The sequence below is a fragment of the Paenibacillus sp. NPDC057934 genome, from assembly GCF_042887565.1.
Lineage (GTDB): Bacteria > Bacillota > Bacilli > Paenibacillales > Paenibacillaceae > Paenibacillus_AQ.
The window spans coordinates 1-57,671 of the sequence record NZ_JBHVPB010000013.1; the positions used below are offsets into that span (position 1 = coordinate 1).

41 protein-coding genes and 1 rRNA gene are annotated in these 57,671 nt (G+C 43.5%); 18 read left to right on the forward strand and 24 right to left on the reverse strand.

Going from position 1 to position 57,671, the window contains the following annotated elements; all coding sequences use genetic code 11:
* Positions 1-61 (reverse strand): 16S ribosomal RNA (locus tag ACFVRY_RS25450); the annotation flags it as partial.
* A 402-nt stretch (positions 62-463) separates the two neighbouring features.
* Here ACFVRY_RS25450 and ACFVRY_RS25455 point away from each other — a divergent pair.
* Complete coding sequence (locus ACFVRY_RS25455) at positions 464-1,705, forward strand: MFS transporter (RefSeq protein ID WP_387503239.1); 1,242 nt, start codon at positions 464-466, stop codon at positions 1,703-1,705.
* Positions 1,706-1,763: 58 nt separating this feature from the next.
* Here ACFVRY_RS25455 and ACFVRY_RS25460 read toward each other — a convergent pair whose 3' ends face one another.
* From ACFVRY_RS25460 to rfbB, 13 genes are all read right to left on the reverse strand, one after another.
* On the reverse strand, positions 1,764-3,701 hold the full coding sequence (locus ACFVRY_RS25460) for a transglycosylase domain-containing protein (protein ID WP_387503072.1): 1,938 nt from the start codon (positions 3,699-3,701) through the stop codon (positions 1,764-1,766).
* On the reverse strand, positions 3,680-4,354 hold the full coding sequence (locus ACFVRY_RS25465; protein WP_387503074.1) for a hypothetical protein: 675 nt from the start codon (positions 4,352-4,354) through the stop codon (positions 3,680-3,682). The genes ACFVRY_RS25460 and ACFVRY_RS25465 overlap by 22 nt, the downstream gene beginning before the upstream one ends.
* A 123-nt stretch (positions 4,355-4,477) precedes the next feature.
* Complete coding sequence (locus ACFVRY_RS25470) at positions 4,478-5,587, reverse strand: sensor histidine kinase (protein WP_387503075.1); 1,110 nt, start codon at positions 5,585-5,587, stop codon at positions 4,478-4,480.
* Positions 5,588-5,606: 19 nt separating this feature from the next.
* On the reverse strand, positions 5,607-6,314 hold the full coding sequence (locus ACFVRY_RS25475) for a response regulator transcription factor (RefSeq protein ID WP_387503076.1): 708 nt from the start codon (positions 6,312-6,314) through the stop codon (positions 5,607-5,609).
* A 142-nt stretch (positions 6,315-6,456) separates the two neighbouring features.
* Complete coding sequence (ligA, locus tag ACFVRY_RS25480) at positions 6,457-8,469, reverse strand: NAD-dependent DNA ligase LigA (RefSeq protein ID WP_387503077.1); 2,013 nt, start codon at positions 8,467-8,469, stop codon at positions 6,457-6,459.
* A gap of 75 nt (positions 8,470-8,544) precedes the next feature.
* Positions 8,545-10,893, reverse strand: a complete 2,349-nt coding sequence (pcrA, locus tag ACFVRY_RS25485) for a DNA helicase PcrA (protein ID WP_387503078.1) — start codon at positions 10,891-10,893, stop codon at positions 8,545-8,547.
* 62 nt (positions 10,894-10,955) lie between these two features.
* On the reverse strand, positions 10,956-11,675 hold the full coding sequence (gene pcrB, locus ACFVRY_RS25490; RefSeq protein WP_387503079.1) for a heptaprenylglyceryl phosphate synthase: 720 nt from the start codon (positions 11,673-11,675) through the stop codon (positions 10,956-10,958).
* Between the two features lie 274 nt (positions 11,676-11,949).
* Positions 11,950-13,356, reverse strand: coding sequence for an undecaprenyl-phosphate glucose phosphotransferase (locus ACFVRY_RS25495; protein ID WP_387503081.1), 1,407 nt, complete (start codon positions 13,354-13,356; stop codon positions 11,950-11,952).
* On the reverse strand, positions 13,353-14,300 hold the full coding sequence (locus tag ACFVRY_RS25500; protein WP_387503240.1) for a glycosyltransferase family 2 protein: 948 nt from the start codon (positions 14,298-14,300) through the stop codon (positions 13,353-13,355). Before ACFVRY_RS25500 ends, ACFVRY_RS25495 begins: the two co-directional genes overlap by 4 nt.
* A gap of 111 nt (positions 14,301-14,411) precedes the next feature.
* Positions 14,412-15,845, reverse strand: a complete 1,434-nt coding sequence (locus ACFVRY_RS25505; RefSeq protein WP_387503082.1) for a hypothetical protein — start codon at positions 15,843-15,845, stop codon at positions 14,412-14,414.
* Between the two features lie 464 nt (positions 15,846-16,309).
* Positions 16,310-17,281, reverse strand: a complete 972-nt coding sequence (locus ACFVRY_RS25510) for a glycosyltransferase family 2 protein (RefSeq protein WP_387503083.1) — start codon at positions 17,279-17,281, stop codon at positions 16,310-16,312.
* A gap of 106 nt (positions 17,282-17,387) precedes the next feature.
* The gene (gene rfbD / locus ACFVRY_RS25515; RefSeq protein WP_387503084.1) at positions 17,388-18,251 is read right to left on the reverse strand and encodes a dTDP-4-dehydrorhamnose reductase; all 864 of its coding nucleotides are present in this window, start codon (positions 18,249-18,251) and stop codon (positions 17,388-17,390) included.
* Between the two features lie 29 nt (positions 18,252-18,280).
* A complete protein-coding gene (rfbB, locus tag ACFVRY_RS25520; protein ID WP_387503085.1) occupies positions 18,281-19,303 on the reverse strand; it encodes a dTDP-glucose 4,6-dehydratase in 1,023 nt (340 codons plus the stop codon).
* Between the two features lie 571 nt (positions 19,304-19,874).
* Between rfbB and ACFVRY_RS25525 the strand changes: the two genes are divergently transcribed.
* From ACFVRY_RS25525 to ACFVRY_RS25550, 6 genes are read left to right on the forward strand one after another with little or no spacing between them, the layout of a single operon-like run.
* Positions 19,875-22,031 carry a glucosyltransferase domain-containing protein gene (locus ACFVRY_RS25525; RefSeq protein WP_387503086.1) on the forward strand — a complete coding sequence of 719 codons (2,157 nt, stop codon included), beginning with the start codon at positions 19,875-19,877 and terminating at the stop codon, positions 22,029-22,031.
* A 29-nt stretch (positions 22,032-22,060) separates the two neighbouring features.
* Positions 22,061-22,465, forward strand: coding sequence for a GtrA family protein (locus ACFVRY_RS25530; protein ID WP_387503087.1), 405 nt, complete (start codon positions 22,061-22,063; stop codon positions 22,463-22,465).
* A 48-nt stretch (positions 22,466-22,513) separates the two neighbouring features.
* A complete protein-coding gene (locus ACFVRY_RS25535) occupies positions 22,514-23,617 on the forward strand; it encodes a DegT/DnrJ/EryC1/StrS family aminotransferase (RefSeq protein WP_387503088.1) in 1,104 nt (367 codons plus the stop codon).
* The gene (locus ACFVRY_RS25540) at positions 23,614-24,126 is read left to right on the forward strand and encodes a GNAT family N-acetyltransferase (RefSeq protein WP_387503090.1); all 513 of its coding nucleotides are present in this window, start codon (positions 23,614-23,616) and stop codon (positions 24,124-24,126) included. The genes ACFVRY_RS25535 and ACFVRY_RS25540 overlap by 4 nt, the downstream gene beginning before the upstream one ends.
* Entirely contained in the window at positions 24,107-24,520 is a 414-nt protein-coding gene (locus tag ACFVRY_RS25545; RefSeq protein WP_387503091.1) for a sugar 3,4-ketoisomerase, read from the forward strand. The genes ACFVRY_RS25540 and ACFVRY_RS25545 overlap by 20 nt, the downstream gene beginning before the upstream one ends.
* Positions 24,513-25,451 (forward strand): glycosyltransferase family 2 protein, encoded by a 939-nt coding sequence (locus tag ACFVRY_RS25550; protein WP_387503092.1) that lies wholly within the window; start codon positions 24,513-24,515, stop codon positions 25,449-25,451. Before ACFVRY_RS25545 ends, ACFVRY_RS25550 begins: the two co-directional genes overlap by 8 nt.
* Positions 25,452-25,658: 207 nt before the next feature.
* Here ACFVRY_RS25550 and ACFVRY_RS25555 read toward each other — a convergent pair whose 3' ends face one another.
* Both ACFVRY_RS25555 and ACFVRY_RS25560 read right to left on the reverse strand, forming a co-directional pair.
* Positions 25,659-26,579, reverse strand: coding sequence for a glycosyltransferase family 2 protein (locus tag ACFVRY_RS25555; RefSeq protein ID WP_387503094.1), 921 nt, complete (start codon positions 26,577-26,579; stop codon positions 25,659-25,661).
* A gap of 60 nt (positions 26,580-26,639) precedes the next feature.
* Positions 26,640-27,572: an NAD-dependent epimerase/dehydratase family protein gene (locus tag ACFVRY_RS25560; RefSeq protein ID WP_387503096.1), complete on the reverse strand. Its 933-nt coding sequence runs from the start codon at positions 27,570-27,572 to the stop codon at positions 26,640-26,642.
* Between the two features lie 359 nt (positions 27,573-27,931).
* Between ACFVRY_RS25560 and ACFVRY_RS25565 the strand changes: the two genes are divergently transcribed.
* The 8 genes from ACFVRY_RS25565 to ACFVRY_RS25600 all read left to right on the forward strand — a co-directional run bounded on the left by ACFVRY_RS25565 (position 27,932) and on the right by ACFVRY_RS25600 (position 39,617).
* Positions 27,932-29,089, forward strand: a complete 1,158-nt coding sequence (locus ACFVRY_RS25565) for a class I SAM-dependent methyltransferase (RefSeq protein WP_387503098.1) — start codon at positions 27,932-27,934, stop codon at positions 29,087-29,089.
* A 69-nt stretch (positions 29,090-29,158) separates the two neighbouring features.
* Entirely contained in the window at positions 29,159-32,344 is a 3,186-nt protein-coding gene (locus ACFVRY_RS25570) for a glycosyltransferase (RefSeq protein WP_387503100.1), read from the forward strand.
* A gap of 77 nt (positions 32,345-32,421) precedes the next feature.
* Positions 32,422-33,162: an ABC transporter permease gene (locus ACFVRY_RS25575; RefSeq protein ID WP_387503101.1), complete on the forward strand. Its 741-nt coding sequence runs from the start codon at positions 32,422-32,424 to the stop codon at positions 33,160-33,162.
* A 50-nt stretch (positions 33,163-33,212) separates the two neighbouring features.
* Positions 33,213-34,481 (forward strand): ABC transporter ATP-binding protein, encoded by a 1,269-nt coding sequence (locus ACFVRY_RS25580; protein ID WP_387503103.1) that lies wholly within the window; start codon positions 33,213-33,215, stop codon positions 34,479-34,481.
* Positions 34,482-34,492: 11 nt separating this feature from the next.
* Entirely contained in the window at positions 34,493-35,464 is a 972-nt protein-coding gene (locus ACFVRY_RS25585) for a glycosyltransferase (protein ID WP_387503104.1), read from the forward strand.
* A 57-nt stretch (positions 35,465-35,521) separates the two neighbouring features.
* Positions 35,522-36,400, forward strand: a complete 879-nt coding sequence (rfbA, locus tag ACFVRY_RS25590; RefSeq protein WP_387503105.1) for a glucose-1-phosphate thymidylyltransferase RfbA — start codon at positions 35,522-35,524, stop codon at positions 36,398-36,400.
* A gap of 21 nt (positions 36,401-36,421) precedes the next feature.
* Positions 36,422-36,982 (forward strand): dTDP-4-dehydrorhamnose 3,5-epimerase, encoded by a 561-nt coding sequence (gene rfbC, locus ACFVRY_RS25595; protein ID WP_387503106.1) that lies wholly within the window; start codon positions 36,422-36,424, stop codon positions 36,980-36,982.
* A gap of 178 nt (positions 36,983-37,160) precedes the next feature.
* Positions 37,161-39,617, forward strand: a complete 2,457-nt coding sequence (locus ACFVRY_RS25600; RefSeq protein ID WP_387503107.1) for an O-antigen ligase family protein — start codon at positions 37,161-37,163, stop codon at positions 39,615-39,617.
* 95 nt (positions 39,618-39,712) lie between these two features.
* Here ACFVRY_RS25600 and galU read toward each other — a convergent pair whose 3' ends face one another.
* The 5 genes from galU to uvrB form a co-directional block, all read right to left on the reverse strand.
* Positions 39,713-40,600, reverse strand: coding sequence for a UTP--glucose-1-phosphate uridylyltransferase GalU (galU, locus tag ACFVRY_RS25605; RefSeq protein ID WP_387503108.1), 888 nt, complete (start codon positions 40,598-40,600; stop codon positions 39,713-39,715).
* Positions 40,601-40,814: 214 nt separating this feature from the next.
* Positions 40,815-43,367 carry a U32 family peptidase gene (locus ACFVRY_RS25610; protein ID WP_387503109.1) on the reverse strand — a complete coding sequence of 851 codons (2,553 nt, stop codon included), beginning with the start codon at positions 43,365-43,367 and terminating at the stop codon, positions 40,815-40,817.
* Between the two features lie 222 nt (positions 43,368-43,589).
* Entirely contained in the window at positions 43,590-43,799 is a 210-nt protein-coding gene (locus tag ACFVRY_RS25615) for a DUF2759 family protein (protein WP_066378701.1), read from the reverse strand.
* 285 nt (positions 43,800-44,084) lie between these two features.
* Positions 44,085-46,958, reverse strand: coding sequence for an excinuclease ABC subunit UvrA (uvrA, locus tag ACFVRY_RS25620; RefSeq protein ID WP_387503111.1), 2,874 nt, complete (start codon positions 46,956-46,958; stop codon positions 44,085-44,087).
* A gap of 225 nt (positions 46,959-47,183) precedes the next feature.
* Positions 47,184-49,175, reverse strand: a complete 1,992-nt coding sequence (gene uvrB, locus ACFVRY_RS25625) for an excinuclease ABC subunit UvrB (RefSeq protein WP_387503112.1) — start codon at positions 49,173-49,175, stop codon at positions 47,184-47,186.
* 177 nt (positions 49,176-49,352) lie between these two features.
* Between uvrB and ACFVRY_RS25630 the strand changes: the two genes are divergently transcribed.
* Entirely contained in the window at positions 49,353-50,141 is a 789-nt protein-coding gene (locus ACFVRY_RS25630) for a flagellar motor protein (protein WP_387503113.1), read from the forward strand.
* Positions 50,138-50,998: a flagellar motor protein MotB gene (locus tag ACFVRY_RS25635; RefSeq protein WP_387503114.1), complete on the forward strand. Its 861-nt coding sequence runs from the start codon at positions 50,138-50,140 to the stop codon at positions 50,996-50,998. The genes ACFVRY_RS25630 and ACFVRY_RS25635 overlap by 4 nt, the downstream gene beginning before the upstream one ends.
* A gap of 97 nt (positions 50,999-51,095) precedes the next feature.
* On the opposite strand, the gene ACFVRY_RS25640 is transcribed toward ACFVRY_RS25635, so the two are convergent.
* Complete coding sequence (locus ACFVRY_RS25640; RefSeq protein WP_387503115.1) at positions 51,096-53,876, reverse strand: S-layer homology domain-containing protein; 2,781 nt, start codon at positions 53,874-53,876, stop codon at positions 51,096-51,098.
* Positions 53,877-54,278: 402 nt separating this feature from the next.
* On the opposite strand from ACFVRY_RS25640, the gene ACFVRY_RS25645 reads away from it, so the two are divergent.
* Positions 54,279-55,964: a methyl-accepting chemotaxis protein gene (locus tag ACFVRY_RS25645; protein ID WP_387503117.1), complete on the forward strand. Its 1,686-nt coding sequence runs from the start codon at positions 54,279-54,281 to the stop codon at positions 55,962-55,964.
* A gap of 87 nt (positions 55,965-56,051) precedes the next feature.
* On the opposite strand, the gene ACFVRY_RS25650 is transcribed toward ACFVRY_RS25645, so the two are convergent.
* Positions 56,052-56,240, reverse strand: a complete 189-nt coding sequence (locus ACFVRY_RS25650) for a hypothetical protein (protein WP_387503119.1) — start codon at positions 56,238-56,240, stop codon at positions 56,052-56,054.
* A 54-nt stretch (positions 56,241-56,294) separates the two neighbouring features.
* Positions 56,295-57,461, reverse strand: a complete 1,167-nt coding sequence (locus tag ACFVRY_RS25655; protein WP_387503121.1) for a cation:proton antiporter — start codon at positions 57,459-57,461, stop codon at positions 56,295-56,297.
* Between the last annotated feature and the right edge of the window lie 210 nt (positions 57,462-57,671).

The following is a 57,671-nucleotide window of genomic DNA, read 5'->3' on the forward strand; positions in this document are numbered from 1 at the left end:
CTTGCATGTATTAGGCACGCCGCCAGCGTTCGTCCTGAGCCAGGATCAAACTCTCCAAATTGGTATTTAGAAAGAGCGATTGCTCATTTTGAAACTGACGATTCATTAAATGAATCTTGTTAAATCAACGTGTTCCATTTGTTCAGTTTTCAAAGAACTTGTTTCCCGGCAATTCATTTAGTTTGTCTTGCACAGGAATTATATCTTATCATGTTTCTTTATTTCTTGTCAACTTATTTTTTCAACACCCTCGTTTCCGTTAGGCGATGTCTCATAAGCACAAGAGATAATATACCATGCGGATCCCATGATTGCAATACTTTTTTTGAAAATAATCTATTACACGTATATTTCCCACCCTTACAGCACAAATTGTTTCCCATATTCCATTTCATATGGCTAAAATAGGATCTATCGTAAACATTAAAAAAGAATCCTAGCACACATACGGAGAGGAGCCATGATGAAGAACAACTCAACAACCGCTGCCCCTACTGCGGAGCAGCGCAATACGCAACAGGCCACGATTTACCGCATCCTACTCGCTGTCAGTTTTGTTCATTTGTTTAACGATTCTATTCAAGCAGTCATTCCGGCGATTTTCCCGATTCTCAAAGACAACCTGCTGCTTTCCTTTGCTCAGATTGGCTGGATTTCGTTTGCCTTGAATGTAACTTCCTCGGTCATACAGCCTGTTATCGGCTATGCCGCCGATCGCAAGCCGCGGCCGATTCTGCTCCCGCTGGGGATGTGCTGTACTTTTGCCGGGGTCTTTTTGCTGGCTTATGCCAACAATTATGTGCTCGTGCTATTTTCCGTTGTGCTTGTCGGATTCGGATCGGCTGCCTTTCACCCGGAAGGCATGCGTGTTGCCCATATGGCCGCAGGGCTTCGCAAAGGACTATCCCAGTCTATTTTTCAGGTAGGAGGGAATGCCGGGCAATCGCTCGGACCCATGCTGACGAAGTGGATTTTCATTCCTTTCGGGCAAATAGGCGCACTTGGCTTCACCATCGTTGCTGCCGCAGGAATCGCCGTGCAGACCTATGTAGCTCGCTGGTATCGCGAAATGCTTGATTCCGGATATACCTTCCGTAAAAAGACGGCGGCCAAGCTAATGGACCCCGCAAGGCGAAAAAGCATTCGGAATGCAACTATTATACTTGTCTTCCTGGTGTTCGTAAGATCCTGGTACGGGGCTTCCATCGGCAGTTATTATGCATTCTACTTAATGGATAAATACCGGATGTCCCTGGATAGTGCACAAGTATATATCTTTATGTACCTGGCAGCCGGTGCTGTAGGCACATTCTTCGGCGGACCGCTGGCAGACCGTTTCGGGCGGCGTAACCTGATTCTCTTTTCTATGGTAGGTACGGTTCCCTTTGCATTGGCGCTGCCCTTCGTCAGTCACTTCTGGGCTGCAGTGCTGCTGCTGATTGGCGGCTTCGTACTTCTGTCCAGCTTCTCGGTTACCGTCATTTATGCACAGATGCTGTATCCCGGCAATATCGGAACCGTGTCAGGGCTGATCACCGGACTTGCGTTTGGGCTTGGTGGTATCGGGTCACTCGTGATTGGCAATCTCATTGATGTTATCGGCATTACAAAAGTATTTGTGGCCTGCGGATTTCTGCCTCTGCTCGGATTGTTGGCACTATTACTCCCAGGGGACAACAAGTTGGAGGAATGGGCGGCCGAGTAAGGCCCCTGTCCTGGTAGGTAGCTCATCCGTTCTCTTTTTGGAGGACAGATGAGCTTTTTTATTTTCCAGCCTTCGCCAAAGCTTGAGTCATTACCTTAGAGAAGAGCGCTGCCGCCGTCCCACTACCAGCCGTCATATAATTACGCTCATCCGTCCGGTCAAAACCGATCCATACCGCTCCGGTCCATTCCGGAGTATACCCGACAAACCAAAGATCCCGATTACCCTTACGGCTCACCCCGGGCAGATCCAATTGGGTCGTCCCGGTTTTCCCTGCAACTGGAGTGTTCATCTGAGCCTTTTTTCCGGTACCTTCATTAACTACACTCCGAAGCATTACAGTCATCCTGTCTGCTGTAACCGGAGAAATCACCTGAGCTGAAGATGACGTGACCTTATAGATGACTTCTCCGCGGGCATTCTTCACCATCCGTACCAGATGACCCTCATTGAACTTACCTCCGTTTGCGAACACACTGTAGGCTTGAGCCATTTTTAGCGGAGAAACGCCTTTATGCAGACCACCGAGTGCGATTGCGAGATTATTGTCTTCCTCAGTTAATTCAATACCCAGCCTGGCTGCAAACTTACGCGCCTGACCTATGCCTACCTGTTGCAGCAGCCAAACCGCTGGCGCATTGATAGACTGTTTGATTGCTGTCTGCATAGTTACCTGTCCACGATAGTCCCCGTTCAGATTCTCGGGTTGATAGTTCCCGTAGGCCGCCCGCTGATCAGACAGCAGACTATCAGGAGTGAATTTCCCACTTTCCAGCGCAGGTCCGTAATCAATGATTGGTTTAAAAGAAGACCCCGGCTGTCTGGCATCCATAATAGCTCTATTCAGCCCCCCTTCCTTAGGCTCCCGCCCTCCCATAAGCGCTACAACCTCACCATTACGATGATCCATAATCACCATAGCCGACTCCACTTGCCGGTCCTTCCCATCCGGAGGAAAAGAAGCGGGCTGCAAAAAGGCCTTCTCCAGCTCGCTCTGGGCCTGCACATTCATGGCTGTAACAATCGTATAACCACCACTCTGCAGTTCTTCTCTGGATTTGCCAGTCAGCCTGGACGCTTCCTGGAGCGCGGCATCGCCATACGATATTCCAGCAGCCGAAAGCTGCTGCGGTTCCATCGGTAGAGCCTGATATTCCTGAAGTAGCGCGGCATTCATCTGGGCAATAGATATCAAGCCTCGCTGCTCCATGATGTGCAGAACAAGCCCACGTCTTTCGGCAGATCGTTCGGGATCATCCACAGGATTGTAGATAGAAGGTCCTTTAGGAATCGCTGCAAGCGTAGCAATTTGCCAAATCTCCAGCTTATGCAGATCGGTAATGCCAAAATACCGCTCAGCTGCGGCCCTGATTCCATACTGACCTCGCCCCATGTACAACTGGTTGAGATACAACTCCAGAATCTCACTTTTAGATAAACGCCGCTCCAGCTCCAAGGCGATAGACGCCTCGTTCACCTTACGCAAGAGATTCTTATCTCTGTTCAGATACAGGTTCCGGGCCAGCTGCTGGGTGATGCTGCTCCCCCCTTCGGAAATTTCCATATTCGCTGCATTTGTTACCAGTGCCCGCAGTATTCCCTTGTAGTCCAGCCCCTCATGCGTATAAAAGCGACGGTCCTCCACTGCTAGAAACGTAGCTGTTAATAGCTTTGGCATCTCAGTAAGTTGCAGAGAGGTCCTATAGCCGGACCCTGGCATAGGGACTTTGCGTAATAAGGATCCATCTGAAGCCAGCATTACACTAGACTCCGGTAAAACCAACTTGTCAGGATAACGACTGACTATGGTGCTTCCATATTCATGAATGTACACAAGACCAGCTAACATTAGCATGACGACGATTACTCCAAGATCAAACAACGTATACAGGATGCGCAAGACCCTGTCACGCATATTAGACCAATGAATCCTTCTATAGAAGTTCTCATGGGGTCGCCTCTCCAGTGGACTGCTCATGACCCTGTAATCAGGCACTCCAACGCCTGCTCCATTCCGGTTGCTTCCTGCCTGGCATTTACGAGAAGGTGAAGCATAGCATTGCTATCTTCCCCCGCAGCTTCCGCTTCATGAAGATAACGAAGTGTAGCTTTAACTCTGAGGATCAAGACCATAGCATCTTCGTTATCCAGTACCGGGGACGAACCAGAAGTCCGGCTAGAATCCAAATCCCCTGCAACTGCTGCTGACAGCTCTATTGGAGCTTCTCCCTTTTGCGCTTTATGTTGCATGCCTACAACTCTCCTATTGCTGTTAATCCGCTCCAGATGTCCGGCTAATGCTTGCAGTTCCCCGGCGGACAACACCTTCAGTTCCGTGAAAGAACCGTGATAGGCAAGTTTCTCCGCTGCCTGCAGCAGTGATTGCATATCTTGTGCCGGCTTCTGCGAGCGCAGCAAAAAGAACCCCGAGAACACCAGTACAAATAGTACGGAGGTAAAGGGAGCTTTTCCAATATGATTGATAATCCAGTGAGCCAGCGTCACAACTAAATCGCCCGAATCCGGGCTGTGACGGGAATACATCCATACGAACAGTCGGTATAATACGAAAAGAAAAGCAGCACTCCAGAGTGTGCTTCCGCCAAAAATATATAGATACCCCACTCTTACGGTACGCCGCTTCATCAATGCCAATCCCTCCTTCCAGAAGGAGATAATCCCCCTCTGACACAAGGATAAGGAGGAAATCTTAAGAATGGCTCCAAAACTCCTTAAGATTTTCTGAAGAAACAAGAGGGAAAGCATCAAAAGCTACAGTTGTGAGAGCGGGAGCCGGACGATAAAGTCCGTACGTTGTCTGTCGCTCACGGCCAAAATGACACCGCCGTGCAGTTCAATAATTCCCTTGGCAATCGCCAGTCCCAACCCGGAACCTCCGGTGTGCTGTGAACGAGAGCGCTCCGCCCGATAAAAACGTTCAAAGATATACGGAAGATCGCCTTCCGCTATCCTTTCTCCGAAATTGCTGACCCACACCACAGCTTCGTCTCCCTCCCGGCTCAGGCCAACCTCCAGCTTCTTTCCGTCACGACCATAACGGATCGCATTGGTGATCAGATTATCAAAAGCACGAACCAGCTCATACGGAGCCCCCTGAACCCATAACGATTCGGTGTGGTCTTCAATTTCATACGTCATACCAGCCGCAGTCAGTGCGGGAACAGCTTCCTCTGCAAGCTGCCGCATGAACGCTTTGAGATCCAGAGGCGCCAGTACAAACGGTAAACCGCCACTGTTCACCCGTGTGTATTCAAAGAGATCATCAATCAGCTTTCTGAGCACCAGCGATTTCTGGTAAGCAATACCCACGTAATAGCGCATTTCTGTCTCATCCCGGCAGCGGTCCTGTTCAATGTATTCCAGATAACCTAACACAGAGGTTAACGGAGTGCGGAGATCGTGAGATACACCTGTAATCAACTCGTTTTTGGCAGTGACCGCTTTCCGCTCTTCCAATAAGGAATGTTGAAGCCGATCAGACATAATGTTGATGTTCTCAGCTAGTACACCCAGTTCATCCCCTGACCGGACTTCAATTCGGTGTGACTCCCCTAGTTTGGTGATTTGTTGAATCCCTTTGGTGATCTCCTCGAGGTAGGAAATGATTTTACGGGTATAGATGAAAAAGAATAGCAAAAAGCTAATGATTCCAGCCGCAGCCATAAGCGGAGCTGAACCGATATGGTTAATAATCCATTTCAGAATCAAAGAATAAGGTGCAGAAGGCGGGGCTGGATTCAAATACACCATAGAGTTCACCAACTGATAGCATGCCGCAAGCAGGATACCGCCCGAGAATACGCTTAGCAGGAAAGCCCATATAAACTTCCAGCGGATGGTACTGATATATTTGGAGTTCAAAATTAATCACCTCCGGCGTTCAGGACGGCCCGTCCAGTTTGTAGCCAATACCCCATACGGTCTGTACATAACGGGGCTGCTTGGGGTCCAGCTCGATTTTTTCACGGATATTGCGAATATGCACCATTACTGTATTGCCTCCATCAAGAAAAGGCTCATTCCAGAGGTTACGGTAAATCTGTTCCATGCTGAGCACCTGACCCTGATGCCTCGCTAACAGCTCCAGAATGGCAAATTCCCGGGGTGTAAGCTTTACTTTACGGCGATCCACACTAACTTCATGTTTGGCGGTATCAATGATCAAATCCTCAAACACCAGTTCATTCTCATTCCGGCGCGTAAGACCGCCTGTGTTCAGTTTATGGTAACGACGCAGCTGTGATTTGGCCCGGGCAACCAGCTCCAGCGGGTTAAAGGGCTTGCCCACATAGTCATCCGCCCCGATGCTGAGTCCGGCAATTTTGTCCATATCGCTATTTTTCGCGGACAACATAATAATCGGCATGTTCCGTTCCTCACGTATTTTCATACAGGCAGCGACGCCATCCAGCTTCGGCATCATCACATCCAGAATAATGAGATCCACCTCTTCATTGTTCAGGCACTCCAGTGCCTCCAGTCCATCATAAGCCTTGAGCAGCCGGTATCCCTCGTTGCGAAAATAAATATCCAGCAGGTCCACGATCTCTTTCTCATCGTCTACCAGCAGTATCGTTTCAGGTCTCACCGAAAGAACATCCTTTCCAGTTCTTTTGTTAACGTTCCTTCCTTATTCTAACAAAAGATCCCGACCAATTCGCCTATGCAAATTAACCGGGATCTATAATATTATGCTGGGCCTGGGCCGCAGCGCTTATTCCACTATGCTTTTAGCCCTCCAACAACCGAATCAGTTCTTCCTCGTCCTCAATGACCTGAATACCGAGTTGCTGTGCTTTGGCCAGTTTGCTGCCTGCCTTCTCGCCGGCAATGACCAGGTCCGTCTTCTTGGAGACACTGCCGGTTACCTTCGCTCCCAGCGCTTCCAGACGTTCCGCCGCTTCCTCGCGCGTCAGCTTATGCAATGTACCCGTAAGGACAACGGTTTTGCCGCTGAAGAAGGAATCCGTACTTACTGGACGCGGTGCTTCCGGAGCCTTGGCCTCGACGCCTAGCGCCAGCATGCGGTCAATCCCTGTCACTACGAACGGATCAGCAAAGAATCCTACGATGCTCTCGGCCACAATACCGCCAATATCCGGCAGTTCAGCGAGTTCCTCGGCTGTCGCCCTCATCACTGCTCCCAAATCGCGGAAGTGGTCCGCCAATGTACGAGTCGTGGCCTTCCCTGTGTTAGGGATACCCAGCGCGTACAGGAAGGAGGCCAAATCCCGTCCCTTACTGTCTTCCAGTGCCTGAAGGAGATTGCGTGCCTTTTTCTCGCCAAAACGCTCCAGCTCCACCAGTTGCTCAAAGGTTAGCTGATAGAGATCGGCCGGCTCGCGGACACTTAGCTCTTCAAAGAGTTGTCCTGCCGTCTTCTCGCTGAAGGTCTCAATGTCCATGGCGTCCCGTGAAGCAAAATGCGTAATCCGGCTGACGATCTGCGGCTTGCAGTCCAGCTTGTTGTTGCAGAAGAGATGCGCACCGCGCATTTCCAGCGGGAACCCACAAGCAGGGCATTTGTCCGGGAAAATAATCTCCTCGCCGTCACTCTCCTCAGTCACTTTGCCCAGAATCTCCGGGATCACATCATTGGAACGACGAATGAAGACTCTTGTGCCCAGCGCATGCTTCAGGTTCTTCCGCTCGATATCCCCCACGTTGTTCAGTGTACAGTTCTGGACAGTAACCCCGGCCAGTTCAACAGCCTCAACTCGCGCCAGCGGCGTGACTTTGCCTGTCCGTCCCACATTCCAGCTAACGGATTCCAGAATCGTCGTCGTCTCTTCTGCCTCGAACTTGTAGGCGACTGCCCAACGTGGAAACTTGTCCGTATAACCGAGAGCTTCCCGAATCCGGAAATCCGTAACCTTGATCACCGCTCCATCTATGAGGTAATCCAGGGAGGAGCGTTTCTCTTCAATCTCCGCCAGTTGCTCAGTCACATCTTCAAATTTATCGTAGTAAGTCAGATAAGGGTTCACCTTGAACTGATTATTCCGCAGGAAATCCATCATCTCCTGATGATCGCTAAACTGCACACCCTCTGAGTAGCCTATATTGTAGAAAAAGGCGTTGAGCCGCCGCTCAGCTGTCGTCTTAGGATTCAAATTCCGTAGCGCACCGGCCGCGCCGTTACGCGCGTTCTTCAACGGATCGGCTGCCCGGGTATTATAATCCGCCAGCACTGAGAGATTCATAATTCCCTCTCCCTGTACTTCAATCAGACCTTCTTTGAACGGAATGGTCAGCGGAACAGACTTAATCGTCTTCACTTGGGCCAGGATGCCCTCGCCTGTCACCCCATTGCCGCGCGTCGCAGCCTGCTCCAGCACACCATTCCGGTACGTCAGGTTCAGCGTCAGCCCGTCAAATTTGAGCTCAACGGCATAACATGGCTCTGGCAATGGGGTCTCCGGGTTCTTGGTATTATAATCATTGACCAGCTTCAGTACGCGGGAATTCCAGCTCCGCAGCTGTTCAATATTCTGCGCTTTATCCAAACTCCACAAGGGGGCCAAATGGCGATGGGGCGTAAAGCCCTTAAGCAATTCTCCACCCACCCGCTGTGTTGGTGAATGAGGAAGCACAATACCGCTCTCCGCCTCCAGCGCTACTAGTTTGTCATAGAGAACATCGTATTCTTTGTCGCTGACAAGCGGCGTGTCGAGCGTGTAATAATGATAGTTATATTTGTGAAGCTCTGCTACGAGCTCTTCCATTGTATGCATAACATCCATACAGGTATATCCCTCCGTCAATAAGTGTCCTACGATTAGCGTCGTCTAAAAAGACAATCGTTAGTCGTAGCCGAACTATTCCACCTTGGCGATCGGTGCAAATCCGGCTAGTAGCCGCTTCACGCCCACCGGCGCCGGAAAAGCAATCTGCAGCTCCGTATCGTTGCCGGTGCCTTTGACGGACACAATGGTGCCTATGCCCCATTTGCCGTGGGATACCTTGTCGCCCGCCTTGAAATCGGCGGACGCTGAAGATCCTGCTCCGGCTGCGGGCTTCGCCCCGCCGGAGGTCACGGACACGCGGCCCTGGCCAGCTGCGGCCGTGGCCGTGCTTCCGCCGAAGCCTGCGGCATTCGGCGTAGACCCGGCGGCCCCGCCTCGGCCGCCGAAATTGCCCCGGCCGCCGCTGGCAAAGCCGCGGCCGCCATAGGCTCCGCCCACTTCCGACCCGCCGCGGCGGAATCGGTCGTGGGCAGGGGCGGTGTCTTCCTTCAGCTCCTCCGGAATCTCCTCCAAGAAGCGGGACGGCGGGTTAGCCGTCGTCCGTCCGAAGAGCGTGCGCACCCGCGCACAGGAGAGAAACAGTTGTTTCTCGGCGCGGGTAATGCCGACATAGGCAAGCCGTCGCTCCTCTTCCAGTTCATCATTGTCCTGGAAGGCCCGGCTGTGCGGGAAGACCCCTTCCTCCATCCCGACAATGAACACTGTCGGGAACTCCAGACCCTTGGCACTGTGCATCGTCATCAGCACCACCGCATCGCTGCGATCTTCCTCTTCGTCATTCATACTATCAATGTCCGCGATTAGCGCAAGGTCTGTCAGGAAGGAGACGAGCGACTTGTCCTCATTATTTTTCTCAAACTCCATGGTTACAGACAAGAACTCGTCGATATTCTCCAGTCTGGAGCGGGATTCAAGCGTGTTCTCATTTTGCAGCTCCAAGCGATATTGTGACAATTCCAGAACTTTCTCGGTCAATTCAGTCACCGACAGGAACTCCACCATCCGGTGCAGCGCTTCGATCATGTCGTAGAACTCCACCAGGGCATTACGGGTGCGTCCGGCAAAGCCCAGATCATCCACAGTCTCCAGGACACGGAAGATGGATACCCCCCGTTCGGCTGCAGCTACGGCAAGCTTACCAACGGTCGTATCGCCTAGCCCGCGCTTCGGCACGTTGATAATCCGCGTCAAGCTGATATCATCATCCGGATTAGACAGCAGGCGCAGATACCCCAAAATGTCTTTGATTTCTTTACGGTCGTAGAACTTGATGCCGCCCACGATCTGGTAGGGAATATCCGACTTGATCAGAATTTCCTCGATAACCCGGGACTGCGCGTTCGTCCGATACAGAATGGCGTGATTTTGATACGCCTGACCTGTTTTCACATTCTTGCTGATTTCTCCGGTGACAAAATACCCCTCATCATGCTCAGAATCCCCGCGATAAACCTGAATCTTCGCACCTTCATCAGAGTCTGTCCACAGCTTCTTGGGCTTGCGTCCGGTATTGAGCGCAATGACGCCATTGGCCGCATTCAAAATATTGGAGGTGGAACGATAGTTCTGCTCCAGCAGGATGGTTTTGGCTTCAGGATAATCCTCTTCAAAATTAAGGATGTTGCTGATATCCGCTCCGCGCCAGCGATAAATCGACTGATCACTGTCACCGACTACACAAATCCGGTGATGGCTGTCAGCCAGCATCCGGCACAGCATGTACTGCGCACGGTTCGTATCCTGATACTCGTCCACATGAATGTACTTGAATTTCTTCTGATAAAAATCCAGAACCTCCGGTACTTCCTTGAACAACTGAATCGTAGCCATGATCAGATCATCAAAATCCAGAGAGTTGTTACTCTTCAGCCGCTTCTGGTACATGGTATAGACCTTGGCAATCAGCCCTTCAAAATAATCGCCGACCTTCTGCTCATACTGGGCCGGGGTTACCAGCTCATTCTTCGCCGTACTGATCACAGACTGAACGGCCTTCGGCTCGAACTTCTTCGTGTCGATGTTCAGTTCCTTCATACAGTTACGGATTACGGACAACTGGTCCGTGGAATCCAGAATAGAGAAATTAGAAGTAAAGCCGATCCGCTCGATATCCTTCCGTAAAATCCGTACACACATGGAGTGGAAGGTTGAGACCCAAATGTCGCGGCCCTCCGGCCCGACAAGCTTGGATACACGCTCCTGCATCTCACGCGCTGCTTTATTCGTAAATGTGATGGCCAAAATCGCCCAAGGCGGCGCCTTGCGGTTCGCAATCAGCCAAGCGATTCGATGCGTCAGCACCCGCGTCTTGCCACTACCCGCGCCGGCCATGATCAGCAGTGGACCTTCAGTAGCCTCCACAGCCTGTCGCTGCGGAGGATTGAGCCGGCTAACGGCTTCTTGTATGTTAACAGGTTGCATGTATAACATGCTCCTTTCTTCATTCATATGAATTACACCATTGAAGTAGTTCTCTATAAAAACTATTCAAAGTGCATTTGCTGTGTATTCTTTACCGCCTGAACCGTCAGCAGTGCCTGCTGTAAATCCTGATAGATGATATTGCCGACCACAACCGTATCACATAGCGCTGCCATCTGCACAGCCTCCGCTTCGGAAGTAATCCCCCCGCCATAAAAAAGTTGGCTATGCTCCACGGACTCCCGTACGGTCCGCACAGTTTCCACCTCTCCGAATCTGCCACTATACTCCAGGTACACCACAGGCAGAGACATCAGCTTGTCCGCAACCTGCGCGTAGGCTGCAGCCTCTTCAGCTTGAAGATCCGTATCAGCGCCTGTAAGCCTAGCCACAGTAGAATTGTCGTTCAGCACAATGTACCCCTCAGTCAGCAGCATGTCCCAGGGGATCAAGTAGCCGTAGCGTTCAATCGCCCGGCGGTGATGGCCCACGATCCATGTCGGGTCCGGCGTATTAAGCACCATAGGGATCATATACAGATCAAACCCCGGGACTGCCGCTTCCAGATCCGACACCTCCAGGGCCACTGGCAGCGCGTAGCGTCTGATTCTGGACATTAAGTCCACAGTATTCTCATAAGTGACCCCTGAGGAGCCGCCTACCATTATGGCATCCGTTCCCGACAAACATAATGCCTCCAGCTCTCCATCACCCAGCTCACGGTCCGGATCCAGCTTGAATACATGCCGCCACGGCTTGACCATCTGCTGCACTGCTCTCATGTTCTTCCATCCCTCATCAGTCATTTAGGCAGGGCAAAATCCCCCCTGCCTCCGCTAAAGATATAACTCTAGTCTATGCCAGCGGGAAGGGGGGTGTCAATTTAAAGCGGGTAAAAAATACGAACATTTTTTCGCTTTTTTACCATATAGAAGACTACAGACTGCTGCGCAGTCCCTTGATCCGGTTCAGATCATTCTCGGGAACAAAACACAATACCCCGCTTTGCCGGAGGCAAAACGGGGTATCTCTCATACGTTCATCAGACAGTTTGGTTTAGTAGGCATTCTTATTCATAAATCCGTTACGAATCGTCTTAAATATAATCCGAATGTCAAACAGCAGTGACCAATTCTCAATATAGAAAATATCATGCTTGATACGTTCCTCGATCGAGGTGTCGCCACGCAATCCATTACTCTGTGCCCAGCCCGTAATTCCCGGACGCACATGATGCTTCACCATATACTTCGGAATCTCGTCGCGGAACTGCTGTACATAAAATGGCCGCTCTGGGCGCGGACCCACAACACTCATATGACCCAGCAGCACATTGAAGAACTGTGGCAGTTCATCCAGACTGGTTTTGCGGATAAAGGTACCGAATCTGGTTCTGCGCGGATCTTCACGTGTGCTCCAGCCCGTATCTTCTCCGGTATCTACCTGCATCTTCATGGAGCGGAACTTGTACATCATAAAGTTGCGGCGATTCAGCCCCACCCGCTCCTGCTTAAAAATAACCGGACCTGGCGAGGTGAGTCGCACACCTAGCGCAACAATCAGCATTACAGGGAGCATCATCAGAATCGCAAACAGCGAGAATACGATGTCAAACATCCGCTTGGCTAGCTTGTTGCCTGCCATATCCAGCGGAATATCCCGCACATTGATCATCGGCATGCCTGCAAAATTATCGAAGTATGGCCGTGCCGGCAAATAATCGAAGAAATCGGGGATGATGAGTGTGCGCACACCCGCTTTTTCACAAGCGGCAATGATCGAAGGATACTTCGAGTGGGCATCCAGCGGTAGCGCCAGAATCACTTCATCCACTGGCATCATCTCCAGCATCCCAGATAACTGGTCAATCGTCCCCAAGATAGGCTTATAGCGTTGTTCCTCGATTCCGTCCCAAGTATGGTAATCATCCAGAAACCCTATAGCTTCGTATCCCAGTTCAGGGTATTGCTCCAGGTTATTGTAGAATCTTTTACCGAGTGTACCGGCTCCTAGAATAAGTACGTATTGACGATTGAAGCCTTTTTCGCGGATCGATTTAAGCATGGATTTGACTACGTAGCGATACAACATTATTGAGAGCAGATTAAAGCTCATGTAGAGTGCTAGGTAAGCACGCGAAATATTAATTTCTTTTACGAAGAACATGAGACCAAGCAAGATAAAAATCGCCATTACATGCACTTGGAAAATCTTCATAAATTCATCGACAAAACGCTTCTTGCGCTTAGGTAAATAAAATGACATTAAAATTCCAATCAATACGGCTATACCGCCATAGATCATGCTCCAATAAGCATAAGACTCTACAGGCAGCGGGTTCTCATATTCCATCCAGCCGCTCTTGAATTTCAACCACCAAGCTGCAAGAAAAGACATTTGGATAACGAGAAAATCCGCGACCATATACATTTGCGTTAAAAATTGTTGATTACGGCGAATCATAATCTCACCTCAGCTTTCGATTCGGTGCGTGTACCGGCATCGCCGGAAGCCGACAGACTCTGAGCTGGAAGAGGTACTTTTCTGGGTGATATCATAGCGTTCCGCACCAGGGATAAAACAAATTTGAGACCCACTCCGGCATAGACCATTCCATTAATCATAATGTTGTACTGCTGGCGATAATGCTTACGATGAAATAAAATCATTGCCCGATGGAATTCATACACAATCTTGAAGGGCCTGCGACGTGCGCTACCGCCTTTAAGATGGATAATAGAAGTCTGCGAGTAGTAGTAAATTTTCCACCCCGCTGCCTTAATGCGGTAACACCAGTCCAAGTCCTCCCCGTACATAAAGAACTCTTCATCCAGACCACCGACATGTTCGATCGTCTCCCGCCGGAGCAGCATGAACGCGCCAACCAGGCAATCGACAGGGTAATTCTTATCCGGGTCCAGATAACCCAACTGGTAGCCATTGAAGCGGGGGTTATTCGGGAATAGCTTGCTGAAACCAAAGGCGTAATAAAAGGAGGCCGAAGGTGTAGGGAAGCCCCGTTTGCAGGCCTTGTCTAGCGATCCGTCGGGTAAAATGATTTTGCAGCCAGAAGCCCCAACATCCGGGCGGCTGTCCATGAAGGAAATCATCGTCTCCAGCGTATCTTTACGCACAACCGTATCGGAATTCAGCAACAGTACAAAACGTCCGGAAGCAATCTCCATCCCCTGATTATTGGCCCGAGCGAACCCTGTATTCTCCCGATTAGCTATCAAGGTGACATTCGGGAACTCTCTACTAATGGTCTCTACGGATTCATCATAGGAATTATTGTCTATTAAAATAATCTCATAGGAAAAGTTCGTCTCCGAGTCATATACCGACCTTAGACAGTCCATCGTCAGGCGGCAGGTGTTGTAATTGACTATCAATATACTTACATCCACACTCAATTCTATTACTCTCCTGACAAATATAGTAATCTCTCGACAAATAGTATAACACAAAACCTCCAAGAAAGGCTTGGCCTTGTCAGGGAGGTTTTGCATAAAGTGAGTTTAATTGTTAAATAGATAGTGCCCTTGAGATAATTCTCCAAAAGTCATACTAGACCATGTAAAACATATTAACAAAAATAATACATATGGAATTGCATATTTTAAAGAAACTATCTTTACACTTTGTAAGGTAAATTGATGACTTAAAAGATAATATGAAAGAATAACATAATTTAGAAGGAATATTGGTAGAAAAAATCTACTCTCAATTGCACCAGGTATTGATAGAACAGATGGCAAAATAGTCATAACAATTAATACTAACTCAAAATGTTTCCTTTTTAGCAGAGCTCTATTACAAAATATCCTTATCATAGCAACAAGAGAAACAAACCAAGAAGTATAATTTAAAAAGCTGAATAGAATTCTATTCTTATAGACATCTGTCAAGTAAACAGAATGATGCATTAAGTCTAATCCATTAAAAATATGCCGGGTATAGATTGTAATCATATCTAATGGGTATTTCATTATTAAACCCACATACGAACTCATCGTAAATTCTTTCTGTAAAGCAAACCCTTTATTTTGATAGTCAATTATTTTTTCTTTATCTAACAAGTTAATTCCTTGCTGATCATAGAAATAAACCCCTGCACTAGGATAACTATCTAAATTGGTGTTTGATTCATACTTTTGCATGTATAATCCCCATAAAAGTTGATTAACAAACAAGTTATCTTTGAATACTAAATCTGTCTGTACGAACGGACTTAGTACTCCGTAGTTTTTTTGATTTATATAGATTTGAGGAGAGTAACCAATGCTCATTCCAAGTGTCATAGCAACAACAAATAAAAAAATCTTCCTTTTTTGAATCTTTTTTAACAAAGAGTATACAATAACGAAAATTATCATAGGCAAAATAATAATTTGATAAGACGGTCTGGCTAACGTTGACAATGCAAGAAAGATTCCTGCTAGCAAAACACAAAAGATTCTAATCTGAAATTTCCTATTTTCAAAAAACGAAATAAGTGCATATACCGTTACTAATACAAAGAATAAACTAACGAAGTCACTAAGTGGATACAGAAAATAACCTCGCCAAAAATAAAACACTAACACAAAAAAACAAAAGATTTGAATTAATTTCAATTTTGATCCTGTTAACTTTTCATATAAACTTGGAATCAAAACAGCTAGAAAAAAAGAATAAAACAGAGCTGAAGCCAGCTTGAAAATAGAGAGAGCACTCACTCCAAATACTTTAGCCGTTGCCATGCAAAGGTAACTAAGGAAAGGCAGTATGTATCCCCGTAGTGGCTGATCGTATGTTAACCAAGAAAAAGTTCCGCTATTCGAAAATAGACTTCCTGACTCCCAATACATCGAAGAATCATAAACAAAGTTTTGAATATCTATATGTATGCTATACAACCAGATCACTAAAAATGCAAAAATAAAATTCAACCATTTTGCATGCTTAAGCATAAAACGCCCTCCACCCACTTAAAAAATAATCTGTTCTCAAAGAAGACTCCCAATATCTAAAAATACAATTAGGAGTTTATAAATAACGAAACCGGCACCGCCTGAATTTAACAGGATTTCCATACCATAAATTCACTCGGATATTGCTTTGAACGAGGTCTTCAATCATTGGATTCTAGAATTAGAACTTTTTGGGGTAAATTAAACAAAACACCCTCTTTTCTTTTTGTGTTATGCAGATAAACTTTTTCCAACTCCCAGAACACACATTAATGCTTGGAGTGTTTTATAATTTACAAGCTTTACTACAATTCAATCCCCTCAGATACTCAACTTTATAGATTTTCTGACAAATATAGCAATCTATCGACAAATAGTATACCACAGAATCTCAATGAACGGCGCATCCTTTACAAGGACTTTCCCTCAGTTAATTTTTTTGAGTTCTGAAGGCTTGATACTATTTAGCTCCGTTCACGGGCTACAATCTTACCTTGTACAACCATCCGTTTCTTTCTCAGGTTAGGCAACTGCTTAAAAAAAGACTTCCACGCTTGAAACAATCCCGGTTCTCTTAGAAGCATATACCCATGCGCAGCAATCTCGTAAGGCAATGATATGAGCAAGGTTACCAGCAAGGTGCGGCTGTGTTCATTTTTATACATCATCTTATATCTATTAATATAAGATATCCGCCTAATGAACATCGATTTCCCACCTCGCCCGAACGTCTTCCAGCCACGCTCATGATACCCAAGAGCTTCTGCGTCATAGTAGCTTTGCCAGCCCAGTAATTGCGCCCTCCAGGCTACATCTACATCCTCCTTATATGCGAAAAAGTCCGCATCAAAAAACTCTCCGTCGATACTTATATCATCTATCATTCTTCTGGAATACATCGCAGCGGCACCCGATACGCCAAATACTCGACCAGAATCTTGCCAGCTTGCAGCTGGTTCTCCGGCCCCCCGGTCAAAAGCACGACGTGATCTGTTCATCCTGAGACCCGTACTGTCGACCAGGTTAGGTTCTGCTTTTAATAAAAGCTTCCCCGTTGCACTCCCGATCTGCGGCTCGACTTCCATATCTGCAACCAGTCTGCTGACATAATCAGTTGCCAGTGTTAGATCTGGGTTAAGCACAAGGACATAATCCGTATTGGTTAGAGAAACGGCCTGATTGTGCGCAGGTGCAAATCCACTGTTAACCGAATTCTGAATAAGCTGTATCCGTTTATGTGAGTTAACCTGGCTGCTATGTCCACTTTGTATGATATAGGCCTTAACCCTTTCAGCTGTTCCATCTTCGGATGCGTTATCAATGACCACAATTTGTTCAAGAGGATAGTCCTGTACCAGGACTGCATCCAGACATTCTAAGATATCCTCTCCACTATTAAAAGTAACAATATGTACGCTAACTGTTTTGTTATTCATAAGGATCCTCGAATCTTTATTTTTCACTACACAGGCTATTGCTCTATTATAGCTAAAAAATAAAAAAAACTCCCGCACCGTGTGTCGGTTCGGAAGTTTTAATTTGCTATTCTTTTAACTCAAGCAAGAAATCCCGTAATCCTTCACGCCAATGCCGAATATCTTCAAATCCATTAGTGCGAATAGATAGATGCTCTAATACCGAGTTACGTGGCCGAGGCGCAGGCAGTGGAAACTCCTCTGTAGTGCAAGGCTCGAGTTTAGCGGTGAAATTCAACCCCAGAATATCATACGCGTCTTCAAAAATGGCTTGAGTAAATTCATACCAGGTACAAGACCCACTGTTGGTGGCATGATACACTCCGTACTTTTCTGTCTGGATCAACTCCAACACAAACCTGGCCAGATCCACCGTGTATGTCGGCGAACCTTTCTGATCATCCACAACTTTAAGTAATGGCTTTTCCTGACCAAATTTCAGCATGGTCTTTACAAAATTCTTACCGTATTTGCCATATACCCAAGCCGTACGTACGATAAAATACTTGCTGGATAAACTTTGCACTAAATTTTCTCCAGCCCGTTTTGATTTTCCATAAATGCTCCGCGGGGCTGTGTTATCATATTCATGGTACGGCTCTGAACCCAGTCCTTCAAAAACATAGTCCGTGCTGATGTACACCAACTTCGCACTGACTTTTTCGGATGCAAGAGCTACATTGCGGCTTCCAGTGGCATTAAGAAGATAAGCACCATCCACATCGCTCTCTGCAGCGTCTACCGCCGTATAAGCTGCGCAATGAATAACAGCGTCAGGGTTAAAGGCACCAATCACTTTTACCGTTTGTTCCAGATCGGTGATGTCCAGCTCTTTCCGGTCGCAACCAAGTACCTCATGGCCTTCTTTTTGCAGCAATACAACAACATCTTGCCCCAGTTGTCCTGCAGCACCTGTAACCAATACTTTCATTGTAAACCTCCGTAAGTTACTTATAGATCCTACAGTGAATCCCCTAAGCGACTTCCATATTGCAGTTCCGCATACTTTTGGTATTCACCAGACTGAATACGGGTCCACCACTCACGATTGTTTAAGTACCATTGGATCGTCTCTTTAATTCCTGTTTCAAAGGTATGCTTCGGCTTCCAACCCAACTCATTGGTAATCTTAGTAGGATCGATGCCATAACGACGGTCATGACCTGGGCGATCCTGCACATAAGTAATCAGGGAGTCCGGTTTGCCAAGCTCCTGCAGAACAGTATTCACGATGTGCACATTCGTCCGCTCATTGTTACCACCGATATTGTACACTTCACCATTCACACCTTCGTGAATAACGAGATCAATTGCACTGCAATGATCTTCTACATACAGCCAATCGCGAATGTTCAAACCGTCACCATACACGGGTAGTGCCTGATCAGCTAGCGCACGGGAGATCATCAGCGGAATCAACTTTTCAGGGAACTGGTAAGGACCATAGTTATTCGAACAACGTGTGATGTTCACCGGCAACCCAAACGTCTCGTGGTAGGCACGCACCAACAAATCCCCGCCTGCCTTACTCGCAGAATACGGACTATTAGGTGTTAGCGGAGTCTCTTCAGTGAACAAGCCAGTAGCTCCCAGCGTACCGTATACCTCATCCGTGGACACTTGAACAAACTTAGTGATACTATATTTTTTCGCTGCGTCCAGTAGAACCTGTGTACCAAGCACATTCGTTTTCACAAAGACATCCGGCTCCAAAATACTTCTATCTACATGTGACTCTGCCGCGAAATTAACAACTATATCAACGCCCTGACTAAACAATGAATCCATTGCATTGACATCCGTAATATCCGCTTTGACGAACGAATAGTTCGGGTTGCCCTCAACAGATTTCAGATTCTCCAGGTTTCCTGCATACGTCAGTGCATCCACGTTAACAATTTGATATTCCGGATGCTGGTTAAGCATGTATATTACAAAATTACTGCCGATAAAGCCGGCTCCGCCGGTAACGAGTAGTTTCATGTGTGTACCTACCTTTAATTTATTTTAACAAAATATTGTTAGGTTGCTTTTAATTTAAACTAAAAAGACTCTAACTGTGTTGATAGCTAAAAATCAATTTTCTATCTTAAGAAAGCAACCAGTAATCCATATCCAAAATGCATCATACTTGATTACCTAAAGCCCAATTATTACATAATATGCCGAGTGTATAACTATTAGATGAAAACATGTATTAATTTAAAAAATCAAGCGCTCATTAATTATATTAGAAAATCTAATGGAGGCAAACACATTTTTTCTCTCTGCAAATGTTCCTGATAATATATTCTTTAATAAAACACTAAATTTACACTTCCCCTTTATTAATACACTCTATGGATAAATACCTCCTAAAAGCATATCATTTCATAATTATTGACTATCTTTATTTAGACTTTTTTCTACATATAACAACAAAGAAGCTAAAATAAACCTCTCGTATGAGTAATTTTTCCATGTTATAATTATTTTCGATTTAAATTAGCATTTTAATCATTTTTTTAAAAATGAATAACAATAGTAACTTGCAAGCAGGGGGAGAAAATATTTGATGGAGAAACAAGCTTTCAAAGTTTTTAGGTTTTTGAGTTTTTTAATTTTAGGATTTATTGTGATTTATTGTGGATTGTCTTTTGTGATTTTCGGAAAATTTGTATTGGAACAACCAAGAGTAACCAACGAAATTAATATATCAACAAATCAATTGTATTCTGGACTGAAAGATTTTGATCGAAAAGAAAACACCATCACATCAAACTCAACAGATCCTTGGATTACGTTGACCCTTGAGAAGGCACTTTCCATAAAAGAAATCTATATTGAAGTATCCAAACTAAGTACGAATATTTCAAAAGCACAAATCTATTACGCTAATAACGATGAAGAGTTCTCAGCTGAGAAATACTATAATATTGATCTTATAGAAGGAAGTAATCGAGTTGAAATTTCAGACAGCTCAAAAATCAAGTCCTTAAGGCTAGATTTGACAGATACTAAAGGAGTTTCAGTCTCTATTTCAGGTGTAAAAATCATCCCTCAAACGGGCGCCTTAATACTTTGGACCTTATTTATAGTAACTTCAATTATCTATGGTTGGATAGTTTATCGAGCCTTCTACCCTCGTTCAGTGGGGCCAAAAAAAAATAATATAACTAATCATCAAATCTTTAAAGATATCTTATTATATCAAGATACCTCAGGACTAAAACTGCTCGGGATCAGTTTTTCAATTACACTTCTATATTATCTACCATATATTACGAACACTTTATATTCAATTGACGACTACTATTTGAATCAGCTTTATAATATAAACATCCAAACTCTCGGCTATAACTTTAACTCTACAGGAAGATATATGGAGTCTGTTTTAGCGGAGATCTTCTATAAGATTAATATTCAACCCTTAACAAAACCTTTAGGCCCCCTTTTATTTATTGCTTCCATGTCATTACTAGGGGTACATTTTACGCGAATACTCAAAATAAATTCTTTTAAGATCGCTTTAGGTTTTGTGTTACTTTTTACCACGAACCCTTTTTTAGCTGAAATTTTCCACTATAGCATAATCCCAGCATACAGTGCATTTGCAGTATTGGCATTGTGCATAGGTGTTGTTTTGGGAGAGGCCTATACAAGAGACCGCAAGATATATTTAGCTATACTTTCGATACTTGCTTATGTAATTTCTCTTACAATTTACCAAATATTTTTCCCTGTTGTTTTTTTGATATTTCTTTATAAATTAATAGTGCCAGATTTTATGTCAGCTACTAAACTGAATCAAACAGAACGGTACTCAAAAAGATTAGTTCCCGTTATTATTTATATTTCCTCATTTATTGTTTATACCGTAATATTGAAAGTTAGTTTTTATATATGGCCACCAACACTTGAGTATTCAGGTAACAATATCAGCGAGATTTTAAGTAATATAATGAATATTGAATATTGGCATAAAATATACGGTAATATTCAAATATACATTATGAAAGACAATCCTTTTAATTCTGGTATAATAAACTGGATATTATGGATATTTTCATTTGGTTCCCTTGTGTTATTTATTATAAAAAAAGGTGCAGCCATCGAGATCCCTGCAAAAAAAATAGGGCATGTATTCATCGCTTTTATGTTAATAACGATATTGGGCTTATTTGTGTGCTTAGGTTTTTCTATGTTAAGACCAGTAGAAATATCATCACGTTCCCTCACTGCGTTTGGGATTTATCAAAGTATTTTACTTTTAATCACCTTAAATTTACTAGCTTCGATAAATACAAAACCATTCATTAAAAAGTCATTGATCTCTTTAATGGTTCTCCTTATATTATTTGGAAATATGGGGCGCATTGGGCGGACTTCAATGGACCAATATAGATTAAATACTTTAGAAAAAAGCCTTGTGACACGAATCGTTTCTAGATTGGAAATCAACCCTGAGTTCTCTCCGAATGCAAAGTTAGTAATTGTAGGCAGTCCAGCAATTGGAAATATCGCCCAAACCACTTGGGGTGACTACAACGTACCAGCAATACAACAGTTTTCTAAAGTTTTTTTGTTTAATGAAATTACAGGATATAACTTCACAATGCCAAATGCTGAAGAAATAGAAAAAGCAAATACTTACTTGGAGAGCATGGAGTCTTGGCCAAGTACACAATCAATAAAAAGTATTGATGGGATATTTATTATTAAGCTACCCTGAGTTTTATAAGACAAATAAAAGGAATGAATATGAAAATTAAAAAATTCTTCCCCTTAATATTACAGTTCATAAAGTTTGGAATAGTTGGTGGAATTAACACAATTATTTCATTGATGATCTACTATATTTTGATATACGTTAGCGTACACTATATGTACGCTAACGTAATCGGATATTTCATAAGTTCAGTTGGTGGATACTATCTCAATAAGATGTGGGTCTTTAAAACCCAACAAGTTAAAGCTAGAAGTTCCATTACAAAATACTATATTATATATGGATCATCTCTTTTGATTAATATAGTTACAATGTATGTCTGGGTAGATCTACTTAATATCCCTAAAATACTCGCGCCAATACTAACTCTCATTATCACCATACCTTATAACTTTATACTAAATAAATTATGGGCTTTTAAGGTAAAAGAACTATGAATGAAAAAAATATCTATGCTTAATAAAGCAATATGAAAGGGTGTTGAAATGAAGATTTCTTCAAATCGCCTCGATAGAGGTTTTAGTGCTTATCAAAATGAATTTGAAGCCAAAGCTTTAGAAGTTTTACGCTCCGGATGGTATGTGCTAGGAAAGGAAGTTGCCTCTTTTGAGGATGAGTTTGCTCAATACACTGGTTCAGATTATTGCGTAGGACTCGCCAATGGACTTGATGCGCTATGGATTGCATTTCGCTTGCTAAATATAGGACAAGGTGATGAAGTTATAGTTCAGGGCAATACATATATAGCAAGTGTTATGGGGATTACGATAAATGGCGCCACACCTGTGTTTGTTGAACCTGACAGCTACCATAATATTGATGTCTCAAAAATCGAAGAGAAAATCACTTCAAAAACAAAGGCTATTTTAGTTGTTCATTTATATGGTCAAGCATCTAATATGGATCCTATCATGAAAATTGCTAATAAATATAATTTGCGTGTGGTAGAAGATTGTGCTCAATCCCACGGAGCTAGTTATAACGGGAAGATGACCGGTACTTTTGGGGATATTGGGTGCTTCTCCTTTTACCCTTCAAAAAACTTAGGTGCGTTTGGTGATGGGGGTGCTATCACTACTAACAGCAGCGCAATTGCAGAGGACTTTAAGGTCTTCAGAAATTATGGAAGTGAAAAGCGCTATTTTAATAAAGTAGTAGGGACAAACTCTAGACTTGATGAATTACAAGCGGGATTATTAAGGGTACGTCTTTCCCATATACATGAATTAAATAAAGAAAGAGAATTTATATGTCAAAGATATTTGAACGAAATTAATGTTCCTTCTATTGAGCTCCCAGAGGTTCGAAATAACACAACAACAGTATGGCATCAATTTGTCGTACGTGCACAGAACCGTGCCAAACTAATAGACTATCTAAATTCCAAGGAAATAGGGACCATAGTGCACTACCCGATCCCTCCGCATCTATCTGAAGCGTATAAATACTTAAATGTGAACGAAGGTGAACTCCCTATTACTGAACAATTTTCCAACGAAGTCTTATCACTTCCACTTTATAGTGGAATGACTTTTGAAGAACAAACATACGTCATTAATTCAATTAACGAATATGGGGAATTCATATGAATTTAAGACCTCTTAAGAATAAAGATTCTGCTCTTATGATAGAGTGGATGAAAGACCCGAAAGTAAATCAATATTTTCGATTTGATCCAGATAAGATGACTACTGAGGCTATTAATTTATTTATTCAAAACAGCGTGGATGATGATACTAACATTCATTTAGCAATTGTTAATGAAGAAGATGAATATCTTGGAACTGTGAGTCTCAAAAATATTGATCATGTGGCTAAAACTGGAGAATACGCTATAGTTTTACGATCATCCTCTCAAGGTATGGGTGCTGGCAAGTTTGCTACTGAGAGTATTCTTTCATTGGCATTTAATGAACTCCAGCTCGAAAGAGTATATCTAAATGTCTTATCTGATAATCTGAACGCAATTGAGTTTTATCATAAAATAGGTTTTGTTTTTGAAGGAGAATTTTATAATCATCTAAGTATTCGAGGAAGCCTGAAGAGTTTAAAATGGTATAGAATGATGAGGTGCGAATATGATAGTAGAAAAGCATAAAATTATTAATTTCAAAGAGAATGGTGACAATCGGGGGAAACTTGTAGTCGTTGAAGGGATGAAAGACATCCCTTTTGACATAAAACGAGTTTTTTATATCTATGGATCCGATCCCGATGTTGTAAGAGGTCAGCATGCAAATCGAGAAACTGAATTTGTATTAATAAATGTAAGTGGATCTTCTAAAGTTAGAGTCTCTGACGGTAAAAATGAGTCCGTCTTCATATTAGATAAACCGCACACAGGAATTTACCTTCCTAAAATGCTATGGAAAGACATGTATGACTTCTCCTCAGATTCCATATTGCTGGTACTAGCAAGTGAGCATTATGACGGTTCAGAATATATACGGGACTTTGATGCATTTTCAAAGGAAACATCTCAGCATGCATAAATTATCAATAATAATTCCCGTCTATTATAATGCGGACAGTCTAGAATTACTTTATGCTGATTTATATGAGAAAGTGCTTACAAAAGTTGATGATTATGAAATTGTTATGGTAGATGATGGATCAGGTGATGATTCATGGATGGTAATGAACAAACTTGCTAATACTGATAAAAAGATAAAACTACTAAAGCTTTCACGCAATTTTGGTTCTCACGCAGCATGTCTTGCAGGTTTTTCTGTATGCACTGGTGATTGTGCTACTATTAAAACAGCAGATTTACAAGAGCCTTCTGAACTCCTGTTAGAAATGTTTGAAAGTTGGAAAACAGGGAATAAAGTTGTTCTTGCCGTACGCTCTGACCGAGAAGAAAGTATCTCCCAAAAACTTTTTGCAAATGCATATTATTCTCTTATAAGAAAATTGGCTATGAATTCAATGCCTAAAGGCGGATTTGACTGCTATTTAATAGACCGCAAAGTAATCGAAGTACTAAAGTTGCTAGATGAGAAGAATTCCGCCCTAACTCTTCAAGTTTTATGGGCAGGTTTTAAAAGCGATATGATATATTATACTCGCCTGAAACGTGAAATAGGAAAATCAAGATGGACTTTAGCTAAAAAGGTAAAATTAATTGTTGACTCACTAGTGAGTTTTTCATTTGTCCCTATAAGATTTATGTCCACAGTTGGCGCATTATTTTTTGGTGTTTCGTTCATTTGGGGGATATTAGTGTTTCTAATGAAGATATTTGGTGGGATTTCTGTCGAGGGATGGACGACATTAATGATCATTACATTGTTCTCCTTTGGCCTCATTATGCTTACCTTCGGCATACTAGGAGAATATATATGGCGAACTATGGATGCTGCAAGAAATCGACCTGTGTTTATAGTTGATGAGACCTACCAACAAAATGATACTGTTCAATAAGGAGTTTATTTCCTGAAATATCTTCACCATCTGAGATGTATATTGGAGCCCTTAATCCGAAAGGAATATAGCCTCCAGCATGCATCTTTTTTTTCATGCCCCAATGTTAATCAGGCCCGTTAGTAAACTAATTTAGCCAGACCATATAATCCCCTTATAAGATCATAACTGGACCTGTATCTTATAAGGGGCAACTCATTAAAAAAATCAAATATATCCTTTTAAAATCAAAAACTTGAATAACAAATTTTCTGAAAATGAATTTCTATATAAATTACTTTTCAACAAGTATCTTAATCTGGAAGGGAAATTTATTCTAGGAAAAATAAATAACTCTAATTCCCGTTTTTTTTCACCATTTAATTCTTCTCCGTAACAGTCCATAAACTCCTTGGCCTGCCTATACAGCACACGTGTGCTCTCATTAGCTCTATAACTATTCCATTTTCTTTGTAGTAGTTGTATCCAATTTTTATTACCCCCAATAAGATTTCCTTGATGCTGACGGTATAATACCGAGGGTTGGTCAACATATATAATTTTCCCAAAAGCAGAAATACATAAATATGCCCACCAATCGTGCATGATTATATTTTGAAATTGTACTTTCTTCTGCAACAATAACTCTCTTGCTTTATGATTTATTATAGCCGTTGAGCCTACCACTATATTCTCAGCAAGCGCATTATAAAAAGACGGTTTTACGGGAGCTGGCTCCGGCCATACCTTTATTTTGTTCAGATTGTGGTCTGTCAAATACGTAGGTGTAAAATACAACAGCGGTTGGCTATCTTCCTCTAACTCCAATTTCATTACCGCTTTAAGTAATTTATCCTCTAGCCAAACGTCATCTTGGTCACAAAAAGAATAATATGAAGCATTGGGGTCCGCTCTTTGCAAAAGCTCAAAGAAACTCTTCTTGACCCCCACATTATCCCCTTTTAAAAATTCGATTCTTCCCTTATGCTTCAATGCATACTCTTCAATATACCGAATCGTATTATCTTCAGAACCATCATCACGAATTAATAATTTAAAGTCTTTATACGATTGCGCAAGTATACTCTCAATTTGAGCAGCAATATGTTGTTCCCCATTATAGGTTGATAGCAGAATCTGAATTGCCATTAAGCTAACACCTTTCTCAAACAGTTTTTTTAAAACTAAGAATTATTAGTTTATAGATATTCAATCTAAGGAATCTAACATATTTTTCACCATGATTGAGATTCCTTGGCGTATGGTAATTTCAGGCGAGTATCCTACCAAATTAATCAGTTTTTTATTATCCAATTTATTGTTTAATACAACCTTATTGTTTGATGCTTTATAAAGCATCTTTATGTCTGCACCAACTTCATCTTGAACAGTTTCTATGACTTCTTTTATTGAAGTACTTACTCCACTAGCAATATTGATGATTTCATCTGTTTCCAAAGTTATAGATAGATACGTTGCCTGTAAGAAATCATCTATATAAATAAAATCCCTCACCGAATTCACATTTCCCCAGAAAACAAACTCTTCTTTGAGGATAGCTCTATTAATTAAAACCGGGATAATTCCTTGATTTTTCCTTGGATTTTGGAATCCTCCATAGGGATTTGAAACCCTTAGAATTACATATGGCAACTGTTTTGATTCAGCTTGTTTTATTTTTATTAAATTTTCAAAAAAAACTTTTTGCAATCCATAAATATTAACAGGATTCAAGCAGTCTGTCTCACAGGCTGGAATTTCGTTCTCACCATATACTGTTCCAGCTGACGAAAGAAATACGAATTTATTGATTTTCTTATTTGCACATTCATTTAGAAGATCTACAAAAGATATATAATATTCTTGGATGTCTTTAGTGACATCTTCAAACACATTCGTTGCATTAATAGAACCCATTGCGAAAATCACAACATCATCCTTCTCGATGATATTGAATATCTGATTAGAATCTGTCACATCAACGTCATAGAACTCAACACTTGGATGCAAATTGTTTAAATGAATCGACTTTCTCCCTGCAACTTTCACAATCCAATTTTTTGCACAAAAATAATTTGCTAAATGGGAGCCTAAATATCCGCATCCAATAACTAATACTTTTCTCATCTTAACCCCCGCCAATTTATTTCCTACCTAATATTATTCAATAATTCACACATAGAGTTTAGGCAAGCTAAATATTTAGAAAAAACCCAATCATTAACTTATCATTTCAATCATACCAGCGCATTTGGAAGCAAGCAATTCAAAACAACATAAACTCAGTGACCTAAATATGTAAACCACAAAAACAATTTCATATATGTATATGCTTTACAATAATGAAACTACTTGATAGTGTCCTTGCTAGAATAATATCTTAATGATACCATTAATCTAGTCTAATAAAGGACCGTTCTTCTACACATTAATAAGTGCAAATAATCTTTTTAAAATTGCACTGGCTATCTATAATTATATTAGGAGGCTTCAAGAATTAAATGGAATATACAGGTGAAAGATTCATTCCTGATAATGATGGAATAGAGATAGAGGCTGAGCACATTCACCGCTACAAAGCTATTTCAAGCTCTTTAAAAAACATGAAAGTACTCGATGCAGGCTGTGGCACTGGCTACGGCTCCTTGCTCATGTCACAATATGCACTTAACGTTACTGGAATTGATATTTCTGATGAAACGATCGAATGGTGTAATAGCCATTATGAAGCTCAAAAAAACCTTAACTTTATACAAGCATCATTAGACAGCCTTCCTTTTAATGATTCTGAATTTGATTGCATTGTTATCTTTGAAGTTATTGAACATGTTAATAAGGAGATTCAAAATAGTTTCCTGAAAGAAGCTAAAAGAGTTTTAAAACCAAATGGTATTTTAATTATTTCCACCCCCAATAAATCTGTATACACTGATAAAAGCGGGTATCACAATCCGTTCCATATCTCTGAATTTTATATTGATGATTTCAAAAGTTTCTTAAAACAAGAATTCAAGAATGTAAAATTATATAATCAGTCACTATATTTAGTATCTAGTATCAGCGATGAAGCTATGAAAGAACGCAGAGTACGTGTCATTCAAAACTCAAGTATTGATACGGAAGGTAAATATATGATCGCTTTATGTTCAAATGGAGAAAATCCAGCATCTTATATTGACTTAAGCTCAGTGTATAAATATGATTCTTCCTTTAGTATTAACATGTCTTCTTTATACGCTAGCTCAAAAGAAGGTAATTATTCTCAGGATCATAAACAAAGCACTGTGTTAGTTACAGATGAGGATAATAGATTCTCAGTAACATTTGATATCTCCCACTTACCAGATCCTTCTCATTTTAGATTTGATCCTGTGGAGAATTGTTTTTGCATATGTAATATTGATGAAGTATTAACCGACGGAGAGGTTAAATCAATTGTGCCTCTAAACGCCTTAAAATATCAAAAAAGAGGCTTTCTATTTATGAATATAGATCCCCAATTTGAGATCAGAGGCGAATTTAACCAAGCTACATTCATTACTATAACAGGTTATTTTAAAGTAATGACGCCGGTTGAAATCAGTGAAATTGTTGATGACATTTATCAACAGATGATACAAACTATCAAAAAAAATAACTCCATCCCCCCTCAAGGGTAATGCATTTTCAGAAAAACATTTAATGTTATACCAGTGACTTCTGTCAACAATTTAAATGGTGGTGTCTAAATGCAAGTTAGTGTAATCATAGCAGTTTATAATAGAGCATCGTTACTTCCTGATCTATTGGAACATTGGAGAAAGGTCGACGAAGTAACTAAATATGAATATGAACTTATTTTCTCTGATGACGAGTCTTCGGATGAATCTGTAGCCATTCTCAACGAATGCCAAGACCTTCCTATCAGAGTTTTAACAAATGCACATGGTGGTGCAGCAAAGGCTAGAAATCACGCTTATCAGTATGCAACCGGTGAAATCATCATTTTCACTGGTGATGATATCTTTCCAACAGTTAATTTTGTTAACGAACATTACGAATCATATTTGAAAAACGGAAAGAATTACGCAACGCTTGGCTGTATTGACTGGCGTGATGGAATACAAATGAATCATCTGATGAAGCACATCACCGATATTGGTTGTGAACAATTTGGTTTTGTAGGAATGAGACCTTTCGAAGTAATCGATTTTAGACACTTCTACACTTCAAACGTAAGTGTTTCTCGTGAACAGTTACAAAAACTTGATGGCTTATTTGATCTGGCCTTTAAAAAATATGGTTTTGAAGATATCGAATTGGGTTATCGTTTGCATAAAAACGGAGTTCAAATCATGTATAACCCTAATGCATTAGGGTATCATGACCACATTTATAATAGTGTTGATAAGTTTTGTAACAGACAACATTCAGCTGGAGAAGAATTAAACACATTTAAGATGCTTCATCCCGAAATTGGACTAAATGAATTGAAATTTGATCTTGATGAGTTTCATCAAAAATATGGATCTTATGCAGCTCAAAATAGAACTATAGATATAGTAGGAGATTTGGGGCGATTATTGATCTTCTTTATGAAGAAGTCGACTGGATTCCTAGAAAAAATCTTACTCAAAAAGGATTCTTTCAAAATAAAAAAGTTATCTTCTAAGTTTTACTCTGCTATATTTAGCTACTATATGTATTTAGGAATTGCCCAAGGATATAAAGAAGGTAATCCCTCTAAAACAAATTCAGCTCAACGGTTTACTTTTAGATATCTCTATTTTGGAAAATCGCAGATTTTTTACGATAAAGACAATAATTTTTCTGAACAAAACTCCGTTTTTTATCGGACAACCGGAGAAAAAGAGCTCACTATTAGTAGCAAGATTCCAACTCAGTTTTTAGGAAGAATTCGTTTTGACCCATTAGATGACCATTGTAAAGTCAAATTGTTACATGCATACGTGTACTTAAAAGACGGTTCTAAACAAACCATTAATTTCGAATATAATAACGCAAAAAAAGTTAAAAACAAGGTTTATGATTTCTCAAACCAAACCGATCCTATCTTAATAAGTGAATTGCTTCCTAATAATACTGAATCAATTGAAATTAAATTCAAAATGAATTATTTGCTTCGTAAAAGAGTCTACTCTGCTCTAACCAAAGGAATTCGTTTATCAAAAAAGTTATTGAAAAACATTAAACAACCATCAAACAAAGAAACTCTACAAAAAAACATAAATGTTATTGAATCGAATTTAGAAAAAAAAAAAATATGGATAACCCTCACGGGGCTTCCTGAACAAGATCTGATACCGATTTTAAATACTTATAAACAAATTAGTAACGTTTATTTGGATTTGTCAGTTGATATTAATGCTTGCCAATCTTCTGATTATTCAGAATATATCTACGAAATTAACCATAAAGACCATGCATTAGAAAAAAGTCAATTTATGAATGCAGCTTTTTGTCTGTTAGAATTTGATTATGATTTTATTTTGTTATCTGATAGTCTTGCGTCCTTTCCAACCCTTAACGGGCATTCTCTTAAAGAGTCCGCTATTATTTCTAGAAGACTTGCCCCATTTAATGAATTTATTAAAGGTTCCCAAACAGCTATAGGGAAATTCATCAGAATACCTGGTAGTAGAAGAATTGGAACTGAAATAAATTTAACTCATGAATTACCAATATTAAAAGCGATAGACGAAAAAACACTGTACATCAATCAACCTCGTGAACTTTTACAAAGTCCTAATTTAAATCTGGAACAATATAAAAAGGATAAACCTCTTGTGTTTGTTTTGCCTGTATTTATGGCTGTGGGCGGTGTTGAACGAAATACTATAGAAATTATGGAACGATTGAAAAATCAGTATGATTTTGTCGTTATTTCGTTTGAAAGGCATAGAATTGAACAAGGAAGTTTATTTTATCAAGTTGCAGAATTAGAGTTAGACTATTACGATCTAGCCGAAATTTCCGAGTTTAATAAGTACATTGAACGTCTTAAGGGTTTGAAACATGCTTATACACCTGATCTGGTATGGATATGCAATAGTTCACCTTGGATGATGGAAAATACAGTTAATATCAGAAAAGTATTTAATGATGCTGCGATCGTTGTTCAGGATGTCTATGATTATGAATATGGTTGGATTCAATATTATGATAGACCTGCAATTCATTCTTACGATCGATTTATTGCTATTAATCAAAAGATAAAGGAAAAATTTGAGAATGTTTATGGAATTGACCAAAAACGTATCGACCTGGTTTATTCTGCTGTAGATACCCAGAAAATACTTGAAGCCTCATCATCGAATTTTTCAAGGACACAAGTACTAACGGGTTTAGGCTTAGACCCCGAGAAAATGTACTTTGCATTTGTAGGACGATTTACAGAACAAAAACAGCCTTTGAAAATATTGCAACTAGCTAAATATATTATTGAAGCCCATGATAATGTAGACTTTATAATGGTTGGAGATGGAGAACTATCCACCAAGGTATCTGAGGTACTCGATTCTGATAACAACTTAAAGAAACGAATACACCGAATAAAATATATTTCTGAGGTTTCAAAATTTATTAAAGCAATAGATGGGCTTGTTATTGCTTCTATTTTTGAGGGATTACCCATTGTTACGATTGAAGCTATGTGTGTAGGAACACCTATCTTCTCCACTGATGTTGGTGATATCGCCTTATTTGTAAATGATAAAAATATCGGAGTTGTTTCAGCAACCCAAGAAATTAATGCACTTCAGAAAGACTTTGACAAGTTTTATTCTAACCTTAAAATGTATAAGGAAAATTCATTAAATCATATAAATGAAAATATTGAGTTTTTCTCATCTCAAAGAGCTGCAGAATTAATGAACCAATCATTTCAAAGTGCATTAGAAAAATACAAGTCATAGCTCAGGTAGTTAAAGGAGAGATTCATATCTTAAACTCAGTTCGAAATCTATGGGGAAGTAGACAGTTGCTTTTTAACATGGCAAGAAGCGACTTCAAAAGTAGATTTTCTGGATCTTATTTCGGAATTTTATGGGCAATAATTCAACCACTTATGACAATTCTGATTTTCTGGTTTGTGTTCCAAGTCGGATTCCGTGCACAACCAATTTCCAATGTCCCTTTTATTCTATGGCTTTGTGCAGCAATGATACCGTGGAATTTCTTTGCTGATGCCATAATAAATTCAACCGGGGCATTCACAAGTTATTCATTTGTAGTGAAGAAGATGGTTTTCAAGATAGGTCTACTTCCACTAGTTAAAGTAACGGCATCATTCTTTCTTAATATTGCGTTCAATATCCTGTTAATATTGATTTATACAGCCTATGGTCATTTTCCTGGAGTACAGCTAATTAGCATTTTATATTTTAATATATGTCTGTTCGCTCTTATTACCGTTTTGGCATATCTAATTTCCACACTAAATGTGTTTTTTAGGGATACTTCGCAAATAGTCGGTATATTATTGCAATTTGGGATATGGCTTACCCCAATTATGTGGGAAGAAGGGGTTATTCCTGAAAAATTCAGATGGCTAATAAAACTTAATCCAATATACTATGTGATTAATGGTTATCGAGAGGCTTTAATATATGGAAAATGGTTTTTCACTCATCCCCTACAAACAGCTTATTTTTGGGTGATCATACTTATAATCGGAACAATAGGAATTACCTTTTACAAACGGATGAAGTCTCATTTTGCAGATGTAATTTAGTGCACCAACGATCTTTTTATGACAGTATTTTTGTTGGGGGTAGATACGTTTTGGATTATTTAATTGACGTAAATCAAATATCAAAAGTATACAAACTATACAACCAGCCTTTTGACAGGGTAAAAGAAGTTTTAAGTCCAAGCAAAAAAAAATTCCATCAGAACTTTCATGCTGTAGATAACGTCTCTTTTAATGTAAAGCGCGGCGAAACATTGGGCATAATCGGGAAAAATGGATCTGGAAAATCTACTCTTTTAAAAATGATAGCTGGGGTTCTAACCCCTTCATCAGGAAAAATAAGCGTAAATGGAAACGTTTCTGCTCTACTTGAATTAGGAGCAGGCTTTAATGGCGATCTTTCGGGATACGAAAATATTTACCTCAATGGAACCTTGCTTGGATTTAGTAAAGAATACGTTGATAAAAGCTTAAAGAACATACTAGAGTTTGCTGATATCGGGGAATTCATTCATCAACCCGTAAAAACTTATTCTAGCGGCATGTTTGTACGCCTTGCTTTTGCTGTAGCTATAAATATAAATCCTGAAATTCTAATCGTTGATGAGGCATTAAGTGTAGGAGATATGAGATTCCAACAAAAATGTTACCGGAAAATAAGAGAGATCAAAAAAACTGGGACAGTTCTAATGGTTAGTCATGATACGGGAGCACTAGCCAGCTTTTGTGATCGAATTATTTGGATGGATGGTGGTAGAATATTCAAAGAAGGTCGACCAGATAAGATCCTAGATGAGTATCAAGCTTTTATGAGCTATGACATTAAAGAAATGCAATCTGTAACTTCCTATACCTCTATTTCTGATAGCCCTAAAGAGACAGATAGTGTTATAAATCAAACAAATGCCCAAGCCTTCGGTAACGGCGATGGCTATTTTGAAACTCTTCGTCTCATTAATCTTGAGGATGGGAAAGAGTCTGTTACTGTAGCCGGCGGCGATACTGTAGGGATTGATTTTAGTTTAAGAATTAATAAAGACGTGGATATGCCTATTCTAGGATTCACTTTAAAAGATGCTTTGGGAAATTCAGTGATTGTAACTAACACCCATTTTGAGAAAATCCTTCTCGAACCCTTAACTAAAGGGCTTTATAATTTTAGATTTAAAATGGATTTCCCCTATTTAAGAAATGGGAAATACTCTTTGGATATAGCTTTGGCAAATGGCACATATCAAGCGCATGAACAAATTCAATGGATCAATGATGCATTAATTATTGTTGTAAGAGATTCTCGTCCATATCAAGAGGGACGTGGATATTTAGTACCACCTGGTATAACGTTAGAGAAAACCCATTAGAGAGGTGCGCTATGTTTTTCAAAAAGAAAACGCCATTAAATCAAGAATTTAAAATTTCTGTGATAATTCCATTATATAATCATGAGAATTTTATCACTGAAGCAATTAAAAGTGTTTTGGACCAGACTTATACGAACTTAGAACTAATAGTTATAGACGATGGTTCAAAGGATAATTCGCTTGCAGTTGCCCAATCGTTCAAGGATGAGCGTCTACAAGTAATTTCGCAAGATAATAATGGAGCCCATAATACAATAAACCGTGGATTGGATATGGCCACTGGTGACTATCTTACTGTATTAAATTCAGACGATGTTTATGAGAAAGACCGTTTAGAGAAATGCATGGATGCCTTTATTAAAAACCCTGGCGTTGAATTAGTAAGTACTTATATAAAAATTATTAATGACTCTGGAAAAACCCTAGGAATAAAACACGGATGGAAGGACATGGAGCCTTGGCCTTTTCCGAACAAAGAGAAATCTTTTGCTAAAAGCGATGACTTTGTAAAAAATCTGCTCATGTCTAATTTTATCTCTACAACAAGTAATATGGTATTTACGAAAGAGCTTTATTTAGCAATTGGTGGCATGAGAAATTTGCGCTTTGCTCATGACTGGGATTTTGCACTTAGAGCAGCTGATCATGGAAAATGTTATCTTATTGAAGAACCTCTAATGCGATATCGTATTCATGGTAATAACACTATTCATTCAAATAGGAAACATATGCTTTTTGAAATATGCTGGATTTATGCAGCACATCTTCATAGATTCGAAAACACCCATATATTTACGGGAGATCCGAGATCTAATCTGGAAGAACTAGCTGAATCTATCAATTTGCAAGGTAACGATAAGCTTTTATGGATTTTACGTACTTATATTAACAATGCGATCAAAAACGGCAGAGATAACCCCGAATTAGATTTTTTGGATGATGCTGTCCTTAGAGAGTCACTATTTAATTATATTGCGGAATAATGGAAAAGATCGCTCTAATTAAGAGTGATTATATTATGTAGGAGGCGCTGAGCTGAAATGAAAGGAATAATTCTCGCAGGGGGAAGTGGAACCAGACTATACCCCTTAACTATGGTAACTAGTAAGCAGTTACTTCCTATTTATGATAAACCAATGATATATTATCCTTTGTCTACATTAATGTTAGCAGGGATCAAAGATATCCTAATTATATCTACTCCAGAGGACACTCCAAGATTCGCCAATCTCCTGGGAGATGGTTCGCAGTTTGGAATATCACTTCAGTATATTGTACAGCCAAATCCGGAAGGCTTAGCACAAGCCTTTATATTAGGTGCAGATTTCATTAAAGATGATTCAGTTGCTATGATTCTAGGCGACAATATTTATTACGGTAACGGCATCCGCAAGCTTCTTAAACGTGCTTCTGATAAAGAAAAAGGAGCTACTGTTTTTGGGTACCATGTACAAGATCCAGAGCGATTTGGTGTTGTTGAGTTTAATAATGAGGGTAAGGTCCTTAGCGTTGAAGAGAAACCACAGGAACCAAAATCCAATTATGCGATAACAGGGCTATATTTTTATGACAATCGTGTCCTACAAATCGCAAAAGAGGTTAAACCATCATCGCGTGGAGAGCTTGAGATCACATCAATAAATGAAGCATACCTGAAATTAGGCGAGTTAGATGTTGAATTACTTGGACGTGGGTATACTTGGTTAGATACAGGAACCCATCAGAGCCTAGTTGACGCGACTAATTTTGTAAGAACAATAGAAGAACACCAAGGTGTTAAAATAGCCGCACCTGAAGAAGTTGCATATATTAATGGATGGATCACAAAAGAACATCTGTGGGAATGTGGACAAAAGTTAAGCAAAACTGGGTATGGGCAATATCTGATAAAAGTAGCGACTGGTAAAATTAAATATTAAATAACAGAAGGTGTGGGTGACGTGAAACTTACAAAAACAACACTGGAAGGTGTATGGATTATTGAGCCTGCTGTATACGGAGATCATCGAGGCTGGTTTATGGAAACTTATAACGAAGATATTTTTTCAAAGAATGGAATTAACCTGAAATTCCTTCAAGATAATCATTCTTTTTCTGCAACAAAAGGAACTCTTCGGGGATTACACTACCAGTTAAATCCTAAAGCGCAGAGCAAACTTGTCCGTTGTACTCGAGGAGCTATTTATGATGTTGCTGTGGATATCCGGAAAGGCAGTCCCACTTATGGGAAATGGTTTGGAGTTGAGTTAAGTGCAGACAACAAGAAACAATTACTTGTCTCTAAGGGTTTCGCGCATGGTTTTGTAACCCTAGTAGAAGATGTGGAAGTAATGTATAAAGTTGACGAACTATATTCTCCCGATCTGGATAGAGGAATATCTTGGAGTGATCCGGAAATCGGAATTTCTTGGCCTATTGATTTCAAACCAGTATTGTCTGCTAAGGATGAACTAGCACCTTCTTTAAAAGAAGCGGACTTGAATTTTGTTTTAGATATCTAATAAAAAGTTGGCCTGTACCTTGGAATTCCATTTAGGAACTCTATAGGTTACAGGCCATGATTCTTTTATTGATAGTAACGTAATTAAGAAGAACATTCTCAAAAGAGGATTATTACAAGACTTGCTCATATAGTTATGCTAAAATATTGTCGTACCTACAGGAAAAGGAGATTATAACGTGTCGAAACCAGTATACGGTAAAACCGCTGTGCAGTCGAGAAATGTTGCAAAAATATCAGGCTCGTTGTGGGCATTAGTTGTTGGTTTTATTTTATTTTTATTCTGGACACCGTTTCAGGTGGGATTATTTAATGGACAGTTAGTAGACTTTGAGAAACCAATCTATATATCTGCATTGCTTGGAGCGCTTATGCTGCTGGTTTGGGTGGGCCTGGACTTTAAGAAGTTCAAACTGGATGAGCAGCGGGACCTGATAGGCCTCTTTGCCGTGTTTCTCCCCATCACCTACGCATTGTCGCTGTTTGTCGCTGTTTCACATTATATGGCGATGAATATGTTCTTTATTCAGAGCATGTACGCCGCTGTATTCATCATAGCGTTATATCTCTTGAAGAAAAAGCAAGTAAATGTTGTCATTGAGAACGCAGTGCTTGCGATTGCTTATTTCATTGTGGGCTTTGGTCTCCTGAATTGGCTTGGAGGAGGGAAGCTAGCGGGCAGTCTGGTCGGCTGGTTCTCCAACACCGTGCGCAACGGTATATATTTGGATGCAGTGATGACGGATTCCAACGGTCTTCGACTAACTTCTATTTTCCAATATGCCAATACCTATGCAGCCTTTCTGATGGCTTTTCTATTTGTTGCAGTGTTCGCACTGGTACGCTCGCGCAAATGGTATGGTACGTTGACACACAGCTTCATGTTAGTACCTATCATTGTATCCCTGCTGCTAACCCTCTCACGCGGTGGTCTTGTAATGCTGCCTGTGGTGTTTATATTGCTGCTATTGTTCTTAAAGCCTGCACAACAAATTCTGTGGATTATCCATCTAGGCATTGCTGGGGTGATATCGCTCGTCATTACCAACCCGGTTACGAATATCGGAATAGAATTGAATACTGCCTTCTCCTCTTCAGCAGCGCTCAAGGGCTGGGGGTACCTTCTTGGAGCTTCGGTAGTTGTAGCAGGTCTTGGTTGGGCCATCCAACGTTTTGCCGCTCCATGGCTGCAAGAGAAGCTCGGGAGCTGGTCTTCCCGTAAATGGACAGGCTTATGGCTTCCTCTGGGTTCCGTTGTGCTGGTTGGTCTAATAGCATTCTTGCTTATTGGCACAAGCGCCAAGAGCATCTTGCCTAACAATATCGAAACACGCCTTGAGAATATCAACTTTAAGCAGCACAGTGTGCTTGAACGTTTCACCTTCTATAAGGATGCTGTCAAAGTAGTAAAAGACTATCCGATCCTTGGTGCTGGCGGCGGAGGATGGTCTGCGCTGTATGAACATTATCAGAATAACCCTTATACGAGCCGTCAGGTACATAACTTCTTTCTACAGTTCCTGATCGAGGTAGGTATTTTAGGTTTCATCGTATTTATGGGCTTCATTCTCTATATCTTCTATAAGTATATTCGTGGGTACGTGAGACGAGACAAAGATGAGTTCAATAACGGATTCTTCTATCTCATTATTACGCTCTCCATTCTTATTCACAGCTTGCTGGACTTCAATATGAGCTACGCCTTTATGGGCATTCTTGTGTTTCTAGGTCTGGCCGGGATGGCTGCTGTCATGGACAGCAAACCACTACGCCGGAATTGGAACAAAGCTGGACTTCGCCTGGGATATCTGGCTGTAATTGCGTTAGGATCCTTGTTCCTGCTGTTCCTCTCGGTTACCTACATCAGCTCCAGCAACGCTGCAGTTAGCGCCAAGAGACTTATGGGTGTCAGCCAATCCTATGAAGAGATCAAGGCCTCTCTGACCAAAGCCCTGAGGAACCGTCCGACCCATCCTGAATCGGTAGTTTATCTTTCTTCTATGGATCAGCAGATCTATAACCAAACCCAGGATGAACAATACCTAGACGAATCCTTTAGCCTGTTAACTCGCGCACTTAAAGATGAGCCGTATAATAAGAATCTTTTGAATCAACTGATCTCCTACTATAACCTTAAGGGTCAAAAGGATCTGGCTCTAGCGGTGTATCAGGATAATGCCGACAAGTTCAATTGGGACATCATTTGGTACAGCGGACTGATCAGCAGTTCTTTTGAACTCGGTCAGGACGCATACAACCAGAAGGATAAGGCGAAGGAACAGGAATACTTTAAAACAGGTCTGGCTGCCTATGACCATGTTGTAGCTGGCGTAGAGCATCTTAAGACGCTCCCTCCAGAGCAAATGCAAGGACGGCCATTCTCAGTTACTCCAGAAATCGCGCTGAATGCCGGTAAGATACAGTACATGTCCGGTCAGATTGAGGCTGCTGCAGAAACATTAAAGCTTGGTCTCAGCCAAGATTATACTGACCCGAATAATCGTGAAATCGCCCGCTGGTACTTGGCGGCACTGAAGAAAAACGGTGGACAGGATCAAGCGGTATACGATCAGTTAATCGCTGCTGAACCCACAGAAGCAGGCCAAATTGATAAAATTGTAGCCATCCAATTCTAATTTCCTGAATACATGCTTTGTACAAAAAACGGGTACCTTCCTCTATAGGATAGGTACCCGTTTTTTGTAATTAGTAGATGAAAGAAACAAGTCGACTATTTCGTCGCTTTAGCTGCTTCACTCTCAATGATCTCTTTAAGATAAAGAAGCAGGTCGTCTTTTAATTCTTCATGCTGGAGGGCATAGTGTATTGTGGTTTGAATGAAGCCCATTTTCTCACCAACATCATGACGGTGGCCTTCAAAATCATAAGCAATAATCCGCTCCACTTCACTTAGGCGCGCTATGGCATCGGTGAGCTGAATTTCTCCACCTACACCTACCTGCTGCTCACCCAGCATATCGAATATCCGTGGAGTCAGGATATATCGGCCCAATATGGCCAGGTTAGAAGGTGCCTCCTCACGTTTTGGCTTCTCCACAAGCCGATTAGCTTTATATACCCGTTCAGCGATAGGAACTGCATCCACAACGCCATATCGGGACACCTCTTCCCAAGGTACAGGCTGCACACCGACAATAGAGGATTTATATTGGTCATAGACCTCAATCATCTGTTTCAGACAGGGCTTATTCGATTCGACAATGTCGTCACCTAGCAGAACTGCAAATGGCTCGTCCCCAATGAACTTACGCGCACACCAGATAGCATGACCGAGACCTCTCGGTTCCTTTTGCCGAATATAATGAATGTCAGCCATTTCAGACGACTTACGGACGGATTCCAGCAACTCCCACTTTTGCTTCTCAGCCAAATTGAACTCGAGTTCAAACGAATTGTCAAAATGGTCCTCAATAGCACGTTTGCCTTTCCCCGTTACGATAATAATGTCCTCGATGCCAGAAGCTACAGCTTCCTCTACAATGTACTGGATAGTCGGCTTGTCTACAATGGGTAACATTTCTTTAGGCATGGCCTTGGTCGCGGGCAAAAAGCGTGTACCGAGACCAGCAGCCGGTATAATGGCCTTACGAATCTTCATGACATAGGCTCCTTCTATTTTATCAATTCGATATCTCGCAGATGGCGAATTAGCATATATATTTTTTAATTATAACAGTAATATCCCATTTATGGCAGTTCAGTGCTCCTGAAAAATTGCTGAACGCTCTATCCACCCAAATCCCTCAAAACAAATCAGGCGGACAACCCTGGAGATTCTCCACGTTATGTCCGCCTATTGTGTATATCTTTAATTATTTCGCATTCACGAGTTGTCCGCGGGTAACACCAAGCTGGTTAGTAGCCTTGAGGCTCTTCCATACTTGAGTGCCGGAGATTTCACCACGCAGTGCACGGCTGTACAAGCTGATGACCTCAGCCACCTGCTCCGGTGTCTCTTCCAGGAACTCCACCCGGTATGAGGAAACTCCTAGCTCACGGAAATTGTTCAAATACTCTGCGCCGGATTGTTCCACAGCGTTATACACCGTGTTGCGGCAGCCCTCATCCACACGTACAGGATGGGACATACCGATCCGGTCCTGGAGGGACGCCCGATGATCTTCGCACGGCCGTCCGCAGTTCGTGTAGTCTGTACCTTCACTCATGAAGGTACAGTACACGCAGTGCTCAGTGTGGAACATCGGTAGATGCTGATGGATTACGATCTCCATCCGCGAGGTATCACTGCGGCCAAGCAGATCCACCATTTGTTGAATATTCAGGTCGTAGGATGGTGTCACCATATCGCACCCGGCTTCGAGGAACAGATCTACAGCCTTGTGATTGGCAATATTCAGCGAGAAGTCGCCAATCAGTCGTGGATGAACAGCATCCGGCTGCTCCATCCGGCGGCGCAGATAGTAATACAATGCACCTGTATTGCGGACCAGCACCGCATCCGGCTGAAGACGCAGGATGTTGGCATGGTAGCCGTTCTCGTTCGGCATATGGATACGCGGCGTTGCCAGCGCAATGCTTGCGCCCGCAGCCCGCACAGCCTCTACGGCTGCCGGGAACTGCTTGATGAACTCAAAGTCGGCGTAAATGTTCTTCACGCCGGCCTTGAGCGCAGCCTCAACCTGCGGGAGGCTGCGGCACAGCGCGGTAAGCTCCGCCGCGCCGCGCACACCCCAGCCATCCTGCAAAGCCGGGATGGCTGCTTCAGCGACGCCCCTGCGGCTCGCGTCGCCGTAGACCTCTACCGCCCGTTTCACGTAGACGGGCGGTTTCGGGCGCTCGCCCGCAAGCAGCTCCACCGCGCGGCGGCGGATGCTGTTCAGCTCGCGCATAGGCACGATGACGTCGCCTTCCAGATGCGACTCCAGCGCCTCTAGCTGGAACACCGTGCCGCCCAAGCGGCCGAATTGTTCTTCCAGCAGGGCGGCGTCCATCGGACGCTTTTGTGCAGTCTCCAGCGCAAGCTCCGAATTCACCTGTACGGTCACGCCTTTTTGCGTGTCCGTCCACCAAGTCTGCAGCATTTCGCCAACACTTCCGATTACCTTTACTTGAACCGGGAATACCCGGTATGGCTTCTCGGTCTCGTAAGACTGACGAAGTGCTTTGTCTAACGCCGGGTCATTGGTTTTCCAGATCCGGTCGCCAACATGCAGACGGCGCAGATCCACATCATTGCGTCCAGCAACAATATCAACAACCCAACCTTCACCGGCTTCGCCTTCCAGCTTCACGCCTTTACGGCGCAAGTCGTAGACGCGTCCGCCTTCTTCCTTCTTCGTAGGATCGCCTGCGTCGAATACAATCCCGTCACCACGCTTGAGCGGCGCGTGAATGCGGCAGACTACACCGTCACGCAGAATTTGTTCAACCGTACCAAGGTAGACACCACGGCTTTTCGGGAAAGTCCCGTCAACCAACTTCTTATTGTTCGTCCCATCCAAGAAGCCATGCGTGAAGCCTCGCGAGAAGCTCTGTTGCAGCTCACGCATTTCTTCCTTGGATGGCGCAGACCATTCACCATCAAAATAACGGTCGATGGCCTTACGGTATTTGCTAACCACGTTAGCTACATACTCAGGGGTTTTAAGACGTCCTTCAATTTTAAAAGAGGTTACGCCCGCTTCAATCAGTTCCGGCATCAATTCAATGGCCGCCAAATCCTTCGGTGAGAGCAGGTAAGTCACATCACCCATAGGTTTGATCTCACCATCGACCATCAGGTCATATGGCAGACGGCAGGCCTGCGCACATTCCCCACGGTTGGCGGAGCGTCCGCCCCACATTTCCGAGGTTAGACATTGACCGGAATAGGAGACGCAAAGCGCACCATGAACGAATACTTCCATCGGCAGACGCGCCTGATCACCGATCATGCGAATCTGCTTCAAGTTATTTTCGCGGCCCAGTACTACACGTTCCATTCCGAACGGCTTCGTAAATTCGACCGCCTCCGGCGAAGTAATTGTCATCTGTGTGGAACCATGGATTGGGAAGTCCGGAGAGATCTCGCGAATCAGCTTAACCAGCCCCAAATCCTGTACAATCACTGCATCAACCCCCGCGTCCACGCAGGCATCAATCAGTTCCTTAGCTTCAGGTAGTTCATTCTCGAACACAAGTATATTAAAGGTCAGAAAGCCTTTTACACCATAGCTGTGTAGAAAAGCCATAATCTCCGGCAGCTCGTCCATGCGGAAGTTGTTCGCTCTAGCACGTGCATTAAATTTTTCTACGCCAAAAAAGACAGCGTCCGCCCCGTTCGCCACAGCCGCCCGCATACAGTCCCAGTCACCAGCCGGAGCCAGCAACTCCACGTCTTCTCTGCGTATGTCCTGCTCTTTCATTTATATCCTCCCAAACCGTCCAAGACGGGTCATTTCTATACGTTTAACTTATTTATTGTATCAAAAATCACACCTATTCGCCATGTGTTTGCCAATATTTAATATAGGTGTGAAAGTACATAATCCGCTTGGCTCCCCAATAAAAAAGACACCTTTATTTCGCCACGGCGGTAAAGGAGTCTTTCGGACTTCACTTTTCAGTTATCCTGGATTGCCTTTATTCTAGCTCAACCAGTTCATCACCATGGCATAGTCGGAAACAACGAAGACAAGCAAGCTCACTGCACCAAAAGCAATGGCGAATTTGTTCTTCTGCGGAGCCTTCAGCAGCCGTACTACCCCAACCAAGATGAGGATCGTGAACAAAATCATGAATACATCAAAGGTATGAAATTTAGACGGTTCTTGTGCGGCAGCTTCTGCAAGCAGCATGGCGATACCTCCTCAAAAGTTTTGTCAAGCAAGCGCCTCTATTCCCATATTCCCTTCTATGTTATCGCTACCATTTGGGCTGCGCAAGAGGTATTGTACAAAAAATGAGGTAAATGTCACAAAAAATATAATTTACATCCATTTTTCACTTAAAAGAGATGATTTTCATCATTTACAAGAAGGGATGGTACCATAGAGCGTGATAACCAACTACCCGTTTCTTGGCCTTAAGCTAAAGAAAAAGAGCCACGCTATCGCGTGACCCTCTACCTAAAAATACATCATCTAGCTAATATCCGACGTCTCCAACTGCAAGGCTTCGGTCCGTTCCGTATCCCGGAGCAGAATAGGCTTCAAGTATCTGCCCGTGTAAGACGCCTCAACAGTAATCAGCTTCTCTGGTGTGCCCGTAGCCAGCACCGTCCCTCCACCGCTACCGCCTTCCGGTCCCATATCGATCAGATAGTCGGCAGTCTTGATGACATCCAGATTGTGCTCAATAACAAGCACGGACTCTCCGGAATCAACAAGGCGATGTAAGACTTCCAGCAGGCGACCGATGTCATCCACATGCAACCCGGTTGTAGGTTCGTCCAGAATATACAAGGTCTTGCCTGTGCTGCGGCGGTACAGCTCGGAAGCCAGCTTCACACGCTGTGCTTCCCCGCCAGACAGTGTTGTTCCCGGCTGTCCGATCTTAATGTACCCAAGACCAACATCAAGCAGTGTCTGCATTTTACGGTGAATACGCGGAATGTTAACGAAGAATTCCGTTGCATCTTCCACAGTCATTTCAAGCACATCGGATATGTTTTTGCCTTTATATTTCACTTCCAGGGTCTCACGGTTATACCGCTTGCCTTTGCAGACCTCACAAGGCACATAGACATCCGGCAGGAAGTGCATCTCGATCTTGATAATTCCGTCCCCACGGCAGGCTTCACAGCGTCCACCCTTAACGTTGAAGCTGAAGCGGCCCTTCTGGAAACCGCGCACCTTGGCCTCATTGGTCTTGGCGAACAAGTCACGGATATCATCGAACACGCCGGTATACGTCGCCGGATTAGAACGCGGAGTTCGTCCGATTGGCGACTGGTCAATTTCAATTACTTTGTCCAGATTCTCAAGCCCTCTGATCTCTTTGTGCAGTCCTGGACGGACCTTCACTGCTTTGTTCAGATGGCGAGCCAGACTCTTATACAGAATCTCGTTGACCAACGAAGACTTACCTGACCCTGATACGCCTGTTACAGCCGTAAAGACACCCAGTGGAATTTTGACATTCACATTCTTCAGATTATTCTCTTTGGCGCCACGGATCTCCAGCCAACGGTCATCTGTTGGACGGCGTTTGGAGGTCACCGGGATAAACTTCCGACCACTTAAATATTGTCCCGTCAGGGAATTAGGGTCCTTCATAATCTCTTCCGGCGTACCCTGAGCAATGACTTGACCGCCATGAATCCCTGCACCCGGGCCAATATCAATGATATAGTCGGCAGCCATCATCGTGTCTTCATCGTGCTCAACCACAATCAAAGTGTTACCGAGGTCACGCATATGTGCAAGGGTAGAGATCAAGCGATCATTATCACGCTGATGCAACCCGATGCTCGGCTCGTCCAGAATATACAGTACGCCCATGAGGCTGGAGCCGATCTGAGTCGCCAGCCGGATACGCTGAGCTTCCCCTCCGGACAAGGAGCCTGCTGCCCGGCTGAGTGTCAGGTAATCCAGGCCTACGTTTACCAAAAAGCCGAGGCGGCTGCTGATTTCTTTGAGAATCAAGTTGGCAATAGCTTGCTCCTTCTCAGAGAGAACAATTTGTTCAAAAAATTGCTCGCAATCGCCAATAGAAAGATCCGTAACATCAGCAATATTGCGATCACTGATCGTCACTGCCAGAATCTCTTTCTTCAGGCGTTTACCTTTGCAGACATGACAAGGCTTCGCGCTCATAAAACCTTCGATGAACTCACGGATGCCGTCTGATGCCGTCTCGCGGTAACGACGCTCCAGATTGGGAATGATACCTTCAAAGGCAACCAAGGCATCTTTCTTTTGCCCAAAATCATTCTCGTAGCGGAAGCGGATCTTCTCACTACCCGTGCCGTTCAACAGCTTTTCCATATGATCTGGTGTCAATTCGCTTACCGGTACGTCTTGCGGAATATTAAAATGCTCGCAGACTGACTTTAAAAATTGCGGGTAGTAGTTGGAGGTACTTCCGGTCCAGGCCAAGAAGGCCCCGTCTTCAATGGATTTCCCCATATCTGGAATCAGCAGATCAGGATCGACCACCATTTTCACACCCAGTCCATCACACTCACTGCAAGCTCCGAACGGACTGTTGAAGGAAAACATCCGCGGAGCTAATTCTTCGATACTGAATCCACAAACTGGGCAAGCGAAGTTGGAGCTAAACAACAGCTCTTCCTGGTCGATAATATCAACAAGGATTTTACCGCCCGACAACTTCAGCGCAGTCTCGATGGAATCTGACAGCCGGGTCGCGATATCATCTTTGATGACAATCCGGTCCACAACCACTTCGATGGTATGCTTCTTGTTCTTCTCCAGCTCAATATCCTCGCTCACATCACGCAATTCACCATCCACACGCACACGAACAAAGCCTTGCTTGGAAATATCCATGAAAAGACCTTTATGTTCTCCCTTGCGTCCTGAAATTACAGGAGCCAGTATCTGCAGGCGTGTCCGTTCCGGATACTGCATAATACGGTCCACCATCTGTTCAACGGTCTGGGAGGTAATCTCAATACCGTGGTCCGGGCAGTGCGGGTGACCGATACGCGCGAACAATAGCCGCAGGTAATCATAAATTTCTGTAACCGTCCCTACCGTGGAACGTGGGTTGCGGCTAGTAGTCTTCTGATCGATTGAAATCGCTGGCGACAATCCATCGATGGAGTCTACATCCGGCTTCTCCATTTGTCCCAGAAACTGGCGTGCGTAGGCGGACAGCGATTCAACGTAACGGCGCTGACCTTCAGCGTAGATCGTATCGAACGCCAGTGATGATTTGCCGGAACCACTAAGTCCCGTCAGCACGACGAAGCGGTCGCGGGGGATCGTCACATCTATATTTTTAAGATTGTGCGCCCTAGCGCCTTTAATTACAATATTTTCGTTCGCCAACACTATAACCTCCTAGAGTTCACCCACCCCACTTCAATCTTCAATGTAGGCCCGGGAATTCGCAGCTCTCAGGGTAACATTTAGGAAACTGTAGTGATGGGCGGGATTGTGCGGAATGAATCGACTGAACTGAAAGCCGTACAAAGGGATGATCTAAAAAGAACGGCCTGGGATAGCGCCGTTCATATTATATTTTTTTATCGAAAAAAGAGCGCCTTTCAGCGGCTACTCGGCACGCAGCTCCAATAAGGCATCACGAAGCTCTGCAGCACGTTCGAACTGAAGGTTCTTGGCCGCGTCCTTCATCTCTGCTTCGAGGCGCTGCATCAGAGTCTGGCGTTCTTTCTTGCTCATCTTGCCACCTGCTCCGGTCAGATAATCAGCCTTCGACTCTGCAACCTTCGTTGCCTCGATGACATCCCGTACCCGCTTATGGATCGTTGTTGGTGTAATCCCATGCTGTTCATTATGGGCGATCTGGATGGAACGGCGGCGCTGGGTCTCACTGATTGCCTTATCCATAGAGTCCGTGATTCGGTCACCATACATCAATACCCGTCCTTCGGAGTTCCGCGCGGCACGACCAATTGTCTGAATGAGCGACCGCTCCGAACGAAGGAAACCTTCCTTGTCAGCATCGAGGATCGCGACCAATGATACTTCTGGTAAATCAAGACCTTCTCTTAACAAATTAATCCCCACGAGTACATGGAACGTACCCAGACGGAGATCGCGCAGAATGGCCATCCGCTCCAAGGTCTTGATATCAGAGTGCATGTAGCGGACCTTGATTCCGATATCTTTAAGATAATCGGTCAGATCCTCCGACATTTTCTTGGTGAGCGTAGTGACCAGTACCCGTTCATCCTTGGCGATACGGTCATGAATCTCGCTGATCAGATCGTCGATCTGCCCCTCGGTTGGACGAACCTCAATAATAGGGTCCAGCAGACCTGTAGGCCGGATAATCTGCTGTACCATTGTCGGACAATGCTCCAGTTCATACGGTCCCGGTGTTGCTGACACATATACGAGTTGACTTGCCTTATCCTCGAACTCCTCGAATTTGAGCGGCCGGTTATCCAGCGCAGACGGCAGACGGAACCCGTGATCCACGAGGACGTTCTTGCGCGCTTGGTCACCATTGTACATCGCCCGGATTTGTGGCAGCGTCACATGCGACTCATCTATGACAATGAGCATATCATCCGGAAAATAATCCATTAACGTATAGGGGGTAGCCCCCCGTTCCCGGAAGGTAAGCGGACCAGAATAGTTCTCGATCCCGGAGCAGAAGCCCACTTCCTTCATCATTTCGATATCATAGCGTGTACGCTGCTCCAACCGTTGCGCTTCCAAGAGCTTACCTGCATCGCGCAGTGCAGCCAGCCGCTCTTCCAGTTCACGCTCAATATTGACAAGGGCCACCTTCATAGTCTCTTCCTTCGTTACAAAGTGAGATGCCGGAAAAATAGCAACATGATCACGCTCACCGATCAGTTCACCTGTCAGCACATCAATCTCTGTAATACGCTCAATCTCATCGCCGAACAGTTCGACGCGAATGGCATGCTCCCCTTGCGAGGCCGGGAAGATCTCAATAACATCGCCCCGCACACGGAAGGTCCCGCGTACAAAATTCATATCATTACGCTGATACTGAATATCCACAAGCCGGCTGAGAATCTGATTGCGCGGCTTCTCCATGCCCACCCGCAGCGATAAGAGCAACCCTCCGTATTCCTGCGGCGAACCGAGGCCATAGATACACGACACACTCGCCACGATAATCACATCACGGCGTTCGAACAAAGAACTGGTCGCCGAGTGCCGCAGCTTATCTATCTCTTCGTTTATGCTGGAATCTTTCTCAATGTAGGTATCGGAGGAAGGAATATAGGCTTCAGGCTGATAGTAATCGTAATAGCTGACAAAATAGTCTACCGAGTTGCTAGGAAAAAACTCTTTAAACTCACTCGCGAGCTGTGCAGCCAGTGTCTTGTTGTGTGCGATAACGAGTGTGGGGCGGTTAAGCTTCGAAATCATCTGTGCGATGGTAAAGGTCTTCCCTGTACCTGTTGCTCCCAGCAGCGTCTGGTGCCTCTTGCCCTGCCGGATGCCTTCTAGTAGTTCTTCTATGGCATGAGGCTGATCGCCCTGGGGTGTATATTCGGACTCCAGCTCAAAAGTCTTCGTACTGAGGACAATATCACTCATTTGCCCGTCTCCCCTCTATCGACTAAAATATATTAATATATTATTGTTATCTGAAAATAGGCTCTTCATACGATGGTGATAAAATTTGGAAGATAAGAATACTTGTTCCCGTTCATTATACAGTGTTGACGGTAACGTTGCAAACCATAATATATAGAAATTTAAGGAGCATGCAGCATGGATATCACATCAATAATCGGCATTGTGGCCGGACTCGCGGCCATGGTCGGAGGTTTCTTCTGGGAAGGCGGAAGCCTCACCGGCCTGCTACAACCGAACGCTGCCCTCATTGTGTTTGGAGGAACGATTGCAGCTGTACTGATCAGCTTTCCAGCATCCAGACTGCGTACCCTTCCAGCAGCACTCTCGCTGGCTTTTGCCAAAAACGCTGGAAACACTGAAGAAAAAGCCGAAGAAATCATTGCAATGGCTGCTATTACCCGGCGTAACGGGGTTCTTGCTCTAGAGAAAAGAGCAGAGGAGCACCCTGACCCCTTCACCCGCGAAGGTCTGCAACTCATGATCGACGGTACTGACCCTGAGCAGGTTCGGCAAATCCTGGAGCTGGAGATGGACGCTCTGGAGGCCAAACATGAAAGCTATGCCAAGATTTTCGAGGCCGCTGGAGGCTATGCGCCTACTATGGGCATTATCGGTACGGTCATGGGATTGATTCACGTACTAGGAAGCCTAACTGATCCTTCAAGTCTAGGCCCCTCCATCGCGGTCGCCTTTACGGCAACGCTGTATGGGGTTGCCAGCGCCAATCTTATTTTTTTACCCATTGCCTCCAAAATCAAATCCCGCAGCCAGGAGCAACTGCATGTTATGGAAATGCTGCTCGTTGGCATCCTCGCTCTTCGTAACGGAGAGCATCAGCAGCTGGTGCGCAAGAAAATGAATTCCTTTATTGATGATTCGACTCCAGCCCCCGCTGAGTCCATCCGTTCAAGAGGCCTTTCATGAGACAGCGAAATCGCCGAAAGAAGAGAGGAACCGAACAGGACAGCCGTGACCGCTGGATGATCACTTATGCAGATCTTATTACACTACTGCTTATTTTTTTCGTCGTGCTCTATGCTATGAGCAGCCTGGACACGGAGAAGTATAATGTCGTCACTGGCTCGTTATCGCAAACCTTCAAGAACGGGAGTGCTTTACTAGATGTAGGCAACGTCCTTCTGGATGGGCAACAGGGAGTAAACGGTATCAGCCCGGGTCGGCAGGCGCAACCCGGCGGTCCGGCACCAGGAAAAGGGCAGGACGCTGGCGGAGCCCAGGCCAGCGAAGGGCCTTCGCCAACGAATTCAGATAACTTGAAACCTTCGGAACGAGAGCTGGCTTTCCGCGAGCAGGAAGCCCGGCTTGCCGAATTGATGGGCGTTATCACTAAATACGTGCAGGACAATAATCTGGGTGACCAAATCTTTGTGGCCGACAAGCCACAGGGCATCGCGATCACACTCAGTGACCGTTTTCTATTCGATCCCGGTAATGCGGCGCTTAAAAGCCCTGCCCTTCCTGCCTTGAAGCAGCTGTCGGGTCTATTCCACGGAATCGGCGCTACAATCAGCATTGAAGGCCACACCGACAACATGCCCCTCTCAAGGCTATCCCGTTACAACGACAACTGGGAATTGTCCGGGGCCCGGGCCCTTTCTGTACTCCGCTACTTTGTGGACAAAGAAGGACTGAAGCCAAGTACATTCCAGTATGCAGGTTATGGCGATACGCGCCCGGCGGCCGACAATACCACCGAAGCCGGACGGCAGAAGAACCGCCGCGTTGAGATTATCGTGCTGCGCCAACTCCAAGGCAAATAACAGACTTATGCAAGTATATATACTAAAACAAGAAAAGCTCCCGCGTCGTCTATTAAACGGCCGGGAGCTTTTGTCATACATTTATTAGCTGTTTCATCTATTCTTCCACAGTTATAATTGTGCCTAAACCATAGCGTGTTCCTAAATAATAATCTCCTGGCGGTAAGGATGTAACTTGTAGTCTTACATACTGATTTACTTTGGAAGCATCAACTTCCATTTTCAACCCCTGATTTTCTTTAACTATTTTATCATAGTCTGCTTGGGGTCCGCTTTCTGCGAAAGGAACCATATAAACAGTACCCGGCGCATCAATTGTAAATGTCAACATATCACCCGCTTTGGCTTTCGCTCTCGTTTCTCCCAAAGGAGGCCTTGGTGACAACAAATCTAGCCTGATGGCCCGGGTATGATGACTGCTAATAAACTCGACATTCTTATCCCCACTGGCTGTTGTGACTGCCCCTGCGATCAGCTTAAAATCATAGAAGTTATTGTATTCCAACAACCCTCTAACCGTTCTGATGTAAACCTCATTGCCTATAATCTGAACTCTGCCTGAAGCTGAAGTAAAACTCTTAAACTCTCCGTTATTTTCACGGAACTGTACAATGCTCTCTAGACTTTGCCCCTCAGCAAGATAAACACTGCGGTTATAATAAAACCGCACTTGATATTCGGGATATCCAGGATAAGGAAATACATCGGGTTTGTCCAAGAGCGGCTCACTTTCATTAAGAATAGTTAACCACACATAACCTTGATATCTGTTGCCATCGTAGGCAATAATATTAAACTGATGATTCTGAGGGAAGCCTACATTCTTAAGACTACTTGTGTCAAAGTAATTCCGTTCCCCCGCCTTCACATGTTTCTTCATCGCTTCACCATTTTGTACTGCCTGTTCAAGTGAATCTTTATCATAGGAAACCCATGCTCTTATAAGGTATAGATCATAATCACGATCTGTTGTAAAGTATACTGCCTCTCCAACTCCAACATGTCGTTTATCCAATTGAATAAAGTCATCAGGCTGCGGATAAGGAGTTCTTGTTGGGTCCGGAGCCAGCGTTGCTGCCGGTGTTGGGGATGGCGCTGGTGTTGGTGTTGGCTCATACGTTGGCATCGAGCTTGGTATCGCACTAGGACTTGGGTACGGTGTCCACTCCGGTAACGGTGTTGCTGATGCCACTGGAGTTGCCGTGCTTGCTGGTGTCGCCGAAGGTATTGGTGTACTCGGCGGTTTCGGCGTTGCTGTAGACACAGGAGTCTCCGTGTTTGCCGGTGTCGGCGTCGCTGTAGACACTGGAGTTGGCGAGCTCGTTGGTGTCGATGTGGCTACCGGTGTTGCCGTCGGAACCGGAGTTGGCGTTGAGCCTTCTGTTGGAACCGCAGTCGGTCTACTTTCAGAACCTCCGCCAGTTCCGCCAGTTCCTCCACCCCCGCTACCACCTCCAACAGCCTGAACCGGAACCTGCGTTGTTACCGGAGCTGGGGTAGATGATGCTTTTGGAGCTAATGTAGCGCCTGTCGCTCCCCCAATGCTTACAGTGAGATCGGCAGGCACGCTGCTGCCCAGCGTAAGATTTTCCGGTTTATTTTCAAAAGAAATTCCGAGCGCATTCACGATACTATTCTGGATGCTGCCCAGACCCGTGACCTTGGTTGAAGCATTCAGCACTAAGGATAGGATCGAAGATTCCTTGGAGATCTCAAGAGTAGAGCCCCCTCCCTGCTTAGCCATGTTCAACTCTTTCACACTTCCTGAAGGAATTTTGAGAGTAATACCGTAAGCCTCTACGTTCACTGTATTAAAATGGCCTTTAAGACTTACAGTGCTGTTGGGAGGCATATTCTCCGTCAATGAGACCCTGTTAATACTAACACCTTGAGATACATCCAGGATGGCACCGGTATTCATTGTGATCTCCTGCACCGTAGAGTTCCCTTCGGCAACTAGCCGGACGGAACTCTCTTTTTTATCGACGATGATCTTGATGAGGACACTATCCTTCAGATGGATGCTGTTCTCACCACCACCATAGATGAATACCTCTCCCTTGACCTTGATATTGTTGAGGTAGACATCCCCAGCACCAACACCTTTACCGATAATCAAATTGCCGTTGATCTCAGTATTCTTCAAACTGACGCCCGGTGCATTAATAATCACATTGCCTTTGACCTGACTCAGCCCAATGGCGGGACCATAGGTTCCAGCTTCACCGTACCAGTCACCATAATAATTCACCGCACGATCTGCCAGAGCTACTGCTTCCGCACGGGTTAATGCTTTGTTCGGCTGGAAAGTATGATTGCCATAGCCTGTGAGAATCCCCTGCTCCACGACCGCATTAATAGCGTCCTTGCCCCAGTCTTTGATGTCAGCTTGATCCGCAAAAGAAACCCCGGAAACTGCTGCTGGCAGCTTCAGCAATCTCGTTATAGACACAGCTGCTTCCGCACGGCTCAATGTAGCTGCTGGTCTAAATGTCCCATCCGGGAAGCCTTGGATATATGCACCGTAGACCGCAGTACTTACATCAGTTGCAAACCACTTATCCTCCGACACATCCTTGAAAGCGGTTTTCTTACCCAACTGTGGCTGGAAAATGCGATTGAGTAGTGCTACCCACTCACTGCGCGTTACTGCACGTTCAGGCTCAAATTTGTTTGCCGCTGTGCCATTTACTATTCCGCGTGCGCTCCAGCGTTCGATAGCTTCCTTAGCCCAGTGTCCCTTGGTATCAGACCATGTCACCTGGCTTTGCTTGTCAATGTCTGTTGTCTCCGCGGGCGCCGCCGCGAAGGCCACACTCCCCAAAATCATACTGGCTGACAATAATGCCGCCAATACCCTGCTTGTTTGTTTGTACATTTCCTAATATCTCCTCGTGTTCGATCATCTGGAATCTGTAAAACTTCGATTCTCCGACCATTATCCATTAAATTAATAACCTGCTTCATATGAGAAATACAGGTAACCCTTCTCTGATATTATAGTTATTTAATCCATGTTTTTCTATCTAATATATGTAAAAAGACCCTTCTCTAGTTCTTTAAACTGAGAGAAGTTTTTATAAGTAAACTATAATTTTATAAGTCACTACTACTACTCAAATAGGTACATAGATCTAATTATTCATTAATACGAATTATCACATCTATCTGCATTCATTCATAATTTCAGATAACAACCTAATAAATCGACTTCTCAAGAATGGAAAATCGTGTTATTGTCGAATTGTGAGGAATAGTTGATTTCAAAAGGGGATGACTTATGAGGTTTAGTATCAGCAACAAAATATTAACTGGTTTTTTAATTATTGCAATTTTTTTAGGATTTATCAGTTTCATATCTTTTTACTATTTACAGGAGATTGATGAATCGTACACCGATCTGGTTAGCAGGCGAGAGAAGATTTTAGCTAACTCCAAAGATATCCGAGCAGACTCTATACAGCAAATGAGCAGTTTACGCGATTATATGCTCAACCAGGACAAAGGGCAGCTTGATAAGCTACATGATGTGAATGGGAAAATGTCAGAACTTGCGACCGCCACTTTAAGTATGGTACGGCTGGATATCGATAAAAACGACATCAAAAAATTGCATGAACTGAATCAACAATTTAATAAAGATGCCACCAAGGTTGCTGCATTAATAGATTCAAATAAAGAAGTTGGAATAAAGTCCTCTACCGATGTACTTCAGATTGGTCGGGATATGCAGGAGCTGGCGAACAGTATTGCTGACAGACAGCAGAAGCTAGTTGATGAAGGGGCCAAAAACAACTCAGCGATGGTCGACTCCATCAAAAGGGTGATAATGATAATTAGTATCATCGCCTTCTTACTGGCTATTCTTGTTGGTATCCTTATCTCCAGAATCATTTCCAAACCCATTGTTTCTATCGCTAACGCCGCCAAAGAAATCGCTTCGGGTAACTTGACTCTTAAAGCCATCGAGACGAAGAACCGGGATGAGGTCGGTGATTTAGCTAAATCCTTCAACCAAATGGTGACGAATCTTCGGGAACTGATTGCCCAAACCACTACAAGTGCCGAGCATTTGGCAGCGGCTTCGGAAGAATTGACCGCAAGCGCTCAACAGACTAACGTAGCGACAGAACAAATTGCTACCTTCATAGAAGAAGTGGCCACCGGCTCCAACAAACAGACTCATAGCGTAAGAGAAAGTGTTCTGGCTGTCAATGAAATGTCCTCAGGCGCACAACATATTGCTGCCAATGCGCAAAATGTCTCCTCCTCCGCCTCTGATGCCGCAGAAAAATCGTTTGAAGGCAGCCAGGTCATTCAACGGGTTATGGATCAGATGAGCTCCATTCATCAAACCATCAAAAATCTATCGAACGTGATTCATGGGTTGGAGACGAGATCCCAGGGTATTGGGGAAATTGTTAAAATGATTACAGACATCGCCGCACAAACAAACTTGCTGGCATTAAACGCTTCAATTGAAGCGGCACGGGCAGGAGAACAAGGCAGAGGATTCGCAGTAGTGGCAAGTCAAATTCGAAACCTTGCTGAACAGTCTTCCCAGTCTTCACGCCAGATTGCCGAACTAATCTCAACTATACAACAGGAGACACAGGACGCAGCGCAATCTATGGAGGCCAGCATACAAGGAGTGGATGAAGGCATTCTTGTAGTACATATGGCGGGCACATCATTTGAGCATATCGATCGCTCGGTACAACGAGTATTAACACAAATTCAAGAAGTTGCTGCTTCTGCAGAAGAAATGTCTGCAAGTTCAGAACAAGTCAACAACTTAATGGAATTTATATCTACGATTGCCCATGAGTCTGCATCCGGCATTCAAGAGATCTCCACTTCAACAGAGGAGCAACTGGCCTCTATGGAAGAAATCTTCTCCTCTGCTTCATCCCTATCCCAAATGGCTGAACGGTTACATAGTCAAATCGACAGATTCAAGGTTTAGGCCGTTATCGCAACTAAAGATTTATTTAACAACAAAGAGCGAACGGGCATACACCCGTCCGCTCTTCAGATTAAATTGATGATTTCATCAAAAAACTCTCACTAAAACAACAATAAATGCGATAATTCCCACCACAATAAGCAGATTCGTCACTTGTCTTATGAACCCTGGAGGTCCTTCGAGATGCAATTTCTTTTCGTTGACATCAAAATTCGCTTTGGCTCCATAAGGATCCATTGGTGGAGGCTGCGGTGGTATGTTGTGACCATCGGACATAACGTCAGCTCCTTTTGTAAAGGATGATTAATTATAACATTTATATGAAATTATTCACAGTTGCGCTTTCTCAACTTCCACCTTCTCTGGTTCACGGAACATGTATTTCAGTAGTGGCGGAGTGACAAGAGTTGTCACAATCACTACAATGATTACGGATGTGAAATACTCTGGATGCAGCAGCCCACTTTGTAGTCCAGTAGCCGCTATAATCAAGGCAACTTCCCCCCGTGAAATCATGCCTGCGCCGATAATTGCAGAGGAACGGGTGTTAAAGCCGGTCAAACGTGCCCCAAGACCGCCGCCCAGCATTTTGGTCAGAATGGCGACGATCGTGAGCAGTACGACAAAACCAATCTGTCCTCCTACACCGGCAAAAGTCACGTTCAACCCTATACTCACAAAAAACACCGGTACAAAAATCGAATATGCAATGGGCTCAATCTTGGTCTCTACCGTATGTTTAAATGAGGTCTGGGCAATAGCAATACCGGCAGCAAAAGCGCCGATAATCCCAGCCATCCCGAGCAGTTCAGCAAAGTACGCATAACCAAAGCAGATCACGAGCGCTGCAGTAATCGTAGCCTCAGTAACTCTAAGTAGAGCAAGCCATTTCATCAGCCTTGGAACTAGGAAGGCACCCGCGACGATCGCGACGGCAAAGAAAAGCACCTTTTTACCAATCAGAAGTCCGATAGACACTTCTGCCCCTGTACCGAAAAAGCTCATCAGCACGGCCAGTAAAATCACTACCAGAATATCATCGACTACGGCAGCGCCGAGTATGGTTGAACCCTCGCCCGAATTCAGCTTGTTCATATCCTTCAAAACCTGGACAGAAATGCTCACAGAGGTAGCACTCAGAATGACTCCCATAAACAAGGCATTATGGTCAGCAAAACCGAACCATTCCCCTATAGCAAAGCCACCTGCAAAGGGTAATATGATCCCACCCACTGCCACAGCAAAAGCCGATTTCCAGTTTTTGCGGAGCTGCTCCAGATCCGTCTCCAGACCTGCTATAAACATCAGCAACAGCACGCCGATCTCCGACATATAATGAATGAATTCCCCATCCTGTACCCACCCCAGCACTGCAGGTCCTAGAACAATCCCGATGATCAGCTTACCCAAAACTGCTGGTTGCCCCAGTCTTACAGATAAATCCCCAGCCAACTTAGTAAATAACAAAATCAACATCAGATAAAGAATGAATTGCATGGTTTCTCCCACTCCTTTTTCTCTGCCCAGGCCCCTCCTACGGTATTAATGATATCCTAAAAAAGACAAAGAGGAGCCCTTGGTGACAGGCTCCTCCAAAAAACAATAAAATATGCAGTTGAATAAATATAAAATGATTATAACATGGGTTTGCGGCGATGTCTGCCCTTAGTGATTATGCGTTATTATCTTAACTCTTCAATAATTATC

Coding starts and splice junctions, on each gene's coding strand:
- ACFVRY_RS25630 (WP_387503113.1), top strand. CDS start 49,353: ATGGATATCACATCAATAATCGGCATTGTGGCCGGACTCGCGGCCATG.
- ACFVRY_RS25555 (WP_387503094.1), bottom strand. CDS start 26,579: ATGGCAATTCAGATTCTGCTATCAACCTATAATGGGGAACAACATATT.
- pcrB (WP_387503079.1), bottom strand. CDS start 11,675: ATGAGAGCAGTGCAGCAGATGGTCAAGCCGTGGCGGCATGTATTCAAG.
- ACFVRY_RS25570 (WP_387503100.1), top strand. CDS start 29,159: ATGCAAGTTAGTGTAATCATAGCAGTTTATAATAGAGCATCGTTACTT.
- ACFVRY_RS25635 (WP_387503114.1), top strand. CDS start 50,138: ATGAGACAGCGAAATCGCCGAAAGAAGAGAGGAACCGAACAGGACAGC.
- rfbD (WP_387503084.1), bottom strand. CDS start 18,251: ATGAAAGTATTGGTTACAGGTGCTGCAGGACAACTGGGGCAAGATGTT.
- rfbB (WP_387503085.1), bottom strand. CDS start 19,303: ATGAAACTACTCGTTACCGGCGGAGCCGGCTTTATCGGCAGTAATTTT.
- ACFVRY_RS25650 (WP_387503119.1), bottom strand. CDS start 56,240: ATGTCCGATGGTCACAACATACCACCGCAGCCTCCACCAATGGATCCT.
- ACFVRY_RS25540 (WP_387503090.1), top strand. CDS start 23,614: ATGAATTTAAGACCTCTTAAGAATAAAGATTCTGCTCTTATGATAGAG.
- ACFVRY_RS25565 (WP_387503098.1), top strand. CDS start 27,932: ATGGAATATACAGGTGAAAGATTCATTCCTGATAATGATGGAATAGAG.
- ACFVRY_RS25455 (WP_387503239.1), top strand. CDS start 464: ATGAAGAACAACTCAACAACCGCTGCCCCTACTGCGGAGCAGCGCAAT.
- ACFVRY_RS25510 (WP_387503083.1), bottom strand. CDS start 17,281: ATGAATAACAAAACAGTTAGCGTACATATTGTTACTTTTAATAGTGGA.
- ACFVRY_RS25615 (WP_066378701.1), bottom strand. CDS start 43,799: ATGCTGCTTGCAGAAGCTGCCGCACAAGAACCGTCTAAATTTCATACC.
- ACFVRY_RS25655 (WP_387503121.1), bottom strand. CDS start 57,461: ATGCAATTCATTCTTTATCTGATGTTGATTTTGTTATTTACTAAGTTG.
- ligA (WP_387503077.1), bottom strand. CDS start 8,469: ATGGATGTTATGCATACAATGGAAGAGCTCGTAGCAGAGCTTCACAAA.
- ACFVRY_RS25495 (WP_387503081.1), bottom strand. CDS start 13,356: ATGATTCGCCGTAATCAACAATTTTTAACGCAAATGTATATGGTCGCG.
- ACFVRY_RS25585 (WP_387503104.1), top strand. CDS start 34,493: ATGTTTTTCAAAAAGAAAACGCCATTAAATCAAGAATTTAAAATTTCT.
- ACFVRY_RS25530 (WP_387503087.1), top strand. CDS start 22,061: ATGAAAATTAAAAAATTCTTCCCCTTAATATTACAGTTCATAAAGTTT.
- pcrA (WP_387503078.1), bottom strand. CDS start 10,893: ATGCAACCTGTTAACATACAAGAAGCCGTTAGCCGGCTCAATCCTCCG.
- ACFVRY_RS25640 (WP_387503115.1), bottom strand. CDS start 53,876: ATGTACAAACAAACAAGCAGGGTATTGGCGGCATTATTGTCAGCCAGT.
- ACFVRY_RS25535 (WP_387503088.1), top strand. CDS start 22,514: ATGAAGATTTCTTCAAATCGCCTCGATAGAGGTTTTAGTGCTTATCAA.
- ACFVRY_RS25550 (WP_387503092.1), top strand. CDS start 24,513: ATGCATAAATTATCAATAATAATTCCCGTCTATTATAATGCGGACAGT.
- ACFVRY_RS25505 (WP_387503082.1), bottom strand. CDS start 15,845: ATGCTTAAGCATGCAAAATGGTTGAATTTTATTTTTGCATTTTTAGTG.
- ACFVRY_RS25545 (WP_387503091.1), top strand. CDS start 24,107: ATGATAGTAGAAAAGCATAAAATTATTAATTTCAAAGAGAATGGTGAC.
- ACFVRY_RS25525 (WP_387503086.1), top strand. CDS start 19,875: ATGGAGAAACAAGCTTTCAAAGTTTTTAGGTTTTTGAGTTTTTTAATT.
- ACFVRY_RS25575 (WP_387503101.1), top strand. CDS start 32,422: ATGGCAAGAAGCGACTTCAAAAGTAGATTTTCTGGATCTTATTTCGGA.
- rfbA (WP_387503105.1), top strand. CDS start 35,522: ATGAAAGGAATAATTCTCGCAGGGGGAAGTGGAACCAGACTATACCCC.
- uvrB (WP_387503112.1), bottom strand. CDS start 49,175: ATGAGTGATATTGTCCTCAGTACGAAGACTTTTGAGCTGGAGTCCGAA.
- ACFVRY_RS25610 (WP_387503109.1), bottom strand. CDS start 43,367: ATGAAAGAGCAGGACATACGCAGAGAAGACGTGGAGTTGCTGGCTCCG.
- ACFVRY_RS25645 (WP_387503117.1), top strand. CDS start 54,279: ATGAGGTTTAGTATCAGCAACAAAATATTAACTGGTTTTTTAATTATT.
- galU (WP_387503108.1), bottom strand. CDS start 40,600: ATGAAGATTCGTAAGGCCATTATACCGGCTGCTGGTCTCGGTACACGC.